The sequence below is a fragment of the Pseudomonas sp. H3_C08 genome (assembly GCF_054669455.1).
Genome location: NZ_CP162803.1, coordinates 2057844 through 2115514 on the forward strand (window position 1 = coordinate 2057844; position 57671 = coordinate 2115514).

A 57671-nucleotide genomic window follows, 5' to 3' on the forward strand; every position below is an offset into this window, starting at 1 on the left:
GCTTTTGACCTTCTCATTTTTCTTCACCATCACCATTGCAGTGATCGCTCTGGGACTCGCCCTGATCGGACTGGATTGGACGACAGCGTTGAGCGGAGCTGCTACGGCGGTGTGCAACGTGGGACCAGGCTTGGGCACAATCATTGGGCCCGCTGGTAACTTCTCATCATTACCTGACGCAGCAAAATGGTTGCTGACCATTGGCATGCTGCTGGGACGGCTGGAGATACTTACCGTGCTGGTACTCGTTACACCGGTTTTTTGGAGGTATTAGTCCTATCACTGGATAGATGAATACCTGTAAGCGCCAAAAGAGCCTGTCTTGTGGCGCTGCCAAAGCTTAGTCGTCCCGGCATTAGTCATAGGGATTGGTTGCGGGCTATTGGGTGGTTTGTTCAGCAGGATGTTGTTATGGCCACAGCGGCATCCGCAGTTCATCATCTGGCAATGGCGGCGCCTGCACCCAGTATGGTTTGCCGGCATCTGTGGATTGGTCGTCGCTATATTGGGTTGGCTGAGTGGCGGAATGTCGTTTGGTAGTGGATACGGCATTACCTCTCAGGTCATCGCATCTGATGTAGTCCTGCCATGGCACGCTCCCATTACTCGCTTCCTGGCGACCGTAGTGACCTACTTCTCTGGTATTCCCGGAGGCATTTTCGCTCCCTCGCTCGCTGTAGGGGCCGCAGTAGGCGCCAATACCGCAGAGCTATTCCATCTGGCCGCGCAGCCCACTATTGCACTCTGCATGGTTGGTTTTCTGGCGGCCGTTACTCAGTCGCCAATCACCTCCGCAATCATTGTGATGGAGATGATTGATAGCCACAGTATGGTGATCAGTCTTATGGCGGTAGCCCTGATTGCCAAGGCTGTCAGTTCAAGAATGGGCCCTGAGTTGTACCAGCAATTGGCGCGAGGCTTTCTCGAGAATGCAGAAGCTGCCACTAAACCGAAGAATCCAACTCAATAAGCCTACCGTGTGATTCTGCTAGCCAGTGAGGTCAGTTGATCCTTTTCATGTTGCAGCGCCAACGAGCGATCATGTGCAATCCTTCAATGACTACGTCAATTGAGCACCGGGCGGCGCAGAAGTTTATTCGTAATGCCGAGAGTAGTTTGCGACCAAGCTATCAACTACAGCCTCTGGCCTTCCTGTGAATCGCACGTGGCGGTTGCCAGCGACACGGCGAAAAAACTGTTTTAGGTCTACGCGATACCCTGAGCGCCAAGCCTGGCATCCACTTCGACGTTCAACCCAAGCACCTCATAGATCCGAGAAACCACCAGCATCGTCGCCTGCTCAACCGTTCCTTCATTACGGCACAACATCCAGCCGTGATCCTTGACCGCTTGCTCGAACATTTCCGTACACGCCACATGCTCTGCGTGCTTCTGGATCACAGTGCCGCCCAGTCCCCGCGAGCGCGTCGCCGCCCTCGCCCACGAAATATCCGGATCGGTGACGACGCCGACATGCAGATCTGGCACCCGCACGTCTCGCTCCATATTCAATTGAAGAATCTCGGCAAACGGGATGGTTTGGCGAAACGCGGCATCCGAGGGATACCAGCGATCGATCAGGATGATGCTGTCCAGCGGCTGCTTCGTCAGAACGTTCTGGGAGATCCAGCGACGGCTATCCGCGAGGCGCTGACACACAGCCCACTCGAGATCCCGGCAAGGATTTCTCGCCAGAGTGTTAATCAAGGCCATGGTTTCACCCCTGAACGGATCGCTTTTTCTCTCGCAAAGCCGGATGACTTTCTGGTTGCCCGCCCTCAGTACTTGCGTAACGGCCTCCAACAGTGTGGTTTTGCCGGTGCCTTTGGGCCCATCCAGAGAAACGAACAGCGGACGATTCATTGTTCACGCAACAATCAAGACATTGATGCCCACTCTAACCTCATTTCCGGTATTCCATCAGCGCATCCCTGCCCCTTGCTGATACTCCCGCGGCGTACAGCCAAACTCCCGGCGAAACACCGTGTGCAGATACTGCGCAGATTTAAACCCGCAACTGCGCGCCACGTCGGCGATCACCGAGTCAGTATTTTTCAATCCGCTGGTGGCCGCTGCCAGTTTGAAACGCAGGATCTCGTCATGCACGCTGCAGCCTCGTTCGGCGCGGAAATGCGCCTCGAGTGACGAACGCGACACACCGACATACGCCGCCACCTGCGCCGTTTTGATGCCTTGGCAAGCGTATTGACGGATGAACAGCAGCGCTTGCATGACGTAGGGATTGCCCAAAGGCTGGTGCAAGCTCGACACCTGCACGTTGACCGCATCGGGAGGAATCAGGATTTGTGTACCGGTGGACGGCTTGCCATGGAGCATCTGATGGAGTAATTGCGCGGCGGTACGGCCCATGGTTTCGGTGCCCTGGATGACTGAACTCAGCGGCACGCGGGTCAGGCTGCGGGTCAGCGGGTCATTGTCGATGCCGATCAATGCCACCTGTTCCGGCACGGCGATACCGGCAGTCAGGCAGGCTTGCAGCAACTGGCGCGCACGGGCGTCGCTGACGGCGATGATGCCGATGGGTTTGGGCAGGCTTTGCAACCAGGCGATCAGTTGTTCGACGGCGCTGTCCCACAGCGGTGCGCTGGTGCCCATGCCGCGATAGATTTCGCCGTGCAGACCATCGCGCTTCATCAATTTGCGGAAGGCTTTTTCGCGCTCTTGCGCCCAGCGATTGGCTTGCGCTTCAGGCAGGCTGAAACAGGCGAAACGCTGCAGTCCCGCCTCGATCAAGTGCGTGTAGGCCAGCGTTATCAGTGCGTTGTTATCGGTGGCGACGTAGGGAATCGCTTTCGGATAGGCGCGTTTATCCTCGTACGAGCCCCCTACTGCTACCACCGGCATCTGGATATCGGCCAACGCCTCGCCAATCAGCGGGTCGTCGAAGTCGGCAATGATCCCGTCACCCTGCCAGCGCTCGATGCCTTTCAAACGACAGAGGAAGTCCTCCTCGAGAAACAGGTCCCAAGAGGCTCGGGTACTGCTCAGGTAGTTGCCGATGCCGCTGATGATGCCACGGTCGTAGATCTTGCTGCCGTTGAACAACAGGGCGATGCGGTGAACAGGCGGTACGGTTTTCATTGTTTTTATGCTTGTCCCGGGCCTCTGGTCACGGAGGCGATTGGCACAGACTAGGCCCGTGGCCGAAGAAGCTCAATACGCAAAATCGCACCCCGAGTTGATGTTTTTCATAATCAGCAGGCACGGGGCCGTTGCTAGTATCGAGACACCGCCAAGAACAACAAGGACAAGGTCCATGCAGTATTTCCCCGATGTCGATGCGATTCGCTACGAAGGCCCAGACAGCGATTCTCCCCTCTCCTTTCGTCACTACGACGCCGACAAACTCATCCTCGGCAAACCCATGCGCGAACACCTGCGCATGGCTGCCTGTTACTGGCACACGTTCGTCTGGCCCGGTTCCGATGTGTTCGGTGCGGGGACGTTCAAGCGCCCTTGGCAACACACTGGCGACCCGATGGAACTGGCCATCGGCAAAGCCGCAGCCGCTTTCGAATTCTTCTCCAAACTGGGCATCGACTATTACTGCTTCCATGACACTGATGTCGCCCCCGAAGGCAGCTCTCTGAAGGAGTACCGCAACCACTTCGCGCAGATGGTTGATCACCTCGAGCAACACCAGGAAGCCAGCGGCATCAAGCTGCTGTGGGGCACCGCCAACTGCTTCAGCAATCCGCGTTTCGCTGCGGGTGCTGCGAGCAACCCCGATCCGGAAGTGTTCGCCTGCGCCGCTGCTCAGGTGTTCAGCGCCATGAACGCGACCCATCGCTTGAAAGGCGCCAACTACGTGTTGTGGGGCGGTCGCGAAGGCTATGAAACCCTGCTCAATACGGACTTGAAGCATGAACGCGAACAGCTCGGCCGCTTTATGCGCATGGTGGTCGAGCACAAGCACAAGATCGGTTTTACCGGCGACCTGCTGATCGAGCCCAAACCGCAGGAGCCGACCAAGCACCAATACGATTACGACAGTGCCACCGTGTTCGGCTTTCTCCAGCAGTACGGGCTGGAGCACGAAATCAAGGTCAACATCGAGGCCAACCACGCGACGCTGGCTGGGCACAGCTTCCATCACGAGATTGCCACGGCCGTCTCGCTGGGGATTTTCGGCAGCATCGACGCCAACCGTGGCGATCCGCAAAACGGCTGGGACACCGACCAATTCCCCAACAGCGTCGAAGAGATGACCCTGGCCACCTATGAAATCCTCAAGGCCGGCGGCTTCAAGAATGGCGGTTTCAACTTCGATTCCAAGGTTCGTCGGCAAAGCCTCGATCAGATCGATCTGTTCCATGGCCACGTCGGCGCCATGGACGTTCTCGCCCTGTCCCTGGAGCGCGCAGCGGCCATGGTGCAGAACGACGAACTGCAACGGCTCAAGGATCAACGCTACGCCGGCTGGCAGCAGCCGTTTGGGCAGGCGGTGATGGCGGGTGACTTCAACCTTGAGTCGTTGGCCGAGCACGCGTTCACCAACGAGTTGAATCCGCAAGCCGTCAGCGGCCGCCAGGAAAGGCTCGAAAACATTGTTAACCGGTTTATCTATCGCTGATCACACAGAGAGTCTGCGGGCACATCCACGCGGTGACATTTCAACGACAAATCTGTGCCTGCGGCGTCTGCGGATTCTCTACAGTTTTACCAGCCCGATACTCATCATCAGGCCGTGTCTTTCCAACAACAATAAAAGGACGCCCCACATGAAGAACGTAAAACGCACGTTATTCGCCACTGCTCTGGCCTTGCTGTCGCTGCCGGTGCTGGCTGACGCAGCCCACCCGAAAATCGGTTTCTCCATTGATGATCTGCGCCTGGAACGCTGGTCGCGTGACCGTGATTACTTCGTTGCGGCGGCCGAAAAAATGGACGCCAAGGTCTTCGTGCAGTCGGCGGATGCCAACGAGCAGAAGCAGATTTCCCAGATCGAAAACCTGATTTCCCGGGGCGTCGATGTCATCGTCATCGTGCCGTTCAACGCCACGGTGCTGACCAATGCGGTGGCCGAAGCGAAGAAGGCCGGGATCAAGGTCGTGTCCTATGATCGCCTGATCCTCAACGCCGATGTCGACGCCTATATTTCCTTCGATAACGAAAAGGTCGGTGAGATGCAGGCCAGCGGCGTGCTGAAAGCGGCGCCCAAGGGCAATTACTTTTTGCTCGGTGGTGCGCCAACCGATAACAACGCCAAGATCCTCCGTGAAGGCCAGATGAAAGTGCTGCAACCGGCCATCGACAAGGGTGATATCAAGATCGTCGGCCAGCAGTGGGTGAAGGAATGGAACCCGACCGAAGCGCTGAGCATTGTTGAAAACGCCCTGACCCGCAACGACAACAAAATCGACGGCATCGTCGCTTCCAACGACGCCACGGCGGGCGGCGCCATTCAGGCACTGGCGGCGCAGCAACTGGCCGGCAAGGTGCCGATTTCCGGGCAGGACGCCGACCTTGCCGCAGTCAAGCGCGTGATCGCCGGCACGCAAACCATGACCGTGTACAAACCATTGAAACTGATCGCCAGCGAAGCCGCCAAGCTCTCGGTACAACTGGCGCGCAACGAAAAACCCGCCTTCAGCTCGCAGTACGACAACGGCAGCAAAAAAGTCGACACCATCCTGCTCACGCCCACCCCGCTGACCAAGGACAACATCGACCTGCTCGAACAGGACGGCTTCTACACCAAGGCGCAAATTGCCGGGAAGTGATCTCCGGTAATGCGAAAAACCCTTGTGGGAGCGAGCCTGCTCGCGAATGCGGTGTGTCAGTCAACGAAGCATTGTCTGAACTGACGCTTTCGCGAGCAGGCTCGCTCCCACAGGCTTCGTGGTGTGTGAGTCTTTGATATACGAGCCCTCTCCATGTCCGACTATCTGCTGCAAATGAACGGCATCGTCAAAACCTTCGGCGGTGTCAAAGCGCTGAACGGCATCGACATCAAGGTCAGGCCCGGCGAGTGCGTTGGCCTGTGCGGCGAGAATGGCGCCGGCAAGTCGACGCTGATGAAGATCCTTTCGGCGGTCTACCCGCACGGCACCTGGGACGGTGAAATCCTCTGGGACGGGCAACCGCTCAGGGCGCAATCGATCAGCGAAACGGAAGCTGCCGGCATCGTCATCATTCACCAGGAACTGACGCTGGTGCCCGACCTATCGGTGGCCGAAAACATTTTCATGGGCCACGAGCTGACACTGCCCGGCGGACGCATGAATTACCCGGCGATGATTCACCGCGCCGAAGCGCTGATGCGCGAATTGAAAGTCCCCGACATGAACGTATCGCTGCCGGTTTCGCAGTACGGCGGCGGCTATCAGCAACTAGTGGAAATCGCCAAGGCCCTGAACAAGAAGGCCCGCCTGCTGATCCTCGACGAGCCTTCATCAGCCTTGAGCCGTTCGGAAATCGAGGTGTTGCTGGACATCATTCGCGACCTCAAAGCCAAAGGCGTGGCCTGCGTCTACATCTCGCACAAGCTCGATGAAGTCGCCGCCGTGTGCGACACCATTTCGGTGATCCGCGACGGAAAACATATCGCTACCACCGCCATGGCCGACATGGATATTGCGCAGATCATCACCCAGATGGTCGGCCGCGAAATGAGCAACCTCTACCCCTCCGAGCCGCACGCTATTGGCGAGGTGATTTTCGAGGCCCGGCATATCACCTGCTACGACATCGACAACCCCAAGCGCAAACGGGTCGACGATGTTTCCTTCGTGCTCAAACGCGGCGAGATCCTTGGTATCGCCGGGCTGGTCGGCGCAGGCCGCACCGAACTGGTGACCGCGCTGTTCGGCGCTTACCCCGGGCGCCACGAGGGCGAAGTCTGGCTGGACGGGCAAGCCATCGACACGCGCACGCCGCTCAAGTCCATCCGTGCCGGCCTGTGCCTGGTGCCGGAGGACCGCAAGCGCCAAGGCATTATTCCTGACCTGGGCGTTGGCCAGAACATCACCCTCGCCGTGCTGGACAACTACTCAAAACTGACCCGCATCGATGCCGAAGCCGAACTGGGCTGCATTGATCGGGAAATCTCGCGCCTGCACCTCAAGACCGCCAGCCCGTTCCTGCCGATCACCAGCCTCTCGGGGGGCAATCAGCAAAAAGCCGTGCTGGCGAAGATGCTGCTGGCCAAACCCCGGGTACTGATTCTCGATGAGCCGACCCGAGGTGTGGACGTCGGCGCCAAATACGAAATCTACAAGTTGATGGGCGCACTGGCCGCTGCCGGCGTGTCGATCATCATGGTCTCGTCGGAGCTGGCCGAAGTGCTCGGCGTGTCCGACCGCGTGCTGGTGATCGGCGAGGGCCAGTTGCGTGGCGACTTCGTCAACCATGAACTCACCCAGGAACAGGTGCTTGCCGCCGCCCTCAGCCAGCCTGGCAGCCATAACAATAATGATCGGAAAACCGCGTAAATGAATCAGGTCAAACAACTGTTCACCCGCTACAAAATGCTCGCGCTGGTATTTGCCGTGGTGCTGATCTGGCTGTTCTTCAGCTGGCAGACCGAAGGCGGATTCCTGACCCCGCGCAACCTTTCCAATCTGCTGCGGCAGATGTCGATTACCGGCATTCTCGCCTGCGGCATGGTGCTGGTAATCATCAGCGGCGAGATCGATTTGTCGGTCGGCTCGTTGCTCGGTCTGCTCGGGGGGCTCGCGGCGATTCTCGATGTGGTCTATCACATTCCGCTGCTGGCGAACCTGAGTCTGGTTGCCCTCTGCGGGCTGATGATTGGCCTCGCCAACGGTTACATGGCGGCTTATCTGCGCATCCCCTCGTTCATCGTCGGTCTGGGCGGCATGCTGGCGTTTCGCGGGATTCTGCTGGGGATTACTGGCGGCACGACCATTGCGCCGGTGTCGCCGGAGCTGGTCTACATTGGCCAGGGCTACCTGCCCCACGCAATCGGCACGGGCCTGGGCATTCTGTTGTTCGCGCTGACGGTGTTCCTGACCTGGAAACAGCGGCGCAATCGCGCCCTGCACGGCCTCGCGGCGCATTCGTTGGTGCGTGATGTCGTCCGCGTGTTGGTGATCGGCGCCGTGCTCGCCGCTTTCGTGCAGACGCTGAACAGCTATGACGGCATTCCCGTGCCGGTCCTGCTGTTGCTGATTCTGCTGGGCGTGTTCAGCTACGTGACCAGTCAGACCGTGTTCGGGCGGCGCGTCTATGCCGTGGGCAGCAATATGGAAGCGACGCGCCTGTCCGGGATCAATGTGCAGGCGGTGAAGCTGTGGATCTTCGGGATCATGGGCGTGATGTGCGCCCTCGCCGGTGTGGTCAACACCGCGCGCCTCGCCGCCGGTTCGCCCTCGGCCGGGAGCATGGGCGAACTCGACGCCATCGCCGCCTGCTTTATCGGCGGTACTTCCATGCGCGGCGGCTCCGGCACGGTGTACGGCGCCCTCCTCGGCGCGCTGGTCATCACCAGTCTGGACAACGGCATGTCGATGCTCGACGTCGACAGCTATTGGCAGATGATCGTCAAGGGCAGCATCCTGGTGTTGGCGGTTTGGGTGGATGTCAGTACGCGGACCGGGCGCCGTTGAGCCGCAGGGTCACGCAGCGGGCGTGGTCGCGGGCGCCGGGCTGAGAATTTCCATCAGGAAGTCGATAAACACATTGATCCGGCTGGACCCACGGTGGTTGGGTAAATACAACGCGTTGATGCAGGTGCTGGCGCTGCCGGGATTGACCTCGTACTGCTCAAGCATGCGGGTCAACCGGCCGGCTGCCACGTCGTCGCGTACCAGCCAGTCGGCCAGCAGCGTCACCCCGCCGCCGCCGATGGCGGCTTCGCGCAGGATGTCGGCATTATTGCTTTGCAGGCGCCCGTGGACGTTGAGCTGGATGGGCGCGTCTTCATTCTGAAAAGTCCAGTACTGGTGGGTGGCGCCGTAATCGAAACGCAGGCATTGATGCTCCAGCAAATCCCGTGGGTGACAGAGCGCTGCGCTACGCGCCAGATACGCCGGACTGGCCACCACCCAGCGTTCGAACTGCCCCACGCGTTTGCTGACGATGTCTTCACTGACCACCGACGATCCCAGCCGCACCGAAACATCAATCTGCTCGCTCAGCAGGTCGCTGACCTGATCGCTCAGCGACAGACTGATCTCAAGTCCCGGATGCCGCTCAAGCAAGCGGCTCAGGTGCGGCGCAATCAGGCGCCGACCGAACTCCACCGGCACGCTGATACGCAGACGGCCCTGCGCTTCGGCGCCACGATCGGCAACGACGGCATCGGCCTCGTCAATCGCGTCGAGAATCGCCACGGCTTTTTCGAAATAGGTCTGGCCGGCAACGGTCACGCTGGTGTTGCGCGTGGTGCGATTGAGCAGGCTCGCGCCCAACTCGTGTTCCAGCCCTGCGACTTGCCGTGTCACTGACGACGTTGATATCCCGAGTTTGCGCGCTGCCGAGGAATAGCCCCCGCAGCGCACGGTTTCCACAAACATCTTCAGTGCCAGCAACTTGTCCATAAGCGGAGTCCGGTCGAAAGGGAACGCGGATGATTGTGCATCACTGTTCCCCCCTCGTCTTGTACCGCCGTGCTTGCCCGCACTCGCCGGTTGTTCAGACATCGGCCTGGCGACTCAGGAACAAGCCGAGCGCCAGCGCTGGCAACAGCGCCACCGCGACGGCGGACAGGTTCCAGCCGAAATGCTCGTACAACGGGCTCGCAACCAGCGACCCCAGCGCGCCGCCGACGAAAATACTGGTCATGTACACGGCGTTCAGGCGCGCACGGCTGTGCGGATCGAGGGCGTACACCTCACGCTGGCCGAGCACCATGTTCAATTGCACGGCGAAATCCAGCAGCACCGCACACACCACCAGCCAGACATAACCGCTGCCCGGGAGCGCGGCGATCAGCAGCGAAACCGGCGCCAGCAGCAATGCGACCAGCGTGCCGCGACGACCATGCCCGGCATCGGCCAGACGTCCGGCAATCGGCGCCGCAATGGCACCCACCGCACCAACCAGCGCGAAGATCGCGACTTGTGCCTGAGTGAAGCCGTGGTGACGCATCAGTTCAATCGGCGCGAGAGTCCAGAACAGGCTGAAACTGGCAAACAGCAGCCCTTGATACAACGAGCGCTGACGCAACAGCGGATAGCGCCGGGCCAAGGCAAACACCGAACCGATCAACGCAGCATACGAAGCTTTATGCGTCGGCAGCCGACGCGGCAGCGCCACCGCAGTGACCAGCGCGATGACCGCCATCAGGGCCGCCGCGCTGTAAAACACCCCGCGCCAGCCGAACACTTCAACCAACAGGCTCGACAGTGGCCGCGACAGCAGAATACCCAGCAGCAGACCGCTCATGATATTGCCGACGACGCGGCCACGACTGGCCTCGGGCGCCAGGTGTGCCGCCAACGGCACAAGGATCTGCACGGCCACCGAGGTCAGACCGATCAGTAAAGACAACAGCAGGAACATTGACGGTGAATGGGTCAGCCCGGCGCACAGCAATGTGACGCTCGCCGCCAGGGTGAAGCCGACCACCAGCCGACGGTTTTCCATCAGGTCGGCCAGCGGCACCAGCAGTAACAGGCCCAGCGCGTAGCCAAACTGCGTCAGCGAAACGATCAGGCTGGCATTAGCGCTGGACAGACCGATCTGCGGTGCAATCAGTTCGACGATCGGCTGCGCGTAGTAAAGATTGGCCACGACCGCGCCACAGCAAAATGCCAGGAACGCGACCATCAGGCCGGACAGTGAAGTTGGCTGTTCGGCATTCGCCGCAACGGCCGGGTTACCCGTGAGCATGATGAAACCTCATTGAGTTCAGGAAAGTGCTGCCAAGGCTACGGCCCTGTGGCGACGCGCAGAATCCACGCGGCGAGCAACGCAGTGATGCGTCCGGTGCAACGGCGCAAGCGTTGCTTCTCGCGCAACGCGCTGTTGCGCGCGCGGGTGATTCTCCCGTGAGGACGGTTTCTCTACGCTTTGGCCCTTGGCGCCGTCGTTCCCAGGGGCGCCCTTCCCCGGCTGTTACAAGGAGCGTTGTCATGACCCGTATCCCATCCGTTCTGCCATTGCCTGCCGCGTTTTTCTCCGTCTCATGAACCGCCACTTGCTGAAGTCCAGAACGTTATGGATCAGCGTGGCCGTCGTCGCGGTGCTCGGCCTGATCGGCGCCGTTTGGCTGATGTGGCGCCCGGCAATTGCGCCGATCAAGCGCCCGACGATGTTCGATACTGCGCAGTTGCAACGCGGCGCGCGGGTGGTCGAGGCCGGCGATTGTGCGGTCTGCCATACCCGCCCCGGCGGTGAATATCTGGCCGGCGGGCTGCCGCTGGTAACGCCGTTCGGCACGCTGTACAGCACCAACATCACCCCGGACGCTGAGACCGGTATCGGCCAATGGTCGCTGCCGGCCTTCGAGCGGGCGATGCGTCAAGGCATTGCTCGCGATGGTCACTTCCTCTATCCGGCGTTCCCCTACGTGCACTACCGGCGCATGAGCGCAGCAGACATCGCCGACGCCTATGCCTACTTGATGAGCGGCCCCGCCGTGCACGCGCCGGCCGAGCAAAACCAGATGAATTTCCCGATGAATATTCGTCCGTTGGTGGCGTTCTGGAACCTGCTGTTCCTGCACGGTGAGCCACTGACGCCGCTGGCGGGGCGTAGCGAGGCGTGGAATCGCGGACGTTATCTGGTCGACGGCCCGGGCCATTGCGCCGGCTGCCATTCGCCGCTGAACCTGATCGGCGCGGAAAAATCTTCGGAATACTTGCAGGGCGGCAGCGTTGACGGCTGGCAGGCGCCCGCGCTGGTCGGCATGGGGCAACGCAGCAACCCGTGGAGTCGCGAGCAACTGGTCGGCTATCTGCGCGCTGAGATCGTTGATGGCCACGGCACACCCGCCGGGCCGATGCGTCCGGTCAGCTTGAGTCTGGCCCGCTTGCCCGCCAGTGAAGCCGAGGCGATTGCCGAGTATTTGCTCAGCCTGGAAAACCCGCACCCACTGACGCAACCGCCGCCAAAGACGCCTGCCAGTGAAGCGGCAGACCACTCGACCGGCGCCCTGCTCTTCAGCAGCGCCTGCGCCGGTTGCCATGGCCCGGCGGCGCCGATGCGCACCATCGATGGTCGCCCGGGCCTGCAAAACACCTCGGCGCTGCAAGCGGCCAGCTCGCGCAACTTCCTCAAAACCGTGCTTGAAGGCTTGCCCGCCACAGCCGGATCGCCCGGTCCGCTGATGCCTGCATTCGCCGCCAGCCTCGACAACGCGCAACTCGGCGCACTGGCCGCGTATCTGCGCCAGCAAGCCCGCCCCGATCAGCCGTGGGTCGACCTCTCTTCCACTATTGAAGCGTTACGTCAGGAGACGAAATGAGCCAGATCACTCTCAACGTCAACGGAGCCGCGCAAGCGCTTGAGCTGGAGCCGGACATGCCGCTGCTGTATGCGCTGCGCAACCACTTGAACCTCAACGGCGCCAAATACGGTTGCGGTCTCGGTCAGTGCGGCGCCTGCACGGTGATCGTCGACGATCAACCGGTGTTCGCCTGCCTGACGCCCTGCGCCGGCCTCGAAGGCAAAAAAATCCGCACCGTGGAAAGCCTCGGCAGTGCGGTAAAACCTGGCCCTCTGCAAGCGGCGTTCATCGAGAAACAGGCCGCGCAATGCGGCTACTGCATTGCCGGCATGCTGATGCGCGCGCAGGCGTTGCTTGAGCGTAATCGCCACCCGGATGAGGCGACCATTCGCGAGCACATGGCCGGCAACCTGTGCCGCTGCGGTACGCACTTGCGCATCATCGAGGCGATCAAGCAGGTGGCCGGGCACAACGGGAGCCTGACATGAGTGAGTCGAATGAATTGAACCCGAGTCGGCGCGCCTTCCTGCGTGGTGGTGCGTTGCTGATGGCGTTCACCCTGATGCCGGTCGCGCGGCGTGTGTTGGCGGATACGGAAGTCGATACGCTCGGCACCGTGGTCCTCGCGCCCGACCTGCCCGGAAGCCTGCGCACCAACCCGTTTCTCGACGCCTGGATCCGCATCGGCGCCGACGGCATCACCGTCTACACCGGCAAGGTTGAATTGGGCACCGGGGTCAAAACCGCGCTGCTGCAAATCGCCGCCGAGCGTTTGCAGGTACCGGCTACCGCCATCAACCTGCTCACCGCCGACACCGCGCTGACGCCCAACGAAGGCTACACCGCCGGCAGCCACAGCATTTTCGACAGCGGTACCGCGTTGTATAACGCCGCCGCGCAGGTGCGCGAAATGCTCGTCGATGCCGCCGCGCGCAGTTGGCAGATTGATGCAGCACTGCTGAGCACCCGCGACGCTGTGATCGTAGGCCCGGCCGGCCAGCAGATGAGTTACGCCGACGCGGTCAAGCATGTCGATGTGCATCAATTTGCCAAGGCTCAGTCGCCGGCGATGGCCGCCGCTGATTTCAAACTGATCGGCCATTCGTTGCCGCGCCTCGACATTCCGGCGAAGGTCAGCGGTGGCGCAGCCTTCGTCCAGGACATGCGCTTGCCGGGCATGCTGCATGCGCGGGTGATCCGCCCGCCCCGTCCGGGCTGCACGTTGCAAGCATTCGACGCGGCGTCCATCGAAGCGCTGGCTGGCGTGGTCAAGGTGATCCGCGATGGCAACTATCTGGCGGTGGTCGCCGGTGATGAGTGGCAAGCGATCAAAGCCATGCGCCGTGCCAGCGAGGTGACGCAATGGAGCGGCGGCGAGGCGATTCCCGAGGCGACTGAGATTCATGGTCTGCTCAAACGTCTGCCCTCACGGCGCTATCCGATCAGCAACAGCGGCACGCCAAGCGGCGCGGCCGACACGCGTTTTCAGGCGCGGGTCACCAAGCAATATCTGATGCACGGCTCAATCGGCCCGTCTTGCGCAGTCGCCTGGTTCAAGGACGGCACGCTTACCGTCTGGACCCACACGCAAGGTGTTTACCCGCTGCGCGCCGGGATTGCCGAAATGCTCGGTCTGCCGCCTGAACGGGTGCGCTGTATTCATACCGAAGGCTCAGGGTGTTACGGGCATAACGGCGCCGATGATGCCGCCGCCGATGCAGCATTGATTGCCCTGCGCGTGCCTGGGACGCCGGTGCGCGTGCAGTGGATGCGCGAGCAGGAAAATCTTTGGGAGCCGTATAGCTCGGCGATGGTCTCCGAAGTCGACGCCGGCCTCAGCCACGGTCGACTGCAGGACTGGGCCTACGAACTCTGGACCACTCCGCACAACGAACGCATCGTCAACGCCGGGCGTCTGCTGCCGGCACGCTTGCTCGCGCGGCCTTTTGCCTCGGCGCCATCCGTGCCAATCGCTCAGCCTGAGGGCGATGGTGATCGCAACGCGGTGCCGTTGTACGCGTTGAACTCGACGCGCATCAACATGACCTTCGTCACCGAGATGCCCTTTCGCACCTCGGCCATGCGTTCGCTCGGTGCGCACATCAACATCTTTGCCATCGAGGCGAGTATCGACGAGCTGGCGATCCGGGCCGGCATCGACGCGGTCGCCTTGCGTCTGGCCCATCTCAGCGACCCACGTGCTCGCGCGGTGGTGGAACGTGTGCGTGACGAGATCGGCTGGCCGCAAAAAAGCAGCGAGCCCGGCGCTGGTATCGGTTTCGCCTTTGCCCGCTACAAAAACATCATGGGTTACTGCGCCATCGCGGTGAAACTTCGAGTGCATCCGCAGACTGGCGAGATCCGCATCGATCACGTGGTGACGGCGGTGGACGTTGGCCAGATCGTCAGCCCCGATGGCCTGCGCAATCAGGTCGAGGGCGGCATCGTGCAGTCCGCGAGCTGGACCCTGTACGAAAAAGTCGCCTACGACGCGGGCGGCATTCGCAGCTACGACTGGAGCGGCTATCCGATTCTGCGTTTCACGCAACTGCCGAAAAAAGTCGATGTGCATTTGCTCGACCAGCCGGGAGAACCCTTCCTTGGCGCCGCTGAAATCGTTCAGGGTCCGATGGCCGCCGCCCTTGGCAACGCCGTCGCCAACGCCACTGGCCGGCGCTGGCTGAACCTGCCGCTGACGCGCTCAAACCAATCCGCCTGAGCCACGTCCGTGTTCATCGCTGATGAGCACGGGCGCCATTGCGCCGTGCGCAAAACAGCGTAGCGCCGGTCACCGATTATCACCCTCACGACACCCGGTTAAGTTAGCGGCACTGGTTCGCGGCCCCACTGCCGCGCTTGAATTCCTTTTATTGAAATCTGGAGCTACCCATGACCCGTCGTCTGTTCCAACCCCTCGCACTCGGTCCTTACACCCTCGCCCATCGCGTGGCCATGGCACCGTTGACGCGCTCACGCGCCGGCCAACCGGGCGATGTACCGACGCCGATGAACGCCGAGTACTACCGCCAACGGGCCAGTGCCGCACTGATCATCACCGAGGCCACGCAAATTTCCCGGCAGGCTCAGGGTTACGCCTGGACGCCGGGCATCTACAGCTCCGAGCAGGTCCGCGCGTGGCGTGACGTCAGCGCGGCGGTGCATGAGGCCGGCGGGCTGATCTTCATGCAACTGTGGCACGTCGGTCGGGTGTCCCATCCGAGCTTTCAACCCGATGCTGGCCTGCCGGTTGCGCCCAGCGCGCTGCCGGTGCCTGGCAAGACGTTTATCGTCGACGAAAACGGTAACGGCGTCTGGGGAGATGTGCCGGTGCCTCGCGCGCTGGAAACCGCGGAAATCGCCGGCATCGTCGAGGACTACCGCGTAGCCGCGCGCAACGCATTGCAAGCGGGCATGGACGGTGTAGAGATTCATGCCGGCAACGGTTACCTGCTCGACCAGTTTCTTAACAGCAACAGCAACCAGCGTGACGATGCCTATGGCGGCAGCGTGGAGAACCGCGCGCGGTTTCTGCTGGAAGTGGTCGCGGCCGTCGCTGAAGAAGTCGGTGCCGAACGGGTCGGCGTACGCCTGACGCCGATGGGGCGCTTCATGGGCATGGGCGATGACACCCCGGAGGCGACCTTCGGCCACTTGGTCGAGGCGCTCAACCAATGGAATCTGGCCTACCTGCACCTGGTCGAGCCAGCGATGGTCGGCACAGTCAAAGATGAAAATTTCGACCCACGCTGGGACGCGATCATTGCCCAGTTGCGCAAGACCTGGAACGGCGTGCTGATCCTGGCCGGCGGCTACGATGCGCAATCTGCGGAACAGGCGCTGATTGCCGACCGTGCCGACATCATCGCGTTTGGCCGTCCGTTCCTGGCCAACCCGGACTTGCCGCGTCGGCTGCACGATGGCCTGGCGCTCAACGTGCCGGATCCGAGCAGCTTCTTTGGCGGGGATCAGCGTGGCTACATCGATTATCCATTTCATGCCTGAGCAGAAGCAGACCACCCGCCTCTCATGAATGTGTAAATTCCTGGAAGCAGGGGCCGATGCGCCCCTGCCCGATCAAGTCATACGATCTCTACATTTAGTCGCAGATGTGAAAAATCCACCGTAACGCCGAGCACAGTGCAGCTGTGCGCTTTCAGGTCTATTGCCCGACGTCGCCGAATGCGATAAAACGGGCTAGTTGTACGATAACCTAATAAAAACCAAGTCGTTCGAACGGCTAACAATCCTGAGATCTGCCATGCCTCGCCCTACCACTGCGCAAATCGTACCGCCGCCCTTCCCCCGCTATCTGGCTGTGATCATTCTGTTGTGCATGGGCTGTGCGTTTGCCGGCAATCATGTGGCGGCACGAGTCGCCTTTGATGATGGTGCGGGTGTGTTGCTGGCGATTTTGATGCGTTCCGGCGGGACCTTGCTGGTGCTCGCCATCCTGGTGCTGTGGCAAAGACAAAGCCCGCGTTTGCCGGCGGGCGCATGGCGCTGGCAGCTGCTGCTGGGGTTGCTGATCACTGCGCAGAGTCTGTGTCTGTATTCCGCTGTCGCACGGGTGCCGGTGGCGCTGGCCCTGCTGGTGGCGAACGTATTCCCTATTCTGCTGGCATTGCTCACCTGGGCGCTGGGTGGTCCGCGACCAAGCGCCCGCACCGCGACGTTGATGGGTTTGATTCTGTTGGGTCTGGTGTTTGTGCTGGACGTCCCCGGGCGTCTCTCGACCACGACAGACGTCAGTGCGCAATGGCTGACGGGCGTCGCGCTCGCGTTCTGCGCCGCCAGTGTGTTCGCCTGCGCGCTGTGGATCACCGACCACAAACTGTCTCAGGTACGTGGCTCTGTGCGCAGTCTGCTGACGATTTTCATCGTGTTCAGCAGCGTCAACCTGGCAGGGCTGACGGGCGCCCTTCCCGGCGGATTGAACCTGCCCGCCACCTCAACCGGATGGCTGGCCCTCGCCACTTTGGTAGTGCTGTACGGCACAGGTTTTATCGTCTTGTTCATTTCCGTGCCTCGACTCGACATGCCGCGCAATTCGCCGGTGATGAACATCGAACCATTGGCAACGCTGCTGATGGGCTGGATTGTGCTGGACCAAATGCTCAGTAGAGGACAGATTCTCGGCGGGGTGATTGTGGTCACGGGCATCGTCTTGCTGACGTATCGTAAATCAGTGGTCAAGGCTGAGGTTAAAGCAGCAATTTAGCACTTGGATGATGGCAAAAAGCTGTTTTTTCTCCGGCCACTCAGGACCAACATAGGTGGCAACCCCTGCGTCCCAACGTCGCAGCAAACAGCTATTGGCAAATCCTGCACAAGCCTTAGAATCCCGCGCTCTCTTGCAGCCCCCTCGGTGTCTGCCTGCACCACAACACACTTCGGCTTGGCAATCGCATGCGCAGCGGCGCACGTTGCGCTGTTCGTCCTCTAGAGGTTTTTATGTCTCCGCGTTTGCTGGCCATGGGGCTGTTCATTGTTGCGCTGGGCAACGGTTTCATGTCGTCGCTGACCACCCTTCGACTGGACGCTGCCGGTGCGTCGACCACGATGATCGGCATCGTTTCCTCGGCCTACTTCATCGGCCTGACCCTGGGTGCGGTGTTCAATGACCGTTTGATTCTGCGCATCGGCCATATCCGCGCCTACGGCAGTTTCGCCTCGCTGATCGCCGTGACCATCCTGCTGCAGGGCTTGTTCTATGACACCTGGGGCTGGTTCGCCCTGCGCCTGATCAACGGCTGGGCCACGGTCGGCGTGTTTCTGGTGATCGAAAGCTGGCTGCTGCTGGCGGGCGACGCGAAGATTCGTGGGCGCTTGCTCGCGCTGTACATGATCGTCTTGTACGGCGCCGGTGTGCTGGGCCAGGCAACGTTGGGCAAAATCACCGGGTTGAGCGACAGCGCACCGTTTATGGTGGCCGGCATGCTCGCCTCGTTGTCGGTGCTGCCGATCGTGATCCTGCCGCGCGTGTCGCCGCTGCTCGATCAGGTTGAACCGCTCAAGCCACGACAACTGTTGGGCGTGACACCGACCGGGCTGGTCGGCTGTTTCGGTTCAGGTGTGACCATCGCGGCGATCTACACTTTACTGCCGCTGTATCTGCAACGCAGTGGTCTGAATGTCGGTGAAGTCGGCAGCATGATGGCCTGGACGATCCTCGGCGCGATGCTCCTGCAGTACCCGGTCGGGCGCTGGTCCGACCGCAAGGATCGTTTGCAGGTGCTGACGATTCTGACAGTGGCGTGCACCGTGTTGTCGCTGGTGATCGTCCTGGTGCCATTGTCCTCGACCATGCTCGCGGTGATGTTGTTTCTGCTCGGTGGCGGTGTGTTTGCGCTGTACCCGGTGGCCGTCAGCCACGCCGCCGACCGTGCCCCTGCCGAAGCGTTGGTGCCGATGATTCAGGGCTTGCTGCTGATCAACTCACTGGGCTCGGCAATCAGCCCGATGATGATTTCGCCGGTGATGAACTCGTTCGGTGCCAATGGTTTGTTCTGGGTCTTTGCGTTGGTCAATCTGTGCATGGTCAGTTTCTTCCTGTGGCGCCGTGGCAAACGCCCGGTTCCGGCCAATCCCGCGCCGTTTGCAGCGGCAGCAACCTTCTCGCCGACAGGTGCGGAGCTGCGGGTGACCGAAGACTTGCGTCAGGCGGTGCAGGAACATCCGCCGATGGTCGATGCACTGAGCGGTGAGCCTTCGCCGCAGTGTGAGACGCGCTGAGGGTTGCGCCAGTCTGTGCCAAGCGCAGACTGGCTCGCACCGCTATTCAGATTCGTGGGTGATGTCCATGAGCGGAATCGGTTCAATCGCCCAAGCGCGAATCTGCCGACGTTCAGGGCTGGGTATCGCGCAAGCCTTGCGTCCGGTGAACGTTCGCGCAAGACGCTCTTCATCGATGCGCCAGCTGCGCTGCTCCAGTGCCTGCACGTCTTTGCGAAAGGCGATCTGCAGCGCATCGGATTTCAACGAAACCTCCTGCTGAAAAGAGTCCGGCACACGCTCTGGTCGGACGTTTTTCAGCACGGCATGATCCTGTTCGAAGATACGGATATTGCTCGCAATGAACCTGCGATCCAGCAGTCGGGTGCGCAGGAACGTTCTGCCCATCATCCACCAGGTGCGCGTGCGATTGGCGTCAATCGGCACATGCGCCGAGACGATGTAGATCCGCCAGCCGTTGGGCAACTCAAGCTCAAGCGTTGTGCAAGGACCGGACAAATGAAAACCCGGCACGGTGGCCACACTGACAAACTCGGTGGAGGATTTGCGCCGCAGCAGCCCTTTGCGTGCCGGCCTGCGCATGAGCATTTGGGCGCTGCCACTCCACGCATCGCTGTCGACCTCGAACGATTCAATCTCGGGATGATCCGGATCACCGAAGGTTGAACCATGGACAAACGGTGCGTGCGCGAAGTCCAAACCGTTTTCGATAATCCGGTCCCAACTGGCCTGCCAGTCAAAGTGACCCGCGACCACACGGATGGCGGGATCGTCGATCCAGTCGAGCGTGGGCAACGGTGGACGCTCAGATTCTGGCAGATCACCTAAAAACGCCCAGATCCAACCGTATCGCTCCAGCGTCGGGTACGCATCGACGCGGGCCTTGGCGGGAATCCGCAGGTCGGGCTGCGCAGGTATCTGCGTGCACACACCATCAGCGCCAAACCGCCAGCCGTGATAGGGACACTGCACGCTGTTGCCGACCTTGCTGCCGGCCGACAGTGAGCCGCCGCGATGCACGCAGATATCCGACAGCACGTGCGCGACGCCTGCGTCATCGCGGAACGCCACAAAAGGTTGTCCGAGCAATCGAACCGGCATCAGTCCATCAGTCAACTGTGACGATGGGAGAACGACATACCACAGGTTTGTAAGCATGGGGGGCGTGCGATCCGTCAGTACGGTGAGTTCAAGTCAGAAAAACCCTGGAATGCAAAACTAAACCAGAGGGCTCCACTTGGCCAACGTGAATTGCCAGTGCCCTTGCCCAGCCCTTTGCCTACACTTGCTTGCCAATGATGTTTACCTCTCTGCCGAAGGAGCACGCCCATGTCAAAGCTATATCCCAGTATCGATCCTGAGGGGCTGGTCGAGTACTCGGTTGTCTACACTGACCGCTCGCTCAACCACATGTCGCAGTCCTTCCAAGGCGTGATGAAGAACATTTCCAAGACCCTGAAACAGGTCTACCACGCCGAGGCGGTTGCAGTGGTTCCGGGCAGCGGCACATTCGGCATGGAAGCGGTGGCGCGGCAGTTCGCCACCGGCCAGCAATGCCTGGTGATCCGCAACGGCTGGTTCAGTTATCGCTGGAGCCAGATCCTTGAAATGGGCAATATCCCGGCGGCGACCACGGTGTTCAAGGCACGGCCGGTAGAGCCGGGTCGCCAGGCAGCCTACGCCCCGCCGCCGCTGGACGAAGTGCTGGCCGCCATCGCGGCGCACAAGCCGCAGGTGGTCTTCGCACCCCACGTTGAAACCTCATCCGGGATTCTCCTGCCCGACGACTACCTGCGAGCGGTCGGTGACGCCGTGCATGCGGTGGGCGGTTTGTTCGTGCTGGACTGCATCGCGTCCGGCACGATTTGGGTGGATATGCACCAATGCGCCGTCGACCTGCTGATCAGCGCTCCGCAGAAAGGCTGGAGCGCCTCCCCGTGCTGCGCTCTGGTGATGTTCAGTGCTTTGGCGCTTGAGCGCATCGAACAGACGCAAAGCAGCAGCTTCGCCTGCGACCTGAAAAAGTGGCTGCAGATCATGCAGGCCTACGAACAGGGCGGACATGCCTATCACGCGACGATGCCCAGCGATTCCCTCGCGCGGTTCAATGACGTGATGAAAGAGACGCAAGCGTATGGGTTCGACAAGATTCGCGATGAACAACAGGCGCTGGGTGATCGAGTGCGTGCGCTGTTGACCGGCAAAGGCATCAAAAGCGTCGCCGCAGAAGGCTTTCAGGCCCCCGGCGTCGTGGTGAGCTACACCGATGATGCCGATATCAAGAACGGCAAGAAATTTGCCCAGCACGGCCTGCAGATCGCTGCCGGCGTGCCGCTGCAATGCGACGAACCCGCTGACTTCCAGACCTTTCGCCTCGGTCTGTTCGGACTCGAAAAACTTCAAAATATCGAGCGCACCATCAGCCTGCTTGAGCAGGCACTGGATGAGGTCATTTAGATACCCGGCGACCCGTCGTCGGGCCGCCCGGTTCGGCCGTTTAATAGACTTGAGGCACCATGAGTTCCGGTGGCGTAGGACTGCGAGAGTAGTCCTCCTCGCGCACGCGCTGCGGCAGTTCGATCTGCGGTAACTCGACTTCTTCGTAAGGCATTTGGCCGAGTAGATGATTGATGCAGTTAAGTCGGGCTTTTTTCTTGTCGTCGGCTTGCACCACCCACCAGGGTGCTTCGGCAATGTGGGTGCGTTCGAGCATGATTTCCTTGGCCTTGGTATAGGCCTCCCAACGCCGACGTGACTCCAGATCCATCGGGCTGAGTTTCCACTGTTTGAGCGGGTCATGGATGCGACTTAGGAAGCGCAGGTGTTGTTCTTGGTCGGAAATGGAAAACCAGTACTTGATCAACTGAATGCCGGAACGGGCGAGCATTCGTTCAAACTCTGGCACGGTCCGGAAAAATTCTTCGTACTGATAGTCGTTGCAAAATCCCATAACCTTTTCAACACCGGCGCGGTTGTACCAACTGCGGTCAAATAGCACGATCTCACCTGCTGCCGGCAGGTGCGAGACATATCGCTGGAAGTACCATTGGGTTCGTTCGCGGTCGTTGGGCGCGGGCAAGGCAGCGACACGGCATACCCGGGGGTTGAGCCGCTGGGTTATGCGCTTGATTACCCCTCCCTTGCCAGCGGCATCGCGCCCTTCAAACAAGATCACTACCTTGTGTCCGGTCTTGACCACCCAGCTTTGCAACTTCACCAGTTCACCCTGCAGGCGAAACAACTCGCTGAAATAAAGCCGTCGGTCGTCCTTCTCGATACCATCCGGAACGTGGTCATCGAACAGTGTGTTCAGGTCATGCCCGTCTTCGGACAACTCCAACTCCAGCTCCTCGTCACTGTGGTCGAGCAGCTCGCGCTGAATGCGGTGTATCAACTGATCTTGAGCTGAGGGCATGGTGAAGACCTCGGGGACGGGATGGTACTGCCATACTGACGGCGATTTATGACTGAGCAGTTACCGGGTTCTCGGGATTGCTGATTGCTTGAAGAAGACGTTGTATCCCGGCCGGACGTCCCGTGCGTTCAACCTTTCGCGGGTATTTGCTGAACCAGTCGTACGCTCTGCTCTTTCGATATGTGGTCAGTCCGGGCACAATGCGCATCCTTTTTTGGCTGGCCTTGCCGGAGGCCTCGAAATGATCAAGACACCGTACTACCTCATCGACAAACAGAAACTGCTGACCAACATGCAGAAGATCGCCTATGTGCGCGAACAGTCCGGGGCCAAAGCCCTGCTCGCGCTCAAGTGCTTCGCGACCTGGTCGGTGTTCGACTTGATGCAGCAATACATGGACGGCACCACGTCGTCGTCGCTGTACGAACTCAAGCTCGGTCGTCAGAAGTTCGAAGGCGAAACCCACGCCTACAGCGTGGCCTGGGCTGACGATGAGATCGAGGAGATGCTCGACAATTGCGACAAGATCATCTTCAACTCCATCAGCCAGCTGCAACGTTTTGCCGAGCGCTCTGAGGGCAAAGTCCGTGGCCTGCGCGTTAACCCGCAAGTCAGCAGCTCCGATTATCTGTTGGCCGACCCGGCGCGTCCGTTCAGCCGTCTAGGCGAATGGGACCCGGTGAAGATCGAAGGCGTTATCAGCCAGATCTCCGGTTTCATGTTCCACAATAACTGTGAGAACGGCGACTTCGGCCTGTTCGACCAAATGCTCTGCACCATCGAAGAACGCTTCGGTGAGCTACTGCACAAAGTCAGCTGGGTCAGCCTCGGCGGCGGCATTCACTTCACCGGTGAAGGCTATGCGCTGGATGCGTTCTGCGCTCGTCTCAAGGCGTTCTCGCAAAAGTACGGCGTGCAGGTCTATCTGGAGCCTGGCGAAGCGGCGATCACTAACAGCGCTTCGCTGGAAGTCACCGTGCTCGACACTCTCTACAACGGCAAGCACCTGGCCGTCGTGGACAGCTCCATTGAAGCCCACTTGCTCGACCTGTTGATCTATCGCCTGAACGCCAAGCTGGCGCCGAGCGAGGGTGAACACACCTACATGGTGTGCGGCAAATCGTGCCTGGCCGGAGACATCTTCGGCGAGTTCCAGTTTGACCGTCCGCTGGCCATTGGCGATCGACTGTCATTCATCGATACCGCCGGCTACACCATGGTCAAGAAGAACTGGTTCAACGGCCTGAAAATGCCATCCATCGTGGTGAAACAACTCGATGGTACCGTCGAAGTGGTTCGCCAATTCGGTTACGAAGACTACCTGTCCAGCCTTTCTTGAAACGGACAGACAAAGGAGAGAAAAAGCAATTGAAAAAGAACGTTCTTATCATTGGTGCAGGAGGTGTCGCTAAGGTGGTGGCCCACAAGTGCGCGCAGCATAACGATGAACTCGGTCGTATCGCTATCGCGTCGCGCAACATCTCCAAATGCCAGGCCATCATCGACAGCGTCAAGGCCAAGGGTAGCCTCAAACAACCCGCCGATATCAAAGCCTTCTCGCTCAATGCGCTGGATGTCGAGGCGACCAAGGCGCTGATCCGTGAAACCGGATCCCAGATCGTCATCAACGTCGGCTCCGCGTTCCTCAACATGTCGGTGTTGCGTGCCTGCATCGATACCGGCGTCGCTTATCTCGACACCGCCATTCACGAAGAGCCGGGCAAGATCTGCGAAACCCCGCCCTGGTATGGCAACTATGAGTGGAAGCACCTCGCCGAGTGCCAAGAGAAGAACATCACCGCCATTCTCGGCGTGGGCTTCGACCCGGGTGTGGTCAACGCCTATGCAGCACTGGCACAACAACAGTATTTCGACCGCATTGATTCGATCGACATTCTTGACGTCAATGCCGGTTCCCACGGCAAATATTTCGCCACCAATTTCGATCCGGAAATCAATTTCCGTGAATTCACCGGGCAGGTGTGGAGCTGGCAGAACAGCCAGTGGACCAGCAACACCATGTTCGAAGTCAAACGCACCGACGACCTGCCGGTCGTGGGCTCGCAGAACCTGTACCTGACCGGTCACGATGAAGTGCACTCGCTGTCGAAGAATCTGGGCGTACCCAACGTACGTTTCTGGATGAGTTTCGGCGAGCACTACATCAACGTGTTCACGGTCCTCAGGAACCTCGGCCTGCTGTCCGAACAACCGGTCAAGACCGCCGAAGGCCTGGAAGTCGTGCCGCTGAAAGTGGTCAAGGCTGTGCTGCCTGATCCGAGTTCGCTGGCGCCCGGCTACACCGGCAAGACCTGCATCGGTGACCTGGTCAAGGGCACCAAGGATGGCCAGTCGCGCGAAGTGTTCATCTACAACGTGGCCGACCACGAGGAAGCCTTTGCCGAAACCGACAGCCAGGGCATTTCCTATACCGCCGGCGTACCACCTGTTGCCGCTGCCCTGCTGGTCGCCCGTGGCGAGTGGGATGTGCAGCGCATGGCCAACGTCGAGGAACTGCCGGCTGAGCCGTTCCTCAAGGCGCTGGACGTCATGGGCCTGCCGACCCGCATCAAGGATGAACACGGAGATCGTCCCTGGAACGGCGTAGCCTGAGGCTCGCAATAAACCGCGACGCGTCACTGCCCGCTACAAAAAACGCCGCTCATTGAGCGGCGTTTTTTTGTCTGCACTGAAAATCAGGACACGGCTTCCGGACATTGTTGCGGCGGATTCCTGCTCCTGCCCTGTTGTTGCCGGGCGAGCAGTGCCTGTACGTCAGCGACGGCATCCAGAACCCGCTGCGCCCAATGCTCATCCTCCGGGTGCACGACAACAACGCGAAAACCGTGATCATGGCCTTCCGAGCGCACACCTTCGGAGTCATCGACATGCAAGTCGATATCGAAGGCCGGGGGAATTTCGACGGACCGTTTGCCAACCCGTTTGTCACCAATGCCTGGTTATGCACCACACTGTTGACCACCCCGTCGACGCGGATGCCATACAACAACAGCCAGCGCCTGATATAGGCCGGGGTCCGACCGGACGACGTGTAAACCCAGATACTGCAGCCCTGACGCCGTAACTCGCGGGTCAATGAGCGCGTACCGCATCGCAGTGGCTCGCCGAACCAACGATGCAAGCAGGCCGGCAACCAGCTCTGCTCGATGGCACAGTGATGCAGCTGGCAGGCCAGCGTGTCATCGATATCGAACGAAACCCGTATGCGCTGGCGAGCGAATACGCTCATGGGGATAGCACCGAGCATGGCTTGCCAAACGCGGCTGACGGAAGCCTGGTACCTGGCGGAAATGGGTTGCCCGCTCATCAATCTCCCCCTTGCAAGACGGGCGAGGTCTTGTCTTTGAGTAAAAAATTCATCGACTCAGGCGCCTGACCTTCAAGGAAGGCCGCATACTTTTTCTTGATTTTGGGCAATTCATACAACGCCTTTACCCCATGCTTGGCGGAGTTGCGGATGACCGAGGACGGATTGAAGTAACCCCCGGCATTTTCCAGCGTCAGCACGAATGGAGGTAATCCCGCGCGCATGAGCAAATAGCTGACGATGAGTGAGCCACTGCGGTTATTACCCTCGATAAACAACTGCGGTTTGCTGAGGATTCGAACATAAACACCAGCCGCTCGCTTCCAGACTGACTCGCTGCGATACGCGCAATACCAGTTGAACAGGTCCTTTATCCCCCCTTCAACGTTGTTGAAGAAGTGCTCTTCGGTCGCCGCCAGGTGTTGAGCGTACTCCAGTCGGCGAACCGGGTCCCGGCCACAGAGGACGGTAGCGTTGATCTCCAGCATCAGGTTCAGTTGCTGAAGGTCGAACAGGTCGACACCACGAGCGACATAGTCATCAATCAGCGCATAGCCTTCAAGCACATTGTGCAGCACTTCGTCAGTGAAGGGATCGCGAGGCTCGGTAAAGTGCCTGCTGAGTTCGGAGAAACGGCCCTGAACCTCTCGCAATACCCGTTCAATCGCGGGCAAATCAAGACGACGCGTTGCAGACATTGGCAATCCTGAGAACGGTAGATAAAAGGGTCAAACGGCCGGATGCCAGTACCGCACCCTTGTCCATGGCCGCTTGCCGTCTTGACTGGATAATTGCTTCTTAGCTGAACTTGCCGCTGATGTAGTCTTCGGTCATTTGTTCACGCGGTTTATCGAATATCTGGGTTGTCGGCCCCATCTCGACCAGATAGCCGGTGCGCGTCCCCTGGGAAATATCAACCGAGAAAAAAGCGGTCGTGTCAGCGACGCGGATGGCCTGCTGCATATTGTGAGTCACCAGGGCGATGGTGTAGTCCTTCTTCAACTCGATCATCAACTCCTCGACCCGCCGGGTCGCGATCGGGTCGAGTGCCGAGCACGGCTCGTCCAGCAACAGCACTTCCGGTTCGGTCGCAATGGCACGGGCGATGCAAAGCCGTTGCTGCTGGCCACCGGAGAGTGACAGGCCGCTGACCTTGAGCTTGTCCTTGACCTCATCCCACAGCGCGGCACCCTGCAAGGCATGCTTCACGCGGTCGCCCAGATCGCCCTTGTAGCGATTGAGGCGCAGGCCGAATGCAACGTTGTCGAAAATGCTCATCGAGAACGGATTCGGCTGCTGAAACACCATGCCGATATAACGACGCACGACCACTGGATCGACGCCCTTTCCATAAACGTCTTGTCCGAGGAAATGCACGTGCCCTTCGAAGCGAAATCCCTTCACCAGATCGTTCATCCGGTTGAGGCTGCGCAGCACGGTGCTCTTGCCGCAACCCGATGGACCGATGAAACCGGTGATCTTGTTTTTTTCGATCGGAACATGGCTGTCACGCACGGCCAGGAAGTTACCGTAGAAAATCTTCTCCAGCTTGCAGTCCATGACCACTGGCGCCTGAGTGACAAACGGAGCCGCGACTTGCAGATTTGATGCGTTCAAGGTTCAGATGCTCCGTTCTCAGTACTTGGGCTTGCCGAAAATACGGCTGACAATATTGACGACCAGTACGATCATCACCAGCACCAGCGAGGCCGCCCATGCCAGTTCGAGTTGGTTGTCGAAGGGCATGCCGGAAAAGTTGTAAATCAGCACGGCGAGCGAGGCCGTCGGATTCATGACCGCCAGGCTGCCATCGTGGTAGATCCAGTAGTTGCTGAACAACGCCGTGAACAACAAAGGTGCGGTTTCGCCTGCAGCGCGGGCCACGGCCAGCATGACCCCGGTCAGGATCGCCGGCATGCCCGTCGGCAAGACGATTTTCCAGATAACCTGCGAACGGGTGCAGCCCATGCCGTAGGCGGCATCTTTCATGATCTTGGGCACCATCCGCATCGACTCTTCAGCCGTCAGCACAACGATCGGCAACATCAGCACGGCCAGTGCCACGCCACCGGCCGGCGCCGAGTAAGTACCAGTGGTCATCACGACCAGCGCATAGGCGAATACCCCGGCCAGAATGGAGGGCAGCCCCGTGAGCATCTTGGCGGCAAAGCGCGCGGCGTTTGCCAGCTTGCTGTCAGGGCCCAGTTCCGCCAGAAAGATGGCCGCCATGATGCCGACCGGCACCGCGATCGCCGCTGCGATACCGACCATGACGAAAGTGCCGGCCATTGCGTTGCCGAAGCCACCACCCGTCTCGAAACCGGTGGGCGGAAGTTCGGTGAAGACCTCCAGATTCAGACGTGCGCCGCCGCGAGTGATCAGCATGTAGAGCACGGAGATCAATGGCACGCTGGCCAATAGCGCACCGCCCCAGACCAGCATGGTCAACACCAGGCTGCGCAGCGCGCGACCTTCAAACTTGCGCTGCAGGCTAGGAAATGCAGCCTCAGAGGACGTGATGTCAGTCATTATTTAGTACCACGCTGGGCATAGACCATGATCATGGAACCGATGATGTTCACCAGTAGCGTGATGAACATCAGGACCAATGCCGCGTACATCAACACTTCAATCTCATTCGGCCCTGCCTCGGGGAAATTCAACGCCAGCAAGGCCGCCAGCGTATTGGCCGGGGCAAAGAGAGAAAGGGATATGTTGTTTGCGTTGCCTACCAGCATGGCCAGCGCCATGGTTTCACCCAACGCGCGGCCCAGCCCCAAGACGAGGGAACCAAAGATGCCGGTGGCGGCAGATGGCACCATCACCTTGAGAATGGCTTCCCAGTGGGTGGTGCCCATGCCGTAGGCAGCCTGCTTGGTTTTCATCGGTACGCCGGTGAGGGCGTCCTGCGACACGGCAGCAATGGTCGGCAGAATCATGATTGCCAGCACCAGCGCCGCCGGCAGCAGTCCAGGTCCGCTCAACGACGTGCCAAAAAAAGGTATCCAGCTGAGTTCGCTGTTCAGCCACTCCGCCAGCGGCCGAATTGCCGGAATCACCACGTAGATCCCCCAGAGACCATAAACGACGCTGGGGATGGCTGCCAGCAACTCGACGATGGTACGGAAGACGGCAGCGAGCTTGGCGGGCAGGAAATCCTGGGTTAGAAAAATCGCCATGCTGACACCGAAAAAACCGGCGATCAGCAGCGCAATGAAAGCACTGTAGAGCGTCCCCCAAATGGCCGGCAGAATGCCGTATTTGCCCTGATTGACATCCCAGACGGACCCCAAAAGCACATCCAGGCCGTGCTTCTCAATGCCGGGAATGGCCTTGCGCCCTACTTCGAATATCAGCGCAAAGACCAGCGCCAGAATCAGCACCACGCCTATTTGCGCTAGCGCACGGAAGACGCGGTCGACCAGAAAGTCCTTTGCGGACGGTGGTTGGCACGCAGAAGCCGGATTAACCGGTACGACAAAAGGTGTGTTCATTGGCTAATTCCGGAATGAAGGGAAACTCTCCCGGCGCTGAAAGCAGGCGCCGAGAGAGGCCTCACGAGCGCTTACTGGATGTTGGCAGACGCTTTGCGAACCTGATCGACGACCGACTGTGGCAAAGGTATATAACCCATCGAGTCGGCGATTTTCTGCCCTTCGGTCAAGCTGTACTCGACCATCTCGCGCATGGCTTTGGCCTTGGCCGGGTTACCGTTGTCCTTGCGAAAGATCATCCAGGTGTAGGAAGTGATCGGGTAAGACTTGGCGCCGTCCGGATCTGGCAGCCAGGCCACCAGGCTCTCGGGCATTTTTACCGCAGCGAGTGCCTCGGCGCCGCTTTCCGCGTTCGGTACCACGTACTGACCGGCCTTGTTCTGCAACTGCGCGAAGTCAACCTTGGCAAGTTTGGCAAAGCCGTATTCGATGTAACCGATGGCACCCGGCGTCTGGCGTACGGTGGCTGTCACACCGTCATTCTTGGGCGATTTGATGAATTTGTCGCTGGCCGGCCAGTTGACGGTGTTGCCCTCACCCAGCGCCTGCTTGAATTCCGGATTGATGGCCGCCAGGTGCTTGGTGAACACCGCAGTGGTACCGCTGGAGTCCGCTCGCACAACAACCGTGATCGGTGTATCGGCCAGTTTCAACTCGGGGTTGGCTGCGGCGATCTGCGGGTCGTTCCAGCGCGTGATCTTGCCCAGGAAGATGTTGGAGTAGACGTCGCGTGGCAATTTGAGCCCTTTAGGATTGCCCGGCAGGTTATAAGCCAGCACGATTTCACCCGCCGTCATTGGCAGCAACTGCACACCCTCGCCCACCTTGGCAATGTCTTCGTCTTTCATCGCAGAGTCACTGGCGGCGAAATCAACGGTTTTATTCAAAAAGTCCTGTACACCCGCACCGCTGCCCTTGGATTGGTAATCCACAGTGACACCCGCCGACTTTTTGCTGAAATCCTTGAACCAGGTGAGGTAGATCGGTGCCGGAAAACTGGCTCCGGAGCCTGTCAGCCGGACGTTTTCCGCCGCGAAGGACATTGAGGTAGCCAACAGAGATGCAGTCACAACGAACGCAGCAGACTTGATCAATCGTTTCATCAAGGAAACTCCTTATAGGGGCTCCTTAACTCTGCAGCAATCTCGTTAAGTTTTTATGAACGTTGGATGGCAGGACCCCGCCTCAATCGTTTTGACCCCTTGCTACCCTTACTCATCGTCCCCCCCTCCTCGCACATACCTATTGCGCAGTAGTACCGACGCACATGACTTTCCAGGACTCTCAAGGCAATGGGTGTCCATCCAGGCGACAGTGGATCTGAATTTTTACTCGCCCGCGGCGGCGGCAGGCGCGTGAGAATTCGCTGGCCGTCGCCATGAGTCCGAATCCCATCGCCTGCGTTATCTCAGGTCAGGCAAAGCCCTGCCTGTTCCGCCTTTGTCTTTCGCGGGATTTGGCAATCGAATCTTCTTGCGCGCGGGTTGTCCTTGTTCCCGGATTGCGTGCCGCCATTCGCCAAGCGCCACTTTCCAACGCTACTTTGCCTCCACCGCCATGGCTCCAAAATGGAAATGGCGTTAGCATTTCATCCATCCGGCTTAACAAGCCTGTTTTTTCAGATCAGGGTCGCATAGTGGAAAAGCTAAAACGCCTTCAAAGCGGAATCGAAGGGCTCGACGCGCTGCTGCAGGGAGGCCTGGTCGCGGGTGCTTCGTACATCGTTCAGGGCCGCCCCGGTTCCGGCAAGACCATCCTCGCCAATCAGCTCGGCTTCAATCATGCGCGCAATGGCGGTCGCGTTCTGGTCGCCACGTTGCTGGCCGAGTCTCACGACCGACTGTTTCAGTTTCTGTCGACCATGAGTTTTTTCGACGCCTCGCGAGTGGGCGCTGAAATACAGTTTGTCAGCGCTTTCGATACGCTGGAAAACGAAGGGCTCGATGAAGTGGTGAAACTGCTGCGGCGCGAAATCAGCCGGCAGAAAGCGACGGTCATGGTCGTCGACGGTTTGCTCAACGCACGCTCCAAGGCCGACTCACCGATCGACACGAAAAAATTCATCTCCGAACTGCAAGGCCATGCGGCATTCGCCGGTTGCACCGTGCTGTTTCTCACCAGCTCGCGCCTGGACGACGGCAGCCCGGAACACACGATGGTCGACGGCGTCATCGAAATGGGCGAAGAGCTGTTCGGCACGCGATCGGTGCGCCGCATTCACCTGCGCAAGACCCGCGGCAGCGGCGCTTTGACCGGTGTTCACGAGTGTGAAATCACCGAAAAAGGCCTGGTGGTCTATCCGCGCCTGGAAAGTCTGTACAAACGCCCTTCCGCCCCCGACAGCGCAGATATGACACGCATTCCCAGCGGCATCGTTTCGCTGGATGACATCCTCGGTGGCGGCTTGCACAGCTCCAGCGTCACGCTCGTCATGGGGCCTTCCGGGATCGGCAAAACCACGCTGGGGCTGAAGTTTCTCGCGCAGTCGACGGCCGAAGCGCCGGGCCTGCATTTCGGCTTCTATGAGAGCCCGCAACGGCTGCGACTCAAAGGCCGTTCGCTGGGCATCAATATTGAAGAAATGGAACACAGCGGTGCGCTGAGCATTGCCTGGCAGCCGACCACCGAGGGCTTGCTCGACGCCCTCGGTGCGCGCCTGCTGAGCCTGGTCGATGCAAAAGGTATCAAGCGCCTGTTCATCGACAGCCTCAGCGGCATGACTCGGGTTTCAACCACACCGGAACGCATCACCGACTTTTTCAGTGCACTGATGAACGAGCTGCGATCCCGAGGCGTCACGGTCTTTGCCTCCTGGGAAATGCGCGATCTGTTCGGCTCCGAGGTCAGCGCACCGAATTCCGACCTGTCCAGTATTGCTGACAACCTGATTCTCATGCGTTTCTTTGAAAATCACGCTGAACTTCGCAGGACGCTTTCCATTCTCAAGATACGTGATAGCTCCTACAACCCTTCGCGGTTCGAGGTAGTCATCCGTGATCAAGATGTGTTCCTGGAAAAGGCTTTGAGAAATGAACCTTCCGTCTCATCTGAGTCATTGCCTGGTTCAATATCGTAAGTCTTCGAGCGGGTTGAAATAACATGACCACCATCCTGGTAGTCGACGACGAGTATCTGATTGCTGACATTCTTGGCTTTGCGCTGGAGGATGAAGGCTTCATGACGGTGACGGCCAGCAATGGCAAGAAAGCCCTCGAAGTGCTGGAGAGAGAACGGCCAGCACTGATCATCACGGACTTCATGATGCCGGTCATGGACGGCCTCGAATTCGCCGAAGCCGTGCGTGCTCAGCCTTCCGTCAAACACCTGCCGATCATTCTCATGAGTGGAGCGCAGGCGCACATCGGCATGCAGCGCTCGGATCTGTTTGACGTGGTGCTGCCCAAGCCTTTCGACATTGCGGTGATTGTGGCTGAGGTGAAGAAGCTGTTGGCTTCCTCATAGATACTCAACGACAAAGGCAATTTCGGCATTGGCATTGCCCGCTCTCATTTGTGAATTCGCGGGTTCAACGCGCACGAAGCGGGCTTGCAAGTCTACAGATGCATTCCCGCCTTCCGATGTAGGCGCTTTCATTATGTAGTTCTGATTCAGCTTGAGTGGCTTCCCGTCTCTGAAGCGCATCTGCAATGCCAAACCTTTGGCTGTGGAACTACTGTTCAGATTTACCATGCCAGTATTAGCGTCCCACAGAGGGCTGCCCGCAGTGGGCGAAAAGGAGTAGCGGAAGTTGTTTATTCCGGCAGGACAGTTTTTCATACTGAGAAAAAAGTATTGCTCCTTGGCATAGGCACCGTTCTTCGGGAAATCGCTCAAGTTATAGCTACCCATATCAACTTTTACATCGGGTGTTTCGCAAGACTGTGAGACCACCCGCGTGCCACTTGTATTCAATGCCAGAGGCTCGATTTCAGCAGCGACAAATTTCCCCAATTGGCCTGAGGGTATCGTCGCACTACCGGAAATCTCACCCGTCTTTACAAGACGCAAGATGTGCTGAGTGCCATTCCACCCCCAACCGCCAGCAACGTCGGTGTCTCCCGGAAAGCCTTTCCATGCTTTGCCCGATGGCGGTCGAATCCATTGCCAGCCGATCCCGGTATTTCCAACAGGAAAAATCTGCGCGCCTGATTGGGTGACGCCCACAGAATTGCGAACACCTTCATTGTGTACCGCAGAGCACCTGAACGAACTGGGAATGGCTCCCAGGGTCACGATTGGGCTTTCATAGATAACCGTGCCGTTCGGCGTGTCCCGCGGCACCGAGATCGTGGCCGGAAGGACAACTCGGAGGTCGCCCATGGAATTGTCGGGATAAAATTCGCATACCGCCGCCATTGTATTTGACGACAGCATATACAAGAGTCCGACAATTGATATACGGGATAACTTCATAGCACTCTCTCTGACTCTGCATTGCATGCAAACAACTGAATGACTGACGATGGCGCGAATATTTAATCGGCTGCAAAATCACCACAATCGGAACGAGAAGATAATAAATAAACAGCACTTGCGCAAAAAGTTTATTTATTCAACAAACAGACAATTCTCATAGATTTATAGCTAACTAGCCAAATCGGAAAAACCTATAAAAGGACACGTTATTGAACACCATCCTTTACCAGCGCAGATAACCAACAGACAATTTAAGACTCGTCTTAAAGGCGCAACGGAAATCGGTCATTACACTGTCCACTCTTGAAAGGAGAAACGATTCCGTGAGAGCCCTCGATACCCTCAATAGCCCAAAACCCCAGAGCAACGCCGCCATCTATTGCCTGACGATTCTGGCACTGGCGCTGATCGCCATGACTGTCGCCGCCGGTTATGAGCTCAACAATCTGTTTCCACTGAAGGCCGTGGTGCAAAAGCAGGAGATTCAGCTCACACAGCGAGCCGATGCCATCCAGTCAATGAGCGCAGAACTCAAGCGTCTGGCAGAACAAAAGCAGGCACTGGAGACTGACCTGCTTACCGCGAAGGAACAGGCGAAGGCCGCCGAGACGGCAAAGACGGAGCTCGAAAACACTCAACGCGCGGCGCAAACCAGCGCCGCGTTAGAGGATGAAGATTCACTGTGCGCGATCATCGAGCAAAATATCCGCCTCGTAGCGGACCAGCTCAGTCGCGATGACTTCTTTCGCTTGCGTGATGAGCGCGAAGCTGAAGCCGAAGCGGTGCTTGAAAGCTATGAAAAACAACTCGCCACCTGTATTGAACAACTGACGGCACAAACCGAGCAGCCAACACAGAAATGAGGTAGCGGCCGCTGCACAACAGGATTGACCGCGGATCAAACAAAGCCCTGGTGATCAGGGCTTCCTGCTCACTCTTTACAGCTTGAATTCCTTGGTCAACTTATTCAGCGATGCTGCTAATTGCGAAAGCTCCGCCGACGCAACGGCGGTCTGTTTCGAGCCTTCTGCAGTTTCGCAAGACAGGTCGCGAATGCTGATCAGGCTGCGATCCACTTCGCGCGCAACCTGAGCCTGCTCTTCGGCAGCGGTCGCCATCAGCAGGTTTCGTTCATTGATAAGATTCAGAGACCCAGTGATGTCAGTCAGCACTTCGCCGGCGATATTGGCCATCTCGAGTGTTCTTTCAGCTTGAGAGCGGGTGTGACTCATGGAAGAAACCGCCCTGCTAGTGCCCGACTGAATGGAGCTGACCATGGACTCGATGTCCTCGGTCGATTTCTGCGTACGCTGCGCCAGCCCTCTGACCTCATCTGCAACCACGGCAAAGCCACGGCCCGCCTCCCCCGCCCGCGCCGCTTCGATGGCCGCGTTCAACGCGAGCAGATTGGTTTGTTCGGCGACTTCTCGGATCACGTCCAGCACGCTGCTGATATCGCTCGCCATCGTAGAAAGCGCCTGCACTTCTGCCGAGGTGCCATGCACGCTGGAAACCATCAGATTGATTGCCGCGACCGTTTCGCTGACCTGGGCTTTACCGGCAATGGCTGCGGCGCTTGATTCCGACGTCAGTTGCGAGGTCGATGCGGCGTTGTCCGCGACCTGCTCCACCGCCGCACTCATTTCAGTCACGGCGGTGGCGGCCATTTCGATTTCATGACTCTGACGCTGAGTGATACGCGAAATATCTTCGGTGACGCCGTGCATGACTTCCGAGGTTTCGGCCAACTGCGTGGACGAGTCACGGATCATGATCAGCGCATCACGCAAACTGGCTTGCATCGCGGCCAACGACGACAGCATCTGCGCTGCCTCATCGGAACCATCCAGCGCGATGGTTTCGCTCAAATCGTTGGCGGCGATGCACTCCGCTACCCTTAGTGAGCCTGCAATCGGCACCGTCAGACTGCGCGTGTACAACACCGCCAAGGCCAAGGAAGCACCGATGGCAATGATAATGAACACACTGACGATCCACAGCGTGTGTTCGTAGACATTGTCGGCCTGCTTGCCCGCTTCATAAGCTTCGATCTCATTGAGAGCAATCAGCTTCTTGAGCGCGACCTGCACGCCGTCCGAGGCGGCACGCATCTGATTCTTTGACAGCGCAATGGCCGCTTCAAGCTGCCCTTTTGCCACGGTTTCAAGGTATTGGTCCTGCGCCTGATCATTGACTTGTTGTGCTTTGGCGAACGCCTCGAAGGCCTCACGCCCGGCGTCAGTTGCCAGCAGATCAATGAGTGCGCGCTGATGTTTTTTGATGAGCTGACGCGACTGTTGAATGTCCATCAAGGCCTGAGCCTTACGCTCAGGTGTTTCGATAGGGTTGCGCAGGCGGGCGTTATTGCCCTTGATTTCGATGAGTTCACGATCCAGTTGTCCGAGTAGCTTGATACTCGGCACGATGGTCGTCTCGACATAGGTCTCCGCCTTATTGAGCAAGTCGACTTGCTGCAAGGCGATCAATCCGATCGCGATAATCATGAGACAGAACAAGCCAAAACACAGCGCCGAACGCGGCGCGAGATTGAGTTTACGAAGCAGCATGATGCCTTACCTTAGAGTGTATTCAAGACAATGGGGCAAACGAGCGGGCAGCAAAGCAGGCGCTGAGCAATAGCACCTCAAAGCACAAGCGGATGACCGCGCGAAGGCGCAACAGCTAGCGGTTTGCGCCCGAAGAAAGCGTGGAGTCGGATGAGGCCGGCTCCGCCAGCTCCTTGAGCGTCGGGTCGGCCAGCATCAGAAAATCCGCCAATCGCGGCAGATCGATTTTCGAGACCAGACGCATCCAGCGTTGCGGATGCGGATTGAAGACGGTCTTCGACCACTGATGATCATCACTGGGGTTGAAAATCAGCAGGTGACGAATCAACGGGTTTTCCCCAAAAAAATCGAGCGGATCCATCGCCATCTCGTTGAGCAACTCAGCATTGACGACGACCAGGCTGAGCCGTTGGGGGCAGTAATACGTCAGTACTCTCAGGTCACGATAAGTACAGACGTTCACTACGCTGAGACAGCCCAGCTTGTTGAACTGTTGTTCAATCGACAGACCTCTACGCACGTCGTTATCGGCGATCAGGATCCGCAAGGATCGACTTCGGTTATTTTCAAGAAACATCGGACACCTTTGGCAGCTCCATTCTTCCTTTCAAGAAAATAACCAAAGGGCCAACCTGGCCGATATGAGACTTGTCTCAAAATGACCGCAGGGATCGCTGAGCGAAAACCACACCTTGATGACAAGCCCGCGCTAGCGAGGCCCGGCCTGGTTCAAAGTCTTTGGAGGGAGGGATTTTGCAACGGTGGCGAGCGGCGCAATGCCAGAAGCGCGGGACGGTCGTATACGAACCAGACAATTCTCATTATTAACGCCCCTTTTTGTCAGTAACCTTGAAACAAGGGGCGCAAACTCATTCTTTCTCAGCCCATCAAGGCAGCGTCAGCGTCACGACGTAATTGCCAGTCGTTATCTGATGGCCCTTGTTGTCCGTGAGCAGCAAACGCTGGTCGTAATATTTTTCCTGCTCGTGGGTATCGGCAATCATCTTCACGAACACTTGCTGGCGCGGCTCACCCCGCCCTGCCGCACTGACGTTGGTCACCGAGAACATCTGACCAGTGCTCGCCTGCGGACAATCAAGCAGCTCGACAGAAGCAGAAGCACGGCTGGCGCCACTCGCCATGCAACTTGTCTCGACGATCTGTCCGCTGAAGCGAATCACTCCGCTGACAGGCGCAGACTGGGCCGCGCTGACGGTGTCAAAACTCAGCAGGCAGAGACAGGCAATCAATAAAGGACGTCGAATGATCATCGCGAAACTCCATGGTTATTAACCAAGGTATCGCCCGTTGCAAAATGATCTTTAACGTCCCCCTTCAATGCAAGGCCAGTCAGCAGAGCCCTGCGCCAATACGGTTACAGCTCGACCCGTTTGATTTTCTTGATCAGATCAGCCTGTGCATGCTCCAGCTTCAACGCGCTGCGATTGATATCCAGTGGATCGATGACCGGCGCTTCGCACTCGGCCTCAAGGTCGTTACACGCCTCGATGACCTGATGCTCGGCGACAATGCGCGCCGCGCCCTTGATCCGATGTGCCAGGTCAGCCAACAACCCGGGATCGCTTTCGGGTATCAGCGAATGCAGCTCCTCCAGATCCTTCTCACAACTCGACAGCGCCTCGCGCAGCAGTTCTTTCATCATGTCGAGATCGCCTCCGGTGAGCTCGGTCAGACGCTCGCGAATCGACCCCAGCTCCTTGATACCCACCGCAGGCGGGCTTTCAACTGGCTCGGTTTCGACGTCCTTTTCCCAGCCGGCAAGCAGGGTCGACAAGGTGCTGAGGCTGATCGGTTTGAACAGACAGTCGTCCATCCCCGCCTCTCGGCATTTCACTTTTTCTTCCGGCTGCGCGTTGGCTGTGAAGCCCAGCACGATACACGGCGCTCCACCACTGTCGCGTTCGTCCAGGCGAATAGTGCGGGCCAGTTCGTAGCCGTTCATGACCGGCATGTTGCAGTCCGTGATCACAATGTCGAACGGCTCCGAACGCCACAATGCCAATGCCTGCGCTCCATCGGCAGCATCACGCACCGCCTGGCCAAGAAAGCTGAGCTGCTGCGTCAGCAGCAGACGGTTGGCGCTCTGGTCATCCACTACCAGAATCCGCAGCGTCGGCACTGGCTTGTCCTGGACAACCGAAACAGGCAGCACCTTGCCGCCGAGCGGACTGAGGATATTGAAGAACAGCGACACTTCCAGGCAGGTGCCTTTGCCCAGCGTACTGGTGATGTTCAGTCGCCCGCCCATCAACTCGCACAACGAACGTGAAATCGCCAATCCCAGACCGGTGCCGCCCCGGTTCGAGGGGCCGTGATTGGCTTGCGAAAACGGCTGGAACAGGTTCTGCAGATCAGCGCTGGAAATGCCGATGCCGGTATCCTCGACTTTGAGATCGACCTGCAAACGTTCGTCAGCAAGGCGTTGGCCGCGAATCGAGACGCTGACATGCCCGGTATCGGTAAACTTGATGGCATTGCCGACCAGATTCGAGAGCACCTGCTGGAATCGCATCGGATCAACCAGTACGTCACAGCCGACAGTGGCGTCGATATCGAGCTTCAATACCAGACTCTTCTGCCTGGCCAAGCCGTCGAACACCCGCGCCACGGACTCCACAAGTTCGCGCAGGTTGGCACGTTTCGGCGAAAGACTGACATGCCCAGACTCGATGCGAACCACATCGAGGATATCGCCGATCAGCTCCAGCAGGCCTTTCGCCGAGTCGTAGGCGACTTCAATCGCCGGTCGATCAAAGTGGCCCTGCTCGGCGCGCTTGAGGGTGAGTTCGAGCATGCCGATCACGGCACTCATCGGCGTACGGATCTCGTGGCTCATGGTCGCGAGGAACGTGGTTTTGGCGCGGCTCGACTCATCGGCCAGCTCTTTCGCCGAACGCAACTCCTCGATCAGTTCGCGGCGTTCGCTGATGTCGATCCAGCCGCAGATCACGCCTCTGACTTCCCCCGTCGTGTCGTGATAAGGCTGGATCCAGTGATAAATGATCAGCCGCGTTTCACCAACATGCAGCGTGCGATCCACCTCGTAAGGTTCGTCCCGCTCGATGACGCGCAGATAGTCATCGTGAAATTGCAACGCTTCCTGGCGATTGCGCTTGCCGCTTTCGAGCACGGTCTTGCCGATCACGTCTTTTTCCAAAAGGCCAAACGTCTGCAGATAATTGTTATTGCAGGTGACAAGCCGACCTTCCCGATCGCGTACGTAAATGGGATGCGGCGTGCCGTTGATCAGCGCCCCCATGAACTTCAGTTGATCGCCGAGCAAGCGCTCTGCCCGACTGCGTTCGCGGATCTGCCGGCGAATATAGAAATTCCACGCCAGCGATCCGAGGATAATCAAGAAGGCACCAGCGCTGATTTGATAGATCAACACCTTGTAATCGCGCCACGACAGTCCCGAGAACGCGGCAATGGGACGCCAACGGTTGAGAATCACGTCCAGCTCGTCTGGTGGAATGCTCAGCAGGGCCTTGTTCAGAATGCTGACCAGTTCGGTATCGGCGCGCCGGGCGGCGAAGGCGAGGAACCCCTTGTTCATGCCGACGATGTTGGAGATGCGCAAACTGTCACTGTAGATGTGAGCGATGTAGTAGCGCGCACCGTGCAACGTGGTAATCATCGCGTCCGCTCGCCCATCCTTCACGTCAGCCAGCGCACCCAGCACTGTCTCGCTGTCGACAATTTCAATGTCGGGATAATCCTTGAGCAACTCACGCTCCGCGGAGCTTTCGGGGACGGCGACGCGCTTGCCGCGTAGCTCCTGCAGGCTTGAAGGCGCGCCTGCATCCTTGGCGGTGACGATCACAAAGGGACTGGCGAGGAATGGGTGAGTGAAACGCATACCGACTTCACGGGAGACCGTTGGCGTCAGCAACGAGATATCGGCGCTGCCATCCAGCAGGCGTGTGCTCAAGCTGGAAAAACTGTCAGTACGCTCCACATCGATCTGCAAACCGGTGCGCCGCTGAATCAGTTCCAGCAGATCGGCGCCGATTCCGCCAAAGTTGCCATCGCCATCAAAGAACGCAAATGGCGCCTGATCATCATTGATCACGAACCGCGCGACCGGGTGCAGCTCAAGCCAGCGTGCTTCGCCGGGTGTCAGATCGATACGTTTGGGTGTCAGTGCCCCGCCGCCACCGGACCAGCGCTTGGTGATTTCGGCTATCTTGCCCTCACCCATCGACTCGATGACCGAGTCGATCAGACGCAGCAGTTGATCATTACCTCGGCGCAGGGCAAAGCTGAAACCGTTGGTTTGCGTTTTGACGAACGAGTGCAGGCGCACATAGTTGAAGTAGTTGAGGTTGATCAGATAATTGCTGGACACCGTATCGCCCAGAAACAGATCGACTTTGCCAAACGCCAGCGCGGCCAGTGCCAACTCGTTGGATGGGAAAAGTACGAACTCGGCGTTGGGATACAACCCATGCAACTGACTCGATGGCAGGTAATCGTCGGCAACCGCAATACGCAAACCGGCCAGATTGGCCGGCATCGGTCGCCGATCATCGCCGCGCATGAACATTGCCGGCACGTCTTCGACATAAGGCTTGCTGAGCGCGACGAGGCCGTCGATCAACTCGAAACTGTTGGAGCTGCCCAACATGTCGATGTCGCCGCGTTCAAGCGCCGCCATGGCATCGCGACGGTCGGGATATGCCTTGACGGTAACTTCGACATGCAAGGCCTGGCCGATAATGCAGGCGATGTCGGCGGCAATGCCCTCATAACGCGTACCGCTGGCGGTCATGACATAAGGCGGGAAATCCGGAAGTGCCGATCCCAATACGAGGCTGCGTTTCTGCCGCAGCCAACTCCAGTCTTCATTGCCCAGATCGACCTGCAGCGTCTTGCAGTCTGATCGACCGAACACCTGCAGAGTGCGCGGCTCTGCTGCCCACAACGACCCGCTACCGAATACGAAAAGCACACTGACGAGCAAAACACCGCGCAACAGTTGAAACATAAGCGTGTTATCCCTGGTTGTCGGCTGTCAGGCTGTGCTGCAACTTGAACAGCTCTGCATCACCACGAATGCCAAGCTTTTTGAAAGCGGCCTGTTTTTGCCCACTGATGGTTTTGCGACTGCGCGAGAACTTCAAAGCAATCTGCGTCACCCCCATACCCTCGAGGCAGCAACGCAAGACTTCTTTCTCTTTCGGCGACAGCAAAGGATTGCTCAGGAAATCGTCGCTGTGCGCCGCGCCGTCATCGTTGGCACCAGCAGGTTCATCGACCGACGCAGGCAGCACATCAAGCTCGAAGGCCATTGCCGGCGACAGGTACAACTGGCCGGACGCTGCGCAACGGATGCCCGTGATCAGGTCATCGACTGGCTGGGACTTGCCGAAGAATCCGCTGACGCCCGCTCCGATTGCCATGTTCACCACCGCCGGGCGCTCTTCAGAGGATGAGACGAGGATGCGCATGTCTGGATATTGCTTGCGCAGAAGCCGAATCAGATTGAGCCCGTCCAGCTCACCATCGTGCAGCTTGTAGTCGAGTATCAGCAGGTCGATTTCGACCTCGCGCAATCCAGCGAGCAACTGCGCGCTGCTCCCGTACACGCCCACGACACTGAACTCGGCTTCGCGCGTCAGCCGCGATTTCATCGCCAGACGTATGAGCGAGTGATCATCAAGGATGGCAACGCGTAACGGATTCACGACTGACCAATGCATGAGCAGCTCCATGATGAGGAGGGTTGAAGGATCATCAGCACTTGGCAACCGCAGCAGATCCCGGGCATCACCGAAGCTTTCAGGTGCATCTGATTGATTTCTCGGCACATGATGATTGTTTTGAAGACACGACGAAATAGGGCTTTGTCCCAAAAGTCAGACCGCGAGCGCGCATCAAAGGTCGGACGTACCTATTGCGCGGCGCCAGGACGACTTTTGACCCTCGAAGCGCCAATCGACCAGATGCGCCCAATTCATGGGTCGAGCGTAGAAGAAGCCCTGCCCCCACTGGCAACCGAGTCGAGCCAGGTGATGAACCTGGTCTGCGGTTTCAATACCTTCTGCCACCACACGCATGTCCAGCTCGCGCGCCAAGGCCAAGGCACCGTGGATGACCGCACTGTAGCGAGCCTGCTGGAAATTCTGCACGAAGCCGGCGTCGAGTTTGATTTCGTTGAACGGCATCTGACACAGTCGCTCCAGCGAAGAATAGCCGACACCGAAATCATCGATTGCCAGGCTGAAGCCGAGCATGCGCAGACGCACCATGTTTTCCATGCTGATCTCGGGCATCTGTAGCAGACCGGTTTCCGTCAGCTCGAATATCAGCCCGGCTGGCGAGGCACCGTGAATGCGCAACAGCGCCTTGATCCGATCGACAAGATTCGGGTTGGCCATCTGCGTCACGTCAAGATTGAATGCCAGCTTGAACGGTTTGCCGTGGGACTGCACGAAACGTTGCAGACTCAATCCTTGCGTGAGCAGGCTGAAAAACATTTCGTCAAGCAGCCCACAACGCTCGATCGTTGGCAAGAACATGCCCGGTGAAAGTAACCCGCGACTGGGGCTTTGCCAGCGCACCAGCACCTCGGCGCCATCCACTTCACCACTGCGCAGATGAAACTTGGGCTGGAAGTACGCGCGAAACTCCTGCCGACGTATCGCTTCAAGCACTTCGCTCTCCGAAGGCTGATCGAGATGACTTTCCGCCACTTTGACATCGACCTGGCTGTGCGGCCGATAGCGCGCCAGCAATGGCGCCAGCACATCGACCATCAACGGCTTTGCAACACTGCCAAGCAATTCCAGGCCCTGCAACGTGACAATTCGATCAACCGTGCGCAACAAGTCTTCAGGCAACGAACTGCAGATGATCACTGCGCGAATCAATCCGGCCTCTCTCGCCAGGCGCAAAAAGGTCAAACCATCCATCCCGGCCATGCTCAGGTCACACAACGCAACGTCCACGCCCCCTGCCTGAGATATCAAAGCCAGCGCATCTTTGCCGTCAGCCGCCTGAAAGATATTTTTGTAACCCAGACTATTAAGCGCGCTGACCGCAGCCGTGCGCTGGAAGGCGTGATCTTCCAATACCAATATACGAAGCGTGTTCACAAACCGGGAACCTCTTTCTATCAGCCATTAATAGCAAAACATCTGAACTATCTTTCAAGCAGAAAGAACACCGACAAACTTTGCACTGACTGAGAATTTCTGCATCCGCGAATACTAACCAAATAGAACCCGCGCGACTTTAAGAATTGTCTCATTTGGTCTGCCGTAAATTAACTCAAGATATAAATACTCACTTCCGATATTGCTGACTTGCTCGCACTTGCTACGATTTAAGACAAATCTCAAAGACCCATCGCTATCACCAACCTAACATGGCCTGGCATTTCAATGCAGCACTTCACAATAACTTCGGATATAAACATGAAAAAGTTCGCTTTCGCAGTACTCACTCTTTCCGTACTGGCTGCCTCCACTGGTGCACTGGCTGAAGAAGAAGCCGCTAAAGCCGTCAAGGGCGGCAGCGGTCAAATCAGCTTCACCGGCGTCATCAACAACGATGCGTGCTCGGTAGATGGCGCTTCGGGTAACGACAAGATGATTGCCGTGGACATGGGCAGCGTATCGATCAAAGACATGGGCACCGATTCTGCCCCGGGTGCTGGTCGCGTGGCTGCCAATGATTTCAACCTGAAAGTGAACTGCAACGCCGGCACCAAGGTGTCGATGCTGTTCAAACCAACCGTCAACGGCGGTTCGGGCCTGGTTGATGGCAAGAAAGTTCTCAAGCTGCAAGGTACTGATGCGGCCAAAGGCGTAGGTATCGCGCTGCTGGACAGCAACGGCCAGTTGATCGACCTGAGTTCCGAAGCCACAGCCAAAGTTCAGACCAGCCTGACTGGCGACGGCACCACTGGCGGCGACGGCACCCTGTCGTTCGCAGCCGCTTACGTCACCACCGGCGACAAGGCCACCGCTACTGCAGGTACCGGTAACGCCACTCTGCCGTTCGTTCTCGAATACGAATAAGCAGCGCGCAATACCTGGACGGGGCCGCTGTGCCTCGTCCTTCCCGACCAGATCAATCGGTGAAAACTATGTTAAGTCGCTATTTTCCGCTGTGTCTGGGGCTTGCCGGGGTGTTGATGACGCACTCGGCATTCGCCAGCATCTCCTTGAGTTCCACCCGGGTCATCTTCGATGGCGCGCACAAAGAGGCAAACGTCACCGTGCGCAACGGCGGGCAAACCATCCTGGCGCAATCGTGGCTGGATGCCGGCGACACCGCTGGCAGCGCGCCGCCATTTGCGGTGACTCCACCGCTGGCCCGACTCGAACCCAATCAACAGCAACTGTTGAGGATTCTCTATGAGGGCCGGGGCATGCCTGCAGACAAAGAGTCGGTGGTGTGGCTGAACGTGCAGGAAATCCCTCAGGCCAGTGCTGCCGATGTCAACACCCTGCAACTGGCGGTGCGTCAGCGCATCAAGGTTTTCTTTCGCCCGAACGGACTGACCGGTGACGCCGCGCAAGCGCCGGTGCAACTTGTATGGCAATTGGTCACGCAAGCTGGCAAGTCGGTACTGAAAGTAAAAAACCAGAGTAATTACCATGTGTCGCTGGCCGACCTGAAAGTCGCTGCAGGAAAAAAAGCAGAGTTGGTGATTGATTCGACAATGATCGTTCCGGGCGAAGTTCGTTCATTCAACTTGAAAGAGTTGCCACCTGGATCTCCGCGCCTGACGTTTTCAGCCATTAACGATTACGGCGCACAACAACGATTCGATGCACCACTCAGCGCTACCGAAAGTCATGCCGAGCGCGTGAAAGATGCATCCGCCCAGTAACTTCCCCGCCCCACCCCGCCAATTCACAAGCTATTTACGAGTTCCGGACTCCGGTTGAAGCAACACGGACTGATAAGGCAAATTGCATGTTTTCCTCCCAACACCACACATCTGCAAGTTGTGTAAAGCATCACGTTGCGCGCCATAAAAACAAAACGGCGTTGGGCTGCCTGCATCCATTGTGCTTTGCCATCAATATGGCCATTTGTGGATTCGCCATGGGTGCCGAAGCCCCCGCCGCGGTAGCGGGTGAGGCGTTCAATACCTTGTTTCTGGAAGGTTCATCGGCGGTCGATCTGCAACCCTTGTTGAATGCCAACAGCGTTCTGCCGGGCCGATATCGCGTTGACGTGTTCAGCAACGGCACGCTGGTCGGTCGTCGCGACGTTGATTTCGCTGCCAACCCGCTCAACGGCAAAGTCGAGCCACGTATCACCCTGGAATTGTTACAGCAGTTGGGCGTAGACATGCGCAAACTGCGTGAGCAAGGCCTGGTTGACGAGCAACGGCCGGCCGATCACTACGATCTTGCGTCGATGATCGAGCAAGCCAGTATCAGTTTTGACGCCAACCGCCTGCGCCTCAATATCAGCGTGCCGCAGGTCGCGATGGCACGTGGCATGCGCGGCTATGTTGACCCAGAACTTTGGGACGATGGCGTGGCCGCCGGGTTCATCAACTATCAGTTGAGCAGCACCCGCAGCAAAACCGATTACTCGACGCAAATCTCCAATAATCTGGGGCTGCGCAACGGCATCAACTTCGGTGCCTGGCGTTTGCGCAACGAGTCCAATCTGAGCAGTGCCACCGGCCGGCCCAATCGGTTTGTCAGCAACCGCACGTTCATCCAGCGCGACCTCACGGCGATCAAGGGGCAACTGAGTGCGGGGGAAATATTCTCCGATTCGGATCTGTTCGACAGCGTGCGCTATCAAGGCGTCAAGGTGGCGTCTGATGAAGGCATGCGCGCAGACAGTGAGCGCGGCTATGCGCCGATCATTCGTGGCGTGGCTGAAACCAATGCGAAGATCGAGGTCCGCCAGGATAACTACATTCTTTACACCACCAACGTGCCGCCGGGGCCGTTCGAGATCAGTGATATCTATCCATCGGGCTCCAATGGTGATCTGGAGATCACCGTTGTCGAAGCGGATGGTCGGCGCAAGGTCACCCGGCAGGCGTTCTCCGCCTTGCCGACGATGGTGCGTGAGGGTCAATTGAAGTACAGCCTGTCGAGCGGCAAATTCAACAACAACAGCGAAGGCTACGACAAGCCAGCCTTCCTGGGCGGTACTTTCGCCTACGGCTTGACCAGCAACCTGACGGGCATTGCCGGCATTCAGGCCAGCAACGGTTTCAAAGCGCTTTCCGTCGGTGCGGCGAAGAACACGTCGATTGGCGCGATGTCACTGGACCTCACGCAATCGTCCAGCAAGGCATTCGGTAAAACGACCCAGGGCAGCAGCGTACGCGCGCTCTATGCAAAGACCTTCACCGGCACCGATACCAGCTTCACCCTCGCCGCCTATCGTTATTCGACCGAGGGTTACCGCACGCTGACCGACCACGTTCAGGACACCAGCACCGGCGCTACGCGGCGCGCAGGTAACGCCAAAACCCGTACCGACCTCACGGTCAACCAGACCCTGGGCGAAGCGCGCCAGTACGGCTCGCTGTACTTGAATGCCAGTGATCAGCGCTATTGGGATCGCGGTGGTTCGCGCAGCTTTTCTGCCGGTTACAACAATAATTGGCGCGACCTGAACTACAACATCAGTTTGAGTAAAACCGAAGAGTTCGGCGCACGCGGTGACACCACTCACGACACCCAATTGAGCGTTTCGATTTCATTCCCACTCGGATCGACACCTCGCGCACCTCGCGCCTATATTTCCAGCAATCATCAGAATACCGGCACCAGTACACAAGCCGGGATCAATGGTTATCTGACTGAAGACAGTGACACCTACTATTCCGTACAGACCGGGCGCAGTGTGCAAGGTGATCGCTCTGGCTCACTGAGCCTGAGTACCCGTACAGCGATGGGTGATCTTGGATTGGGCTATAGCCGAGGCAGCGGTTATGAATCACAGAACCTGAGCGCGGCCGGATCAATCGTGGCCCACGCGGGGGGCATCAACATGGGCCAGACCGTCGGCGAAACATTCGCACTGGTCGCGGTGCCTGGCATGTCAGGGGTAGAAGTCAGCAGCTACTCCGGCGTAAAAACCGGCCTCAACGGCTATGCCGTCGTTCCAAATGCACAGCCCTATCGCGTGAACTGGGTGACGTTGGATACACGCAATCTCGGCGGTGAAATCGAGTTGGACAACGCCACTCAACAACTCGTACCGAGACGAGGTTCAGTCGTGCTCGCGCGCTTCGAGGGCAGCAAAGGTCGACGGATCCAGTTCGAACTCTACGATGCCGAGGGCAAACCCCTCCCATTCGGAGCCGTACTGATGGACGCCGATGGTAAACAACTGGCGCTTTCCGACCCCACCGGCAAGGCGTTAGCGCTTGTTACCAAAGATCAAGGCATCATCACAATCAAGTGGCAGGGCAAGAGTTGCCCCGCCCCTTACAAGCTGCCAGAAAGGCTAAAGGATTTGAACTATGAGCATTACAGGCTTTCTTGCTCAACCAGCGTAGACACATCGAAATAACACGTTCAATTCGTCAGTCTTAAACGACAAGGCTCTGATTTATTCAGAGCCTTGTCGTTTCTGGAGCTCCCTGTTACGACCAAAAACCCTTGTGCGGCTCAGCCGCCTCGCCCTCCAGCATCGGCCCCAACACACTGACCTTGCGCTGCCCCTTGGCGAACACCTCGCGGCACGGCAGCGAGAACGTCGGGTTCTCCGGATGGTCACCGGTCAATCCCAGTAACGCATGCTCCGACAAGGCATAAACCACCCGCCCGATGCCCGTCCAATACACCGCGCCGGCGCACATGCAGCAAGGTTCGGCGCTGGTATATAGCGTGCACAATTCCAGCTCTTGCGGCGACAGAAGTTTTGCCGCTGCTGCGGCCGCCACCAACTCGGCGTGCTGAGTCGGATCGCCTTCCGGTGGCATCGAATTGTTCCCGGCTTCAACAATCACCTTGCCGTTGCGATCGGCCACCAATGCCGCGAACGGATGGCGACCGCGTTGCTTCGATGCCTCGGACAAGGCGATGGTCTGGCGCAGCAACGTCAGATCAAGCTCGCTGACGCCGGCCGGGATGAGCTGAGTGAATTGATTCATGGGTAACTCCTGGGCAGTGGAAAACAAACAGTCAGTCGGCCAGTTCAGCGCCGATGGTTTCAGTGGATTTTTTATCGTTGTTGAGCAGGATGTTGAGGACGATGGCGGTGATCGCACCGAGGAAAATCCCGCTGTCGAGCACCAGTTTCAGGGTCGGGCCGGCGTGCTCGAACAGCGCCGGAAAGGACATTGGCAGCACGCCGACGCTCACCGATACGGCGACGATGATGCCGTTGCGAGTGCCCTCGAATTGCACCCGTGACAGTTCCTGAATCCCCGCCACCGTGGTCATGCCGAACATCACGATCGCGCAGCCACCGAGCACTGGCGTCGGCACTGCGGCGATCAACGCGCCGAGTTTCGGGAACAAGCCCATCAGCACCATGATTGCCCCGGCCGCGGCCACGACGAAGCGGCTTTTCACGTTCGAAAGCGCGATCAAACCGGTGTTTTGAGTGAAAGCGTTGTAGGGAAAACTGTTGAACAAGCCACCCAGCATGGTCGATAGGCCATCGGCGCGGAACGCGTTGCCGAGGGTCTGTTGCGTGGTGGCTTTGCCGGTCAGTTTGCCGATCGCCAGACAGTTGCCGGTGGTCTCGGCCATGATCACCAGCATCGCCAGGGTCATGATCAGAATCGGCACCGGCGCGAATTCCGGGGCGCCGAAGGCCATCGGCGCACTCAGCTCAAACCACGCCGCTTCGCTGACCCGACCGAAGTGAGTCATGCCGCAAGCCGCTGCGATCAGGCTGCCGACGAACAGACCAATCAGCACGCTGAGGTTGCCAATGAAACCCTTGAATTTGGCGTAGATCAGCAACGTCACGCTGACTGTGGCCAGGCCCAGCAACAAGTTCGCGGGATTGCCGAAGTCCGCCGAGTCGGGATTGCCCCCGCCCAGCCAGATCGCCGCTGCCGGCATCAGCGAGATGCCGATAATGGTGATCAGACTGCCAATCACCACCGGCGGAAAAAACCGCAGCAAGCGGCTGAACACCGGTGCCAGAGCAATGGTGATAAAGCCTGCCGCGATCACCGCACCGAAAATCTGACTGAGGCCGAATTCCTTGCCGATCATGATCATCGGCGCCAGGGCTATGAACGAGCAGCCCTGAATCAGCGGCAGCCGCGCGCCGAACTTCCAGAAGCCAAGGGTTTGAATCAACGTCGCCACACCCGAGGTCAACAGGTTGGCGTTAATCAGTAAAACGATCTGCGCCGAGGTCAGCCCCATGGCATTGCCGAGAATCAGCGGCACTGCCACCGCTCCCGCGTACATCACCAGCACATGCTGCAAGCCAAACGTGAACAACTGTCGCAGTGGCAAAACCTCGTCCACCGGATGAATGCGTTGTGTAGTCATTTCACACGCTCCTGAAGGTGCGGCATCTGTTGAGATCGCGGGCATGCTCAGGGGCGCTTGAAAGTCAGATCCGCCCCGGAGATCGTTTGACGCGGGGCCATAGTTGAACGTTTATTACGATGAAACAAATTAGCAACCATCGTTTTTTTCGATGGCACAATCAGGCATTCGTTAGCCACTCCAAACCTTTATTTTCGACCCGGGAGTTCACCGCTTGCGCTTCTCACTCGATCAACTGTTGATGTTCGTCCAAGTGGTCAAAAGCGGATCGTTTTCCGCCGCCGGGCGCCAACTGGGCAAGACCCAATCGACCATCAGCGCGGCGATTGCCAACCTCGAAACCGACCTTGGCGTCGACCTGTTCGACCGCAGCAACCGCAGCCCTGCCCTCACCGCCAGCGGCCACAAATTGCTGGTGCAGGCCGAAGCCGTGCTCGAACGCTGCATGACCTTCGAAGCCCACGCCGATTGCCTGTCTGACAACGTCGAAACCAGCCTGACGCTCGCCATTGAAACGCCGTACGGCCCGATCATGCCGGTGCTCAAAGCCTTCGAAGCCGCGTTCCCCTTTGTCGACCTGATCATCCGCCATCCGGTGTATGGCGACGTCAGCGAACTTGTCAGCAGCGGCGAAGCGGTACTCGGTGTGGCGTTTTCGCAGCCCGGCTACCCCAAGGAACTGGCGTTCCAGCAACTGGGCAAACTGATCATGCTGCACGTCTGCCACCCCGAGCATCCACTGGCGCAACTCGACAACGTCACCTTCGACGACCTGCACGTCCATCGCCGCCTGGCCTTCAGCGCCCACGCAAGCAAACTGCCAAGCAGCGAATACCTGCGCTCGACCCAGTTGTGGCAGGCGGAGAGCTATCTGGCGTTATTGGAAATGGTCCGCGCCGGGCTCGGTTGGGCCACCCTGCCCCGCCAGCTCGTTCAGCGTGAACTGGCCAAGGGTGAGCTGGTGGAACTGCAGCTCTCGGCGTATCCGCATACGGACTGGCAGATCGGTGTGGATTTGTTGTGGGCGCGGCAGCGACCGCTGGGCAAGGCCGAGCGGTCGCTGAAGGAGAAATTGCAGGGCAACAAGGTGTATGAGCTGGACCGCAACGGACAGATCACCACACTTTGACGGGGGGGACAAAGAGGCCCGCGAAAGCGGGCCTCGATTGCAGGCGTTGTTACTACGCCAGTCTGACTGTTCCAGTCTGAGCCTGGTGCTCAGGGCGGATCTTGAACCAGATGGAGTACATCGCCGGCAGGAACACCAGCGTCATGATGGTGCCGACGAATGTGCCGCCGATCAGGGTGTAGGCCAGCGTCCCCCAGAACACCGAGTGTGTCAGGGGGATAAAGGCCAGGATGGCCGCCATTGCCGTCAGCAGTACCGGACGTGCACGTTGCACCGTGGCCTCGACAACGGCGTGGAACGGGTCCAGCCCTTCCAGCGTGTTGTGATGGATCTGCCCGATCAGAATCAGCGTATTGCGCATCAGGATCCCCGACAGCGCAATCAGACCGACCAGCGCATTGATGCCAAACGGCTGATTGAAGATCAGCAGCGTCGGCACCACGCCAATCAAGCCTAGCGGTGATGTGAGAAAAACCATGATCATCGCCGCGATCGAACGCACCTGCACGATGATGATCAGCAACGTCATGGCGATCATGATCGGCAGCAAGGGCAAGATCGCCTTGCCCGCCTTGCCGGACTCTTCGATAGCCCCCGCCTGCTCGATCCGGTAACCGGAGGGCAGTGTCTCGATGATCGGCTGCAACTGCTTGAGGATCACGCTCGAAACATCCGGTGGCTGCAAACCTTCGGCAATGTCGCCACGCACAGTGATCGTGGGTGTGCGATCACGGCGGCGCAGAATCGGGTCCTCCATGCGCACATCGACCTCGCCAATCTGCGATAACGGGATGCGTTGTCCCGACGCGCCGACCAAAGTGAAACCCTTGATCTGCGCCGGGTCGAGCCTGATATTGCCCGCCGCACGCCCGACGACCTGCACAGAACGAATATCCTCGCGCACCGCCGTGATCGGCACTCCGCTCAGCAGAAACTGCAGTTGCTGGGCGACCGCATTGGAGGTCAGCCCCACTGCCTGCAGACGGTCCTGATCGAGACTGAAATGCAAGGTCGGGGTCAGCGGCCCCCAATCAGTGTTCACCGTTCTCATCATCGGGCTGTCTTGCAGCACGCTCCGGACCTGCTCGGCGATATCGCGCAGCTTCACCGGATCAGGGCCCATCACACGGTAGGCAACCGGAAACGGCGAATACGGACCGAACACAATTTGCGTGGCCCTGACACGGGCTTCCGGCGCGAGTCCTTCGGCAACTGCTTCGCGCAGCCGGAATTTGAGGGTTTCGCGTGCTTGCTGACTGTCCGTCAGCACCACGATTTTCGCAAACGAAGGGTCGGGTAATTCTGGCGCCATCGCCAGGAAGAAACGCGGCGCACCCTGGCCGATATAGGCCGTGACGATTTTGGCCTCATCCTGCTTTTGCAACCAGGCTTCGACCTTGGCGGCCGTGGCGCTGGTCTGCTCGATCGAGGTGCCGTAGGGCATTTGCACCTCGATCATCACCTCGGGGCGGTCAGAGGTCGGGAAGAACTGTTTCTTCACCAGCCCCATGCCTGGCACGGCGACGAAAAACAGCGTGACCACCGCGCCTGCTACTAACCATTTGCGGGCGATCACCGCGGTCAGCAGCCGACGGAAACGGTTGTAATTCGGCGTGCTGTAGATCGCCGCGTGGCCACCTTCGACCTTCTTGATGTCCGGCAACAATTTCACGCCCAGATACGGGGTGAACGCCACCGCGACGACCCAGGAAGCGATCAATGCGATGCCGACGATCCAGAACATGTTGCTGGTGTACTCGCCGGCAGTGGACTGGGCAAAACCGTTGGGCAAAAAGCCTATTGCCGTCACCAGCGTACCGGACAGCATCGGCGCCGCCGTATGGCTCCAGGCATAGGCAGACGCCTTGATGCGGTCGTAGCCCTCCTCCATTTTCACCACCATCATTTCAATGGCGATGATCGCGTCATCGACCAACAGCCCGAGCGCGAGGATCAATGACCCGAGGGTAATCCGATCAAAGTTCTTGCCGGTGGCGGCCATCACCACGAACACTATCGTCAGGGTCAACGGCACAGCGGCAGCGACCACCACGCCTACTCGCCAGCCCATGCTGAGAAAGCAAACGAGCATGACCACCAGCAGCGCGACAAAAAACTTCACCATGAACTCGCCGACAGCGGAGTCGATATTGACTGCCTGGTCGGTGACTTTGGACAGCGTCATGCCCAATGGCATTTCCGTATTGATCCGCGCGGACTCGGCATCCAGCGCCTTGCCCAGATCGAGACCGTTCCAGCCCTCGCGCATCACCACGCCCAGCAACAGCGCGTCTTCACCGTTATTGCGCACAAAAAAAGTCGCCGGATCTTCGTAACCGCGTTCAACCGTCGCCACATCAGAGAGCTTGAGTGTGCGCCCCTGCACGGAGACCGGTGTGTCGCGAATTTTTTGCACCTTGTCGAAGGCACCGTCGAGGCGCAGAAAAACCTGCGGCCCATTGGTTTCGATGGAGCCGGCGGGCGTCAGCACGTTCTGACTGTTCAGCGCGGCGAAGATGTCCTGCGGCGACAAGCCGAGGGTCGCCAACCGGTCATGGGAAAACGAAACGTAGATGCGCTCGGCTTGCTCACCGATGATGTTGACCTTCTTCACCCCCGGCACGTGCAGCAGACGCTGGCGCATGGCTTCCGCATCACGCACCAGCAAGCGCTGTGGCTCGCCTTTGGCTTTCAAGGCGAACAGCGCAAAGGTCACATCGGAAAATTCATCGTTGACCATCGGCCCGATCACACCGGCCGGCAACCTGATGGCTTCATCGTCGAGTTTCTTGCGTGCTTGATAAAACTCTTCCTGCACTTGCGAGGGCGGCGTGCTATCGAGCAACGACACCATCGTGAACGCCAGTCCAGGGCGTGTGTAGGTTTCCGAGCGGTCGTACCACTTGAGTTCTTGCAGGCGCTTTTCAAGGGGTTCGGCGACCTGATCCTGCATCTCTTGCGCCGTCGCACCGGGCCACGTGGTAATCACGGTCAACTGCTTGACCGTGAACGGTGGATCCTCCGCACGCCCCAGTTGAAAGAACGACAAAGTCCCCGCAACGGCAATCAGAAAAATCAGGAACACCGTGATCGCCCGCTCGCGCACGGCGATGGCCGAAAGGTTGAAGCGTCCCTGGCTCATGGACGACTCCCGGCCGCGCTGGCTTCGCTCTGCTGCGGCAATCGTACTTCTTCGCCATCGCGCAGCAGATGGGCGCCCAACGCTACAACCTGCTCACCGGCAGTGAGGTCGCCGGCGATGCGCGCCGAATCATCGCTCACCCCCAGCACCTGAACCGCTCGCCAAGTCACCTTTGCCGGCGTTCCGGCGATCACCCACACACCGGGTCCTTTGCCTGGGTCGTAAACGGCAGCGATGGGGACTTGTAGCGCTTGAGTCTGGGTGGCGCCCTCGGCAATGCTGAGGGTCACGGTCGCACCGATTGGCGCATTGGCCAGCGGCCCTTCGAGCACATAGCGCGCTTCGAACGTGCGCGTTGTGCGGTCTGCCGAGTCCGAAAGCAGCCGCAGTTTTGCCGTGACAGCCGCTGAATTCATGCCGTAGAGGCTGGCTTGCGCGGTGGAGCCGACAACCGGGCGCAGGGTTTCGGGCAGATGCACGATGGCTTCGCGTTGCCCTGCGCGGGCCAATCGCACCACCGGTTGTCCCGGACTGACGACTTGTCCCGGTTCAGCGAGTGTTTCCACCACCACGCCGTCCGCATCAGCGACCAGCAGCGCATAACCCGAAGCATTGCGGGCCACGTCGGCCTGCGCTTGCGCGGCGTTGAGCTGCGCCTTTGCCGTCTCCGCGGCGGCTCTGAACTGATCGTAGGCTGATGCCGATATGGCGCCAACGCCGACCAGTTTGCGATAGCGAGCCTCATCGTCGGCTGTCTGTTTGGCGCTGGCGCGAGCAGCTATGACCGCCGCCTGCTGCGCCCGCGCTTGCAGCCCGAGGTCGACCGGGTCGAGACGCATCAGCGGCTGCCCTTGCTTCACGGCCTGTCCTGTATCAACCAAGCGTTCGAGCACCTTGCCCGATACGCGAAAACCCAGGTCGCCCTGAACGCGCGCCGCGACCACTCCGGTGAAAGAACGAGCGACATCGGGTGACGCCTGAACAGCAGCGGATCTGACCAGCGGCGCCTGTGTGCGGGGATCTGCACCGCTGGAAGACTCGCCACAGGCGCTCAGGGCAAGAGGCAACAAGCATGCGGCAATGGGGAAAGGTCGGAGCCGGCGCATAGGTTCCCTTACTGAGGAATAGGATGATCATCATATTCTCCGACCCGTGACCGAAATCGTCAATGGTCACATCTCAGGAAACGACTGCATCCTGACCAGCAGCAATATAGGACTGTCCATCGACTGACTGGCCCGACTCGCTATTGTTATGGTTACCTGGCATCTAGACTTGCATATAGCCATTCATTTATATGACCAATTCTGATAATGGTCACTTCCAGTTAAATGTATAGCTCGCCCGCCACTCATGTGCAGGGAACAGGAAACTTGATAAGGGGGGGATGTCGCCTTGACTCGAATCGCCTGAAAACTTTGCTCAGCGGTGGGTCAAGGCATGAGGCTGCGCAGGATGAGATTGGTGGTCAGCGTGGGCGCTTGCTCGATCAGATCCAGATTGTGTTGCAACAGCAGTGGGTTGACGAAAGGTCGCAGCGCCAGATTGATCGCCTCGACAGTCTCATCCAGCGGGGTCTTACGCTCGAACTCCCCCGCTTCTCGCCCGTGACGCACAATGTCGAAGATAAAGCCCTTGATTTGCGCTTCGTACACCTGGGCACTGTTCCAGCGTTCCGATGCAGAAAACGCCGCGATGTCGTAGAGCTTGCGATCGTTGAAGAACAGATCCACACCTGTGGCGATCACGGTTTTCACCAACCTGCGCAAGCGCTCGGTCGCTGAAAGCGCTTCTGCGTTAACCGCTTGTTCGACGGCTGCAGCGATTTGGCCCAGGCAGTTGGCGCAAATGGCCTCGCCAATCGCCTGCTTGGAATCAAAGAATTTATAGATGTACGCCTTGGAAAAACCGATGGCCTTGGCCAGGTCGGAAACCGTGGTTTTACCGTAGCCGTATTGGCTGAAGTGCTCGTTGGCCGCGGCGACAATCTGGTCACGAATGTCGTGTTCGGCGGGGCCACGAGTGCTCGGCGAGGAGGCAGATAGGGATGGCTGATTCATGGGGGCAGCTTACTCACCCTATGAATGACTGACAACTCGCCGAGCATTGTTGAACGTGTTACACCACGGCGGCTTCAACCGCTCTGGAACGCCACGCAAATCCCAACACCATCAGCAGCCCCAGGCCCGCCATGGCCGCGCCGGCCAGGGAGATCGCCGGATAACCCAGCCCGCTGCTGATCACCGCGCCGCCCAGCGCCGCGCCAATCGCGTTGCCGAAGTTGAAGGCGCCGATGTTCACCGCCGAGGCCAGATTGGGTGCGTCCTTGGCCGCTTCCATTACACGCATTTGTAACGGCGGCACCAGAGCGAAGCTGGCGATACCCCAGATCAGGATGGCCACGGCGGCTGGCAGCGGCCAACGCATCAGTACGGTGAACGCCAACAACACCAGAATCAGCACGCTCAGCGAGACGATCAGGGTGCGATCGATCGAGCGGTCAGCAGCCTTGCCGCCCCACATGTTGCCCAGCGTCAACCCGACACCGTAAAGCATCAGCATGGCGGTGATGTAAGCAGTGGACGCATGGGTCTCGCTGCTGAGGATCGGTGCGATGTAGGTGAAGACGGTAAACATCGCGCTCGAGCCGACGACGGTCAGGGCCAGCGCGGCGAGCACCGGGCCGCGCCCCAATACCCGAATTTCCGCCATGACACCGACGCTTTGCGGCGCCCGCACGTTGGGCAAAGCGAACCACAACGCAGCCATGGTCAGCACGCCGAGGCCGGTAATGCCCCAGAAAGCCGTCCGCCAACCAAACATTTCGCCAAACCAGGCAGCCAGCGGCACACCGCCGATGGTCGCCAGGGTCAGGCCCATGAACATCGCCGCAACCGCCCCGGCACGTTTTTCCGGGGCGACCAGGGTGGCGGCGACGACGGAGCCGACGCCAAAAAAGGCACCGTGGTTCAGTGAGGTGACCACCCTGGCGACCATGAGGCTGTAGTAATCGGTGGCCAACGCTGACATCAGATTACCCAGGGTGAAAATCGCCATAAGCCCGATCAGCAGATAGCGCCGGGGAATCCTGCCGGTGGTCAGGGTCATCAGCGGTGCGCCGAGCAATACGCCCAGCGCATAAGCACTGACCAGCAAACCGGCAGCGGGAATGGAAACGCCCAGATCCGCAGCGATACCCGGCAACATGCCCATGGGGGCGAATTCTGTGACGCCGATGCCGAAGGCACCGATGGCGAGTGCAACAAGTGGTGGATTGATACGCATGGAAAGCTCCTTATCTATGCCGCCAATGCTACGATCCCGTCTTTTCAGGCGGTAGATAGCATTTTTGGCAATCACCTTTGCGCAGGAGGCACAAGTGGATTTCAACGGCAGATCAGGTGAAATGAGCGTATTCACCACCGTTGCGCAGGAAGGCAGCCTGTCGGCCGCCGCGCGTGCACTGGGCCTGACACCCTCGGCAGTCAGTCGGATCATCGCGCGCACCGAGCAACGGCTTGGCACCCGCCTGCTGTTGCGCACCACCCGAGCGATCACCTTCACCGCCGAGGGCGAAGCGTTCCTGCGCGGCGCCCG

Annotated in this window: 45 protein-coding genes and 3 pseudogenes (2 of these 48 cut by a window edge); 23 read left to right on the forward strand and 25 right to left on the reverse strand. The window is 58.8% G+C overall.

The window, feature by feature from the left end; genetic code table 11:
• Both AB4N74_RS09485 and AB4N74_RS09490 read left to right on the forward strand, forming a co-directional pair.
• Positions 1-274 carry the end of a TrkH family potassium uptake protein gene (locus tag AB4N74_RS09485; RefSeq protein WP_427120140.1) on the forward strand. It extends 1181 nt beyond the left edge of the window, so the window shows 274 of its 1455 coding nt (coding positions 1182-1455); its start codon lies beyond the left edge, outside the window; the stop codon is at positions 272-274.
• A 66-nt stretch (positions 275-340) separates the two neighbouring features.
• Positions 341-970: pseudogene (locus tag AB4N74_RS09490) on the forward strand (chloride channel protein); the annotation flags it as partial.
• A 236-nt stretch (positions 971-1206) separates the two neighbouring features.
• On the opposite strand, the gene AB4N74_RS09495 reads toward AB4N74_RS09490, so the two are convergent.
• Together AB4N74_RS09495 and AB4N74_RS09500 are read right to left on the reverse strand one after the other, a co-directional pair.
• Positions 1207-1863 carry a dTMP kinase gene (locus AB4N74_RS09495; protein WP_460099665.1) on the reverse strand — a complete coding sequence of 219 codons (657 nt, stop codon included), beginning with the start codon at positions 1861-1863 and terminating at the stop codon, positions 1207-1209.
• A gap of 57 nt (positions 1864-1920) precedes the next feature.
• On the reverse strand, positions 1921-3102 hold the full coding sequence (locus AB4N74_RS09500) for a XylR family transcriptional regulator (RefSeq protein ID WP_320336785.1): 1182 nt from the start codon (positions 3100-3102) through the stop codon (positions 1921-1923).
• Positions 3103-3277: 175 nt separating this feature from the next.
• Here AB4N74_RS09500 and xylA point away from each other — a divergent pair, with 175 nt between their 5' ends.
• The 4 genes from xylA (at position 3278) to AB4N74_RS09520 (ending at position 8591) form a co-directional block, all read left to right on the forward strand.
• Positions 3278-4594 (forward strand): xylose isomerase, encoded by a 1317-nt coding sequence (xylA, locus tag AB4N74_RS09505; protein WP_460099669.1) that lies wholly within the window; start codon positions 3278-3280, stop codon positions 4592-4594.
• Positions 4595-4742: 148 nt separating this feature from the next.
• Entirely contained in the window at positions 4743-5744 is a 1002-nt protein-coding gene (gene xylF, locus AB4N74_RS09510) for a D-xylose ABC transporter substrate-binding protein (protein ID WP_460099672.1), read from the forward strand.
• A 153-nt stretch (positions 5745-5897) separates the two neighbouring features.
• On the forward strand, positions 5898-7454 hold the full coding sequence (xylG, locus tag AB4N74_RS09515) for a D-xylose ABC transporter ATP-binding protein (RefSeq protein WP_460099675.1): 1557 nt from the start codon (positions 5898-5900) through the stop codon (positions 7452-7454).
• On the forward strand, positions 7455-8591 hold the full coding sequence (locus AB4N74_RS09520) for a sugar ABC transporter permease (RefSeq protein WP_093431645.1): 1137 nt from the start codon (positions 7455-7457) through the stop codon (positions 8589-8591).
• A gap of 9 nt (positions 8592-8600) precedes the next feature.
• Here AB4N74_RS09520 and AB4N74_RS09525 read toward each other — a convergent pair whose 3' ends face one another.
• Together AB4N74_RS09525 and AB4N74_RS09530 are read right to left on the reverse strand one after the other, a co-directional pair.
• Entirely contained in the window at positions 8601-9524 is a 924-nt protein-coding gene (locus AB4N74_RS09525; RefSeq protein ID WP_460099677.1) for a LysR family transcriptional regulator, read from the reverse strand.
• 94 nt (positions 9525-9618) lie between these two features.
• Positions 9619-10818: an MFS transporter gene (locus AB4N74_RS09530; protein WP_093431639.1), complete on the reverse strand. Its 1200-nt coding sequence runs from the start codon at positions 10816-10818 to the stop codon at positions 9619-9621.
• Positions 10819-11125: 307 nt separating this feature from the next.
• On the opposite strand from AB4N74_RS09530, the gene AB4N74_RS09535 reads away from it, so the two are divergent.
• From AB4N74_RS09535 to AB4N74_RS09560, 6 genes are all read left to right on the forward strand, one after another.
• Positions 11126-12394, forward strand: coding sequence for a c-type cytochrome (locus tag AB4N74_RS09535; protein WP_460099680.1), 1269 nt, complete (start codon positions 11126-11128; stop codon positions 12392-12394).
• Positions 12391-12864, forward strand: a complete 474-nt coding sequence (locus AB4N74_RS09540) for a (2Fe-2S)-binding protein (RefSeq protein WP_093431633.1) — start codon at positions 12391-12393, stop codon at positions 12862-12864. Before AB4N74_RS09535 ends, AB4N74_RS09540 begins: the two co-directional genes overlap by 4 nt.
• Positions 12861-15095, forward strand: a complete 2235-nt coding sequence (locus AB4N74_RS09545) for a xanthine dehydrogenase family protein molybdopterin-binding subunit (RefSeq protein WP_320336780.1) — start codon at positions 12861-12863, stop codon at positions 15093-15095. Before AB4N74_RS09540 ends, AB4N74_RS09545 begins: the two co-directional genes overlap by 4 nt.
• A 170-nt stretch (positions 15096-15265) precedes the next feature.
• Positions 15266-16378, forward strand: a complete 1113-nt coding sequence (locus tag AB4N74_RS09550; RefSeq protein ID WP_460099684.1) for an alkene reductase — start codon at positions 15266-15268, stop codon at positions 16376-16378.
• A gap of 256 nt (positions 16379-16634) precedes the next feature.
• On the forward strand, positions 16635-17594 hold the full coding sequence (locus AB4N74_RS09555) for an EamA family transporter (protein ID WP_460099687.1): 960 nt from the start codon (positions 16635-16637) through the stop codon (positions 17592-17594).
• 233 nt (positions 17595-17827) lie between these two features.
• Positions 17828-19108, forward strand: coding sequence for an MFS transporter (locus AB4N74_RS09560; RefSeq protein ID WP_460099689.1), 1281 nt, complete (start codon positions 17828-17830; stop codon positions 19106-19108).
• A 42-nt stretch (positions 19109-19150) separates the two neighbouring features.
• Here the strand turns inward: AB4N74_RS09560 and AB4N74_RS09565 are convergent, their stop codons facing one another.
• On the reverse strand, positions 19151-20209 hold the full coding sequence (locus tag AB4N74_RS09565) for an aromatic ring-hydroxylating dioxygenase subunit alpha (RefSeq protein WP_460099692.1): 1059 nt from the start codon (positions 20207-20209) through the stop codon (positions 19151-19153).
• Positions 20210-20437: 228 nt separating this feature from the next.
• On the opposite strand from AB4N74_RS09565, the gene AB4N74_RS09570 reads away from it, so the two are divergent.
• Positions 20438-21565: an alanine--glyoxylate aminotransferase family protein gene (locus AB4N74_RS09570; RefSeq protein ID WP_460099695.1), complete on the forward strand. Its 1128-nt coding sequence runs from the start codon at positions 20438-20440 to the stop codon at positions 21563-21565.
• Positions 21566-21605: 40 nt separating this feature from the next.
• Here the strand turns inward: AB4N74_RS09570 and ppk2 are convergent, their stop codons facing one another.
• Positions 21606-22523, reverse strand: coding sequence for a polyphosphate kinase 2 (ppk2, locus tag AB4N74_RS09575; protein ID WP_460090929.1), 918 nt, complete (start codon positions 22521-22523; stop codon positions 21606-21608).
• Between the two features lie 241 nt (positions 22524-22764).
• Between ppk2 and AB4N74_RS09580 the strand changes: the two genes are divergently transcribed.
• On the forward strand, positions 22765-23862 hold the full coding sequence (locus AB4N74_RS09580) for a carboxynorspermidine decarboxylase (protein WP_099759153.1): 1098 nt from the start codon (positions 22765-22767) through the stop codon (positions 23860-23862).
• A gap of 29 nt (positions 23863-23891) precedes the next feature.
• Complete coding sequence (locus AB4N74_RS09585; protein WP_460099699.1) at positions 23892-25136, forward strand: saccharopine dehydrogenase family protein; 1245 nt, start codon at positions 23892-23894, stop codon at positions 25134-25136.
• Positions 25137-25219: 83 nt separating this feature from the next.
• On the opposite strand, the pseudogene AB4N74_RS09590 reads toward AB4N74_RS09585, so the two are convergent.
• From AB4N74_RS09590 to pstS, 6 genes and pseudogenes are all read right to left on the reverse strand, one after another.
• Positions 25220-25791, reverse strand: a pseudogene (locus tag AB4N74_RS09590) (hypothetical protein).
• A 59-nt stretch (positions 25792-25850) separates the two neighbouring features.
• A complete protein-coding gene (locus tag AB4N74_RS09595) occupies positions 25851-26549 on the reverse strand; it encodes a hypothetical protein (protein WP_095048981.1) in 699 nt (232 codons plus the stop codon).
• A 100-nt stretch (positions 26550-26649) separates the two neighbouring features.
• On the reverse strand, positions 26650-27411 hold the full coding sequence (gene pstB, locus AB4N74_RS09600; RefSeq protein WP_460101100.1) for a phosphate ABC transporter ATP-binding protein PstB: 762 nt from the start codon (positions 27409-27411) through the stop codon (positions 26650-26652).
• Between the two features lie 75 nt (positions 27412-27486).
• Positions 27487-28380: a phosphate ABC transporter permease PstA gene (pstA, locus tag AB4N74_RS09605; protein WP_093431597.1), complete on the reverse strand. Its 894-nt coding sequence runs from the start codon at positions 28378-28380 to the stop codon at positions 27487-27489.
• Positions 28380-29345 carry a phosphate ABC transporter permease subunit PstC gene (gene pstC / locus AB4N74_RS09610; protein ID WP_093431594.1) on the reverse strand — a complete coding sequence of 322 codons (966 nt, stop codon included), beginning with the start codon at positions 29343-29345 and terminating at the stop codon, positions 28380-28382. Before pstC ends, pstA begins: the two co-directional genes overlap by 1 nt.
• A 71-nt stretch (positions 29346-29416) precedes the next feature.
• Positions 29417-30448, reverse strand: a complete 1032-nt coding sequence (pstS, locus tag AB4N74_RS09615; RefSeq protein WP_093431591.1) for a phosphate ABC transporter substrate-binding protein PstS — start codon at positions 30446-30448, stop codon at positions 29417-29419.
• Positions 30449-30981: 533 nt separating this feature from the next.
• Between pstS and AB4N74_RS09620 the strand changes: the two genes are divergently transcribed.
• On the forward strand, positions 30982-32421 hold the full coding sequence (locus AB4N74_RS09620) for an ATPase domain-containing protein (RefSeq protein WP_427120187.1): 1440 nt from the start codon (positions 30982-30984) through the stop codon (positions 32419-32421).
• Between the two features lie 23 nt (positions 32422-32444).
• Positions 32445-32807, forward strand: coding sequence for a response regulator (locus AB4N74_RS09625; protein ID WP_016984513.1), 363 nt, complete (start codon positions 32445-32447; stop codon positions 32805-32807).
• Positions 32808-32867: 60 nt separating this feature from the next.
• Here the strand turns inward: AB4N74_RS09625 and AB4N74_RS09630 are convergent.
• Positions 32868-33785, reverse strand: a pseudogene (locus tag AB4N74_RS09630) (fimbrial protein); the annotation flags it as partial.
• 299 nt (positions 33786-34084) lie between these two features.
• Between AB4N74_RS09630 and AB4N74_RS09635 the strand changes: the two are divergent.
• Complete coding sequence (locus AB4N74_RS09635; RefSeq protein ID WP_093431579.1) at positions 34085-34624, forward strand: hypothetical protein; 540 nt, start codon at positions 34085-34087, stop codon at positions 34622-34624.
• 75 nt (positions 34625-34699) lie between these two features.
• Here the strand turns inward: AB4N74_RS09635 and AB4N74_RS09640 are convergent, their stop codons facing one another.
• The 6 genes from AB4N74_RS09640 to AB4N74_RS09665 form a co-directional block, all read right to left on the reverse strand.
• Positions 34700-36328, reverse strand: a complete 1629-nt coding sequence (locus AB4N74_RS09640; RefSeq protein WP_093431577.1) for a methyl-accepting chemotaxis protein — start codon at positions 36326-36328, stop codon at positions 34700-34702.
• 115 nt (positions 36329-36443) lie between these two features.
• Positions 36444-36905, reverse strand: a complete 462-nt coding sequence (locus tag AB4N74_RS09645; RefSeq protein WP_093431574.1) for a hypothetical protein — start codon at positions 36903-36905, stop codon at positions 36444-36446.
• A 310-nt stretch (positions 36906-37215) separates the two neighbouring features.
• Entirely contained in the window at positions 37216-37599 is a 384-nt protein-coding gene (locus AB4N74_RS09650; RefSeq protein ID WP_093431571.1) for a hypothetical protein, read from the reverse strand.
• A 104-nt stretch (positions 37600-37703) separates the two neighbouring features.
• Positions 37704-41336: a transporter substrate-binding domain-containing protein gene (locus AB4N74_RS09655; protein WP_460099706.1), complete on the reverse strand. Its 3633-nt coding sequence runs from the start codon at positions 41334-41336 to the stop codon at positions 37704-37706.
• Between the two features lie 7 nt (positions 41337-41343).
• Positions 41344-42051 carry a response regulator transcription factor gene (locus tag AB4N74_RS09660; protein WP_093431564.1) on the reverse strand — a complete coding sequence of 236 codons (708 nt, stop codon included), beginning with the start codon at positions 42049-42051 and terminating at the stop codon, positions 41344-41346.
• 174 nt (positions 42052-42225) lie between these two features.
• Complete coding sequence (locus AB4N74_RS09665) at positions 42226-43446, reverse strand: EAL domain-containing response regulator (RefSeq protein WP_460099708.1); 1221 nt, start codon at positions 43444-43446, stop codon at positions 42226-42228.
• 321 nt (positions 43447-43767) lie between these two features.
• Between AB4N74_RS09665 and AB4N74_RS09670 the strand changes: the two genes are divergently transcribed.
• From AB4N74_RS09670 to AB4N74_RS09680, 3 genes are all read left to right on the forward strand, one after another.
• On the forward strand, positions 43768-44373 hold the full coding sequence (locus tag AB4N74_RS09670) for a fimbrial protein (RefSeq protein ID WP_093431558.1): 606 nt from the start codon (positions 43768-43770) through the stop codon (positions 44371-44373).
• A gap of 68 nt (positions 44374-44441) precedes the next feature.
• A complete protein-coding gene (locus AB4N74_RS09675) occupies positions 44442-45191 on the forward strand; it encodes a fimbrial biogenesis chaperone (RefSeq protein WP_095048991.1) in 750 nt (249 codons plus the stop codon).
• Positions 45192-45388: 197 nt separating this feature from the next.
• Entirely contained in the window at positions 45389-47857 is a 2469-nt protein-coding gene (locus AB4N74_RS09680) for a fimbria/pilus outer membrane usher protein (RefSeq protein ID WP_460101104.1), read from the forward strand.
• Positions 47858-47930: 73 nt separating this feature from the next.
• Here AB4N74_RS09680 and AB4N74_RS09685 read toward each other — a convergent pair whose 3' ends face one another.
• Positions 47931-48440 carry a nucleoside deaminase gene (locus AB4N74_RS09685; RefSeq protein WP_008077533.1) on the reverse strand — a complete coding sequence of 170 codons (510 nt, stop codon included), beginning with the start codon at positions 48438-48440 and terminating at the stop codon, positions 47931-47933.
• Between the two features lie 31 nt (positions 48441-48471).
• Complete coding sequence (locus AB4N74_RS09690) at positions 48472-49803, reverse strand: nucleobase:cation symporter-2 family protein (RefSeq protein WP_093431549.1); 1332 nt, start codon at positions 49801-49803, stop codon at positions 48472-48474.
• Positions 49804-50017: 214 nt separating this feature from the next.
• Here AB4N74_RS09690 and AB4N74_RS09695 point away from each other — a divergent pair, with 214 nt between their 5' ends.
• A complete protein-coding gene (locus AB4N74_RS09695) occupies positions 50018-50932 on the forward strand; it encodes a LysR family transcriptional regulator (protein ID WP_460099713.1) in 915 nt (304 codons plus the stop codon).
• Between the two features lie 52 nt (positions 50933-50984).
• Here AB4N74_RS09695 and AB4N74_RS09700 read toward each other — a convergent pair whose 3' ends face one another.
• The 4 genes from AB4N74_RS09700 to AB4N74_RS09715 form a co-directional block, all read right to left on the reverse strand.
• Positions 50985-54074, reverse strand: coding sequence for an efflux RND transporter permease subunit (locus tag AB4N74_RS09700; RefSeq protein WP_460099716.1), 3090 nt, complete (start codon positions 54072-54074; stop codon positions 50985-50987).
• Positions 54071-55180: an efflux RND transporter periplasmic adaptor subunit gene (locus tag AB4N74_RS09705; RefSeq protein WP_460099719.1), complete on the reverse strand. Its 1110-nt coding sequence runs from the start codon at positions 55178-55180 to the stop codon at positions 54071-54073. Before AB4N74_RS09705 ends, AB4N74_RS09700 begins: the two co-directional genes overlap by 4 nt.
• Positions 55181-55507: 327 nt before the next feature.
• On the reverse strand, positions 55508-56134 hold the full coding sequence (locus tag AB4N74_RS09710) for a TetR/AcrR family transcriptional regulator (RefSeq protein WP_257355139.1): 627 nt from the start codon (positions 56132-56134) through the stop codon (positions 55508-55510).
• Positions 56135-56192: 58 nt separating this feature from the next.
• The gene (locus tag AB4N74_RS09715) at positions 56193-57359 is read right to left on the reverse strand and encodes an MFS transporter (RefSeq protein WP_093431536.1); all 1167 of its coding nucleotides are present in this window, start codon (positions 57357-57359) and stop codon (positions 56193-56195) included.
• Positions 57360-57453: 94 nt separating this feature from the next.
• Here AB4N74_RS09715 and AB4N74_RS09720 point away from each other — a divergent pair, with 94 nt between their 5' ends.
• A protein-coding gene (locus AB4N74_RS09720) for a LysR substrate-binding domain-containing protein (RefSeq protein WP_460099724.1) crosses the window boundary here: on the forward strand, positions 57454-57671 show its beginning. The gene runs 688 nt beyond the window's last position; the window shows 218 of its 906 coding nt (coding positions 1-218); it begins with the start codon at positions 57454-57456; its stop codon lies beyond the right edge, outside the window.

Bases quoted from the DNA above. Each gene is read 5' to 3' on its own strand.
- AB4N74_RS09495 (WP_460099665.1), bottom strand. From the start codon at position 1,863: ATGAATCGTCCGCTGTTCGTTTCTCTGGATGGGCCCAAAGGCACCGGC.
- AB4N74_RS09660 (WP_093431564.1), bottom strand. From the start codon at position 42,051: ATGCATTGGTCAGTCGTGAATCCGTTACGCGTTGCCATCCTTGATGAT.
- AB4N74_RS09690 (WP_093431549.1), bottom strand. From the start codon at position 49,803: ATGACTACACAACGCATTCATCCGGTGGACGAGGTTTTGCCACTGCGA.
- AB4N74_RS09525 (WP_460099677.1), bottom strand. From the start codon at position 9,524: ATGGACAAGTTGCTGGCACTGAAGATGTTTGTGGAAACCGTGCGCTGC.
- AB4N74_RS09670 (WP_093431558.1), top strand. From the start codon at position 43,768: ATGAAAAAGTTCGCTTTCGCAGTACTCACTCTTTCCGTACTGGCTGCC.
- AB4N74_RS09570 (WP_460099695.1), top strand. From the start codon at position 20,438: ATGTCAAAGCTATATCCCAGTATCGATCCTGAGGGGCTGGTCGAGTAC.
- AB4N74_RS09530 (WP_093431639.1), bottom strand. From the start codon at position 10,818: ATGCTCACGGGTAACCCGGCCGTTGCGGCGAATGCCGAACAGCCAACT.
- AB4N74_RS09680 (WP_460101104.1), top strand. From the start codon at position 45,389: ATGGCCATTTGTGGATTCGCCATGGGTGCCGAAGCCCCCGCCGCGGTA.
- AB4N74_RS09565 (WP_460099692.1), bottom strand. From the start codon at position 20,209: ATGCCGGTTCGATTGCTCGGACAACCTTTTGTGGCGTTCCGCGATGAC.
- AB4N74_RS09560 (WP_460099689.1), top strand. From the start codon at position 17,828: ATGTCTCCGCGTTTGCTGGCCATGGGGCTGTTCATTGTTGCGCTGGGC.
- AB4N74_RS09645 (WP_093431574.1), bottom strand. From the start codon at position 36,905: ATGTTTCTTGAAAATAACCGAAGTCGATCCTTGCGGATCCTGATCGCC.
- xylG (WP_460099675.1), top strand. From the start codon at position 5,898: ATGTCCGACTATCTGCTGCAAATGAACGGCATCGTCAAAACCTTCGGC.
- AB4N74_RS09685 (WP_008077533.1), bottom strand. From the start codon at position 48,440: ATGAATCAATTCACTCAGCTCATCCCGGCCGGCGTCAGCGAGCTTGAT.
- AB4N74_RS09540 (WP_093431633.1), top strand. From the start codon at position 12,391: ATGAGCCAGATCACTCTCAACGTCAACGGAGCCGCGCAAGCGCTTGAG.
- AB4N74_RS09715 (WP_093431536.1), bottom strand. From the start codon at position 57,359: ATGCGTATCAATCCACCACTTGTTGCACTCGCCATCGGTGCCTTCGGC.
- AB4N74_RS09640 (WP_093431577.1), bottom strand. From the start codon at position 36,328: ATGCTGCTTCGTAAACTCAATCTCGCGCCGCGTTCGGCGCTGTGTTTT.
- AB4N74_RS09595 (WP_095048981.1), bottom strand. From the start codon at position 26,549: ATGTCTGCAACGCGTCGTCTTGATTTGCCCGCGATTGAACGGGTATTG.
- AB4N74_RS09520 (WP_093431645.1), top strand. From the start codon at position 7,455: ATGAATCAGGTCAAACAACTGTTCACCCGCTACAAAATGCTCGCGCTG.
- xylA (WP_460099669.1), top strand. From the start codon at position 3,278: ATGCAGTATTTCCCCGATGTCGATGCGATTCGCTACGAAGGCCCAGAC.
- AB4N74_RS09655 (WP_460099706.1), bottom strand. From the start codon at position 41,336: ATGTTTCAACTGTTGCGCGGTGTTTTGCTCGTCAGTGTGCTTTTCGTA.
- pstC (WP_093431594.1), bottom strand. From the start codon at position 29,345: ATGAACACACCTTTTGTCGTACCGGTTAATCCGGCTTCTGCGTGCCAA.
- xylF (WP_460099672.1), top strand. From the start codon at position 4,743: ATGAAGAACGTAAAACGCACGTTATTCGCCACTGCTCTGGCCTTGCTG.
- pstS (WP_093431591.1), bottom strand. From the start codon at position 30,448: ATGAAACGATTGATCAAGTCTGCTGCGTTCGTTGTGACTGCATCTCTG.
- AB4N74_RS09625 (WP_016984513.1), top strand. From the start codon at position 32,445: ATGACCACCATCCTGGTAGTCGACGACGAGTATCTGATTGCTGACATT.
- AB4N74_RS09580 (WP_099759153.1), top strand. From the start codon at position 22,765: ATGATCAAGACACCGTACTACCTCATCGACAAACAGAAACTGCTGACC.
- AB4N74_RS09705 (WP_460099719.1), bottom strand. From the start codon at position 55,180: ATGCGCCGGCTCCGACCTTTCCCCATTGCCGCATGCTTGTTGCCTCTT.
- AB4N74_RS09550 (WP_460099684.1), top strand. From the start codon at position 15,266: ATGACCCGTCGTCTGTTCCAACCCCTCGCACTCGGTCCTTACACCCTC.
- AB4N74_RS09500 (WP_320336785.1), bottom strand. From the start codon at position 3,102: ATGAAAACCGTACCGCCTGTTCACCGCATCGCCCTGTTGTTCAACGGC.
- AB4N74_RS09710 (WP_257355139.1), bottom strand. From the start codon at position 56,134: ATGAATCAGCCATCCCTATCTGCCTCCTCGCCGAGCACTCGTGGCCCC.
- pstB (WP_460101100.1), bottom strand. From the start codon at position 27,411: ATGGACTGCAAGCTGGAGAAGATTTTCTACGGTAACTTCCTGGCCGTG.
- AB4N74_RS09650 (WP_093431571.1), bottom strand. From the start codon at position 37,599: ATGATCATTCGACGTCCTTTATTGATTGCCTGTCTCTGCCTGCTGAGT.
- pstA (WP_093431597.1), bottom strand. From the start codon at position 28,380: ATGACTGACATCACGTCCTCTGAGGCTGCATTTCCTAGCCTGCAGCGC.
- AB4N74_RS09675 (WP_095048991.1), top strand. From the start codon at position 44,442: ATGTTAAGTCGCTATTTTCCGCTGTGTCTGGGGCTTGCCGGGGTGTTG.
- AB4N74_RS09545 (WP_320336780.1), top strand. From the start codon at position 12,861: ATGAGTGAGTCGAATGAATTGAACCCGAGTCGGCGCGCCTTCCTGCGT.
- AB4N74_RS09700 (WP_460099716.1), bottom strand. From the start codon at position 54,074: ATGAGCCAGGGACGCTTCAACCTTTCGGCCATCGCCGTGCGCGAGCGG.
- ppk2 (WP_460090929.1), bottom strand. From the start codon at position 22,523: ATGCCCTCAGCTCAAGATCAGTTGATACACCGCATTCAGCGCGAGCTG.
- AB4N74_RS09555 (WP_460099687.1), top strand. From the start codon at position 16,635: ATGCCTCGCCCTACCACTGCGCAAATCGTACCGCCGCCCTTCCCCCGC.